Genomic DNA, 57,671 nt, shown 5'->3' on the forward strand with positions numbered 1-57,671 from the left:
TATGGGTGTCATCGTTGGTACTGACATTCCAATGTTCATGGGTGCAATGATTGCAGGTCCTCTGGGCGCTGTTGCTATCAAGAAATTCGACCAAGCTGTTCACGGTAAAGTGAAAAGCGGCTTCGAAATGCTAGTGAACAACTTCTCTGCTGGTATCATCGGTATGATCTGCGCAATCATTGCGTACTTGGTTATCGGTCCTGCAGTGAAAGTACTTTCTACTGGCCTTGCTGCTGGCGTAAACACTCTAGTTGAATCAGGTTTACTACCTCTTACTTCACTTTTTGTTGAGCCTGCTAAAATCCTATTCCTGAACAATGCGATTAACCACGGTATCTTCTCACCACTTGGTATTCAGCAGTCTGAGGAACTAGGTAAGTCAATCTTCTTCTTAATCGAAGCTAACCCAGGCCCAGGTCTTGGTCTACTTATCGCTTACATGGTATTCGGTAAAGGTAGTGCTAAACAATCAGCGGCTGGTGCTTCAATCATCCACTTCCTAGGTGGTATTCACGAGATCTACTTCCCATACGTACTTATGAACCCACGTCTAATCATCGCTGTAATTGCAGGTGGTATGACTGGTGTATTCACTAACGTATTGTTCGATTCTGGTCTTGTATCTCCAGCATCTCCTGGTTCTATCTTCGCAGTTCTACTGATGACACCAAAATCTGCATTCACTGGCGTTATCCTATCAGTAATCTGTTCAGCAGCTGTTTCATTCTTTGTTGCATCACTACTGATGAAAACTCAGAAGCAAACAACTGAAGATGACGATTCTCTAGAGCAAGCAACTAGCCAAATGCAAGGCATGAAAGCGTCTTCTAAAGGTCAAAACCCAGTTGCTGCAAACATCGACATGGGTGCCGTTCGTAAAATCATCGTAGCTTGTGACGCCGGTATGGGTTCAAGTGCGATGGGTGCGAGCTTGCTACGTAAGAAAGTTGATGCTGCAAAACTAGATATCGAAGTAACAAACCTAGCAATTAACAACCTTCCAAACGATGTAGATATCGTTGTCACTCACCGTGATCTTACAGACCGTGCACGTAAACATGCGGCTAATGCTAAGCACATTTCGCTATCAAACTTCCTTGATAACGCTTTGTACGACAACTTAGTGGCAGAACTTACAGCGGCGAAAGAGGGCGCACTAAAAAAGCCTGAAGCACCAGCAAACACTAACTCTAGTGAAGACAAAACACTAAAGCTATCCAATGAAAACATCTTCTTGGGCTTAACTCCGAAGAGCAAAGAAGAAGTGATCAAGTTTGCTGGTGAACAACTTGTAAGACTGGGCAATGTAGCACCTGAGTATGTCGAAGGCATGCTAGCTCGAGAGCAACTGGTGTCTACATATCTGGGTGAGTCCATCGCTGTTCCTCACGGAACTATCGAAGCTAAGCAATACGTTAAGAAAACCGGCATCGTCTTTTGCCAATTCCCTGAAGGTATTCAGTGGGGTGAAGACGAAGATGATGTAGCGAAATTGGTTATCGGTATTGCTGCGCAAGGTGATGAACATATTCAAGTTATCACTGCTATCACCAACTCACTTGATGACGAAGAAGCCATCGAGTGTTTGAAGACCACAACTAACCCTGGTGATGTTCTTCGTATATTAAATGGCTAATTAGCGTTTTGAGCCATGCTCCTACACGATGAACTTAAGGCCGGTCTCCCCCGACTGGCCTTCTTTTAAATTTGAATTTTTGGAAGGTATGTTATGAAAGCGTTGCATTTTGGTGCCGGCAACATTGGCCGCGGTTTTATTGGTAAGTTACTCGCAGACGCAAACATTCACGTTACATTCACAGACGTCAATCAGGTGGTTGTAAATGCACTGATTGAACGAAAGGAATATCCTGTAAAAGTAGTAGGCGCTGATTGCGTTACAGAGATTGTAACCGGTGTCACTGCTATTAATTCTAATGACCCAGCGGTAGTCGACTGTATTGAAGAAGCAGATATTATTACTACTGCGGTTGGACCTACAGTTTTAAGAATCATTGCAAAAACATTAGCTCAGGGGCTTGAAAAAAGAGTCAAGAGCGGTAAGACTTCGCCTCTAAATATTATTGCCTGTGAAAACATGGTACGTGGCACCACTCAGCTAAAAGAAGCCGTATTTGAGCTTCTAGCAGATGATGTGAAGCCACAAGTAGAACAGTTTGTTGGTTTTGTTGACTCAGCTGTAGACCGTATCGTTCCTCCAGCAGAAGACGGAGAAACCGATCCTCTGGCAGTAACGGTAGAAACATTCAGCGAGTGGATTGTCGACGAAACTCAGTTTAAAGGCGACATCCCTAACATTCCTGGTATGGAATGCACAGACAACCTAATGGCATTTGTAGAGCGTAAGCTGTTTACCCTGAATACGGGTCACTGTGTGACGGCTTATTTAGGTAACATTGCCGGCCACAAAACTATCCGTGAAGCCATCGAAGATCCTGCTATTCGTAGCGAAGTGAAACAAGCGATGGAAGAGAGTGGTGAAGTACTGATTAATCGTTACGGGTTTGAAAGAGAAAAACACGCAGCCTATATCGAAAAGATTCTAGGACGTTTTGCGAATCCTTACCTTGTTGACGAAGTGGATCGTGTTGGTCGCCAACCAATCAGAAAATTGGGGCCAAATGATCGACTCATTAAACCTTTGCTCGGTACCATTGAGTACAACGTAGCAAATGGCACTCTACTAAAAGGCGTAGCGGCTGCACTGAAATACACTAATGACAGTGACCCGCAAGCAGTAGAACTGCAAGCATCTCTTCAAGACGTGGGCGTGAAAAAGACTCTAGCGCATTACACGGGTTTGAATGAGAACAGCAAAGAAATACAACAAATTGAAGCTTTATACGCTCAACTTTAAAAGAAAGAGTGAACGTTATATAAAGCGACAACTTTAGAGGGCTGGCGTTCAGCCCTCTAGCCCAAAATTCGATTAGAACATTATATGGTAAACACAATTAACGAAACTGAAATATTAGAACGATTGAATGATGCTCCTTCCGTTCGTGGTTATTTCATTGCTGCCGTAGAGATATTCAGTGATGCCATAAACGATCTGATGGAAAGGATTTTTCGTAAAGATAATTTCGCTGTTCAATCTGTAGTAGGCCCACTACTGCACGATACAGGTCCATTAGGAAATCGTTCTGTCAGACTCAAACTGCTTTATGGTTTGGGCGTTGTTGCGGATGATGTGTACCATGATATTGAGTGCTTTATCAAAATTCGTAACCAACTGAATAAAGACGGTTCAGAGTATACCTTTACCGATCCAAACATCGTTGCTCAAATCAAAGAACTGAACCTCGTGAAAAAGTCGGGCATGGTTCCTTTTGACGCAATGGATCCAGACCTAGACATCGACTTAGACTTTTACCATCTGCAGCTTCAACGCCAGCAACAGATGATTAAATCCGGCTTATCTCTAGCGATCATTGAAATATGCAATGACCTCAACAAAGAGAGCCCTTTTTAAACAACTGTCTACAGTTAATGCCCTCACATTCCCACTTTTAAATCATGACACTACCGTTTTTTCATCAGCATGTTAGCCTTCTGACCATTATTCGTTAAATGAGAACGTGCAATGAAAATCGGTATTATTGGCCTAGGTGATATCGCGCAAAAGGCCTATCTCCCTGTAATCACATCCATTCCTTACATCGAACTCGTATTCTGTACTCGTAACGAACAGGCGCTTAAGACACTCGCAAATCAATACCGCGTTTCTTCATACTGTCGTGATTACAAAGAGCTGCTTGGCTTTAATGTTGATGCCGTAATGATCCATGCAGCAACGGCCATTCATCCTGAAATCGCCAGTTTCTTTCTCAGCCACGGAATCCCGACATTTGTAGATAAACCATTGGCTGACAGCGCTCAAGCATGCGAAACACTTTACCAGTTAGCAGAAAAGCACAATCAACCTCTGTATGTCGGTTTTAACCGCCGCCATATACCGCTGTTCAATCAACATTTGTCAGGCTTGCATCAGGGTACTCTCGACAACTTGCGCGCCCTTCGTTGGGAAAAACATCGCTACAACTTAACGGGCGATATTCGAACCTTTATTTTCGATGACTTTATCCACCCCCTGGACAGCGTAAACCTGTTCGCAAAAGCCGATCTACAAGATGTGTATGTCACGCATCAAATGTCTGGTAATGAACTGGCGCGTATTGATGTGCAATGGCAGCATGGCGAAACACTATTGCATGCATCAATGAATCGTCAATATGGCATCACAGGCGAACGTATACAGGCTCATTTGGTCAACGAAGCGTATGAGTTTGACTCCTTCGTTTCAGGTACTCGCTGGGCGAACAACCAACAAACCTCACTGTCACTCAAAGACTGGACACCCATGTTAGAAAGCAAAGGCTTTGCACACATGATTAAAGACTGGATAAGCGTTGTGGAGAAAGGATCAATTTCAACATCCGTCATCGAGCGTAATCTTGCCAGCCACCAGCTAGCAGAAGCTCTTTATAATAAAATTCACAGTTCGCTCTAAAAAGATCTGTATCGCCTATACTTAACTCGTTGCCACTCTATTCCTAGACTGCACAACGGGAGGGTATATGGAATTAAGAAACAAAGCTGGGCAAGTCACTCAACTGGCTGACAACCTCACTTTAAAAGAAGTTCAGGATATGGGATTCACCATCGACTTATGTGATGAAGCCTACGACCCAAACGAACACTGGCAGGTTCAGCAAGATAAACGCAACCAACGCAGAGATTATCCTGAAGAGTAACGAAAAACCGAGCTGCTAGGCTCGGTTTTCATCTTTATCCCTTAGAATTGAAGCTGCACACGCTAATCAATTTGATTGATAAACCACGGTTTAAACTCATTCAGCACTTCTGAGTATTGAGGCATTTGCAAAGCCAGTGTGGTAATACACGGCTCAATGCTTGCTTTGTTATAACTCAAATTCGCCAGTTTCTGCGCTAATAGCTCCATCGGCAGAGGGTCCAACATATCGCTGAAAATCTTCGCTTCGAGAATAGTGCCCTTCTCTACATCCAGATACACATCTACCCCACCCCATGTAAAACGTTCATCCATACGATGAGTAAACGGTGGCGTTTGTCCGAAGTTCCAATCCCAGCTTTGTTGTACAGCGAACTTATCACTGAATGTTGGTAAATCGTGGAAGTTTTCTGGCGTGATCCATTCAGCAGTAACTGACTCGTCATAATGTTCTAAATACGCTTCAATAATCGCTTCACACACTTGCTCATGATTGATATCTGGCTTAACCGTATTGAGGTTGATTACACGAGATTTTACTGAGGTAATGCCCTTCGCTTGCAGCTTTTTCTCATCAGGATTGAGGTAATCAGCAAGGCGGTTCAAGTCTGCACTGAGCAATAACGTGCCGTGATGAAAACCTCTGTCTAAGGTTTCACGGTACGCCGACCCCGAGAACTTCTTAATTCCAGCTTCATCTTCTATCACCAAATCGTTACGACCATTCGCCACACCGTTAATGCCCAGCTTCGCTAAAGCTGCTAGCACGATGTTGGTTGAGATTTCTTTGTCATACTCAGGCTTTGCGGCCATAAAAGTAAAGTTGGTATTACCTAGGTCATGAAATACCGCACCTCCGCCTGTCTGACGACGAGCGAGCTTTACACCGTCTTGCTCCATTCTGTCTGTCTTACACTCCCTCCACGGGTTTTGTGCGCGGCCAATTACCACAGTATCGGCATTGCGCCAAAGGAACAGCACCCTTTGGTCAGAAGGCATAGATCGAAAAATGGTATCTTCGACGGCTAAATTAAACCAAGGGTTAGTGGAATCTGAGATTAGAATGCGGGTTTTGCTCATCAAGTTCTGTTCCTTCTAGGGGATAAGACTTCGCTATGATACTAACCAGATAGCATAAACACGAACAGAGAATTTCGATAGCTCTGATTAGTAACTCATTACAATCATGAAGATTAAATAACAAAACAGCCTCTAATAGAGGCTGTTAAACATGACAATATTTCTCAGAAAACCAAGTAACTTATTACTCGAAACAGACCTTCGCCCAACGAGCGAGACCAGCCGTTACCGAACCGAAGTAGTTACCGCTGACCACTGGGATATTCGGCAACACTTGTTCTACTGCGCTGCGTAGGATTGGTGAACGAGCTGAACCACCAGTCATAAAGATCACATCCGGCTTAGTCCCGCCAAGTGTTACCGCTTCAGACACCAGTTCCACCATTTTGCTTTTTGGCACTTCAATCGCTTCAATCATTTCTTCTAAGCGAATATCTACATCAATCAGTTCTGACAAGACCTTGAGCTGCGCCGTGAACACCTGTGAATCGGAAAGCGCGATTTTCGCTTCTTCTGCTTTCTTCACTAGGCTGTAGCCCAAAGTATCGTGGTAGACCGACAGTAACCGCGCCAGCTTTTCAGGTTCGGCCGCTTCTTTATGCAGATGTTTGAGATCTTTTAGGTTCTCTTTGGCAAAGAACTTGGCCTGAGCGCTAACATCGTTAATTGCAATCGGATTCCAGAACTGGGTCAGTGGCATTTCAAGCCCTGAAAGCGTTCTGCTGCCAAAACCGAAAGGATGCATCAACTGCTTAAACGTCATATGAATATCAAGATCGTTACCACCGATACGCTGACCAGTATGTGCAATCAGGCTATCAGTACGGTCAGCTTTGCCAGCCCAAGACGGTCCCATTTTAATCAGCGAACAGTCGGTAGTACCACCACCGATATCCACCACTAACACGGTTTTGTCTTCGGTCAACGAAGCTTCATATTCTAAGCCCGCCGCGACAGGCTCAAACTGAAATTCAATATTGCGGAAACCTGCTCGGGTTGCCGCACGGCGCAAAATAGTTTCCGCTTGTAAGTTAGAAGCCTCACCACCTCTACCTTGGAAGTTTACAGGGCGACCAATTACCGCATCGGTAATCACTTGCTTCGCACTCTTTTCTGCTTGTGATTTGATGTTCGCCATCATGGCGCAGACTAAGTCTTCGAAGAAACCCAATTGAGCTTCACGCAGCCCCATCGCGCCAAGGAAAGATTTTGGTGATTTAACATAATAGACTTCGTGTGGATCAGACAGATACAGATCAAGCGCAGCCTGACCAAACATCACATCATCAAACTGAAGATCAATATCTTCTTCGCGGTTTGCCGCAATGGCACGGCGAAGACGTTGCTCCCCTGCTGCATCTAAAGGCGCAAGATCACGATGACGAAACAGATGCTCTGCAACCGAATCACGCGTAGGAGCCGCTAATGTTGAAGGGATGTAGAAACTGTCTTTCTCTAATAGGTGCAACTTCGGGTCGTTGCCATCCATACTTGCCACAGAGCAGTTCGCGGTGCCGTAGTCAAAACCGATATACATCTTAAGCCTCCAACTTGAAAAAGGCCGGAGATGCTACCGCAAACGGCGATGTAAAAACAGCCTCAACGATGAAAAGAGACAAAAAAGGGGACAGATAAACCTCTGTCCCCTTTCGATAATGCTTGTGTCTGTCTAATTCTTAAGGAATTAGCCTGTTAAGCCTTGCTTCGCCAAGTACTCATCGTAAGTGCCGTGGAAGTCATTCACGCCATCTTTCGTAATTTCTATGATACGCGTAGCAATAGACGATACGAATTGACGGTCATGAGAAACGAACAGTAGCGTACCTTTGTAGTTCTCTAACGCTAAGTTCAAAGACTCGATCGATTCCATATCCATGTGGTTGGTCGGTTCGTCCATTAACATGATGTTTGGCTTTTGCATGATCAACTTACCAAACAACATACGACCTTGCTCACCACCGGAAATCACTTTTACCGATTTCTTGATGTCATTTTGAGAGAACAGCATACGACCTAGGATGCCGCGAACAGTTTGCTCGTCGTCACCATCTTTTTTCCATTGACCCATCCAGTCAAGCAGGCTCATATCCTGTTCGAAATCGTGCGCATGATCCTGAGCATAGAAACCGATGTTGTTGTTTTCAGACCACTTAATCACACCATCCATCGGAGCCATAGCGCCCGCTAGCGTGTTAAGCAGTGTCGACTTACCGATACCGTTCTCACCGATGATCGCAATGCGCTCACCGACTTCAACCATCAGGTTAACGCCGTTGAACAGGATGTTTTCGCCATAGCCTTGTTTTAGGTCAGTCACTTCTAACGCGTTACGGAACAGCTCTTTTTCCTGTTCAAAACGGATAAACGGGTTTTGACGGCTTGAAGGCTTCACATCTTCAAGTTGGATCTTGTCTAACTGCTTCTGACGAGAAGTCGCTTGTTTTGCTTTCGATGCGTTTGCAGAGAAGCGGCTTACGAAGGTTTGAAGTTCAGCCATTTGAGCTTTCTTCTTCGCGTTATCTGCATGCAGACGATCACGCGCTTGTTCAGCGGCGATCATGTATTCGTCGTAGTTACCGTGAAATAGACGCAGTTCACCGTAATCTAAGTCCGCCATGTGAGTACACACAGTATTCAGGAAGTGACGGTCGTGCGAAATGATGATCATTGTGCAGTTACGTGATAACAGAACCTGCTCCAACCATGCGATAGTGTGCATGTCCAAGTTGTTGGTTGGTTCGTCTAGTAGCATGATTTCTGGTTCAGCAAATAGAACCTGAGCCAATAACACACGAAGTTTTAAGCCCGGTGCAATCTCACTCATTAAACCGAAATGTTGCTCTTCTGGAATACCCAGACCTAACAGCAACTCACCTGCGCGAGCTTCTGCAGAGTAACCGTCCATCTCAGCAAATTCAGTTTCTAGGTCGCCTACACGCATACCGTCTTCATCAGTCATTTCAGGAAGTGCGTAAATGCGGTCACGCTCTTCTTTCACAGCCCAAAGCTCTTTGTGACCCATGATAACGGTATCAACAACGGTGTATTTTTCGAACGCGAACTGATCCTGACCCAGTTTCGCCATACGCTCGTTAGGATCGACAGAAACGTTGCCTGCAGATGGTTCAAGTTCACCACCTAAGATCTTCATGAATGTAGATTTACCACAACCATTCGCCCCAATAAGGCCGTAACGGTTGCCATTACCGAATTTGATCGAGATATTTTCAAATAATGGCTTATCGCCAAATTGCATGGTGATGTTTGCAGTTGTTAGCACGTAAAATTCCTAAGTAGTAAACAAGAAAAAAGTTGGCAATTAGCCAACTTTTCAAACTGGGGCAATAGTAGCAGCTTTTGTGATAGACATCACCCCCAATAAGGGGCATTTGTTTCTACTGACTCGCTTTATTACTTGGAACAATATTGCTAAGAACCGTATTGCTAAGAACAAAGCAACTACGCAAAGCACCTTTGGATGAACTGAGCTGCGAGTATTGCGCCTTCGGAAGAAATCGTATGCTCGGTCTCTGGCTCATAACTCTCTTCAACATTGAAGTTTGACTGGCTAAGCAGCTTTGCCGCGTTCTGACTTTCAGTCCAAGGAATGACAGGGTCACTCTGACCGTGAATCAATAACACAGGAGTATCCGAATTCTTTGCATAAGGTTGTGGCGAAGAAAGCCGACCTGAAAAAGCCACCACTCCGGCTAGCGGGTATCTCGCACTCACCAACGCATCTAACGACATAATTGAGCCTTGCGAAAAGCCGACAAACACCACTTTGTCTGTGGCGAAATCTACGTTGTTTTCAGCAAGCAGCGCTTTAATCGTCTTATCAAATGCTCTTCTCGCCTCGACAATGCGCTGCGGGCGATTTTCCGCTGTCACGCCAATCAGACTGAACCATTGATAACCCACATTGGCTTGATCAAAAGCGAATGGCGCGTTAGGTGATAAGAACAAAGTATTTGGCAACAATGGATGCCAAAAATCCCCTAATGTACTTAAGTCTTCACCATTACTTCCTACCCCGTGGAGCAGAATTACTACTTGTTTAGACATTTTTAACCCTTAAAGCTGAACTGACTTCTTCATCTTAACTTAGAATATTTTGAAGATTATGTAGCGATTAAATGAATGATTAACAACATACGGAAGATAAAAGTTTGATGCCATTCGTTTTAGCTTATATCAAAGCATGTTCACGCAAACTCTTTTACCATGACTCAACATGCACCTCTCGACTATACCTATGAGCCAGCCAGACATCCTTAAAACCATCGCGAGTTTTACCTCTATCGAGCAGGCTCTCGATCATTTTGAAATCGAGTTTGACAGCCGTTTTATCGATGAATACCGAATGCAGGTAACAAAGATATTTAACGGCTATTTGATCATGCAAAAACCCGAAGACTGGTTTGCGGCAAGACGCGCTTTGAAAAATGCCTACTGTAAAGTACAACGAGGAAGGTTAGATCCCCATACCCGCTCCGCATGCCGAGGATGCACTTCTTGTCAGCGTCGCTAATCCTAGCAGAGCCGTTAGTGCCCTTGCTAACTCGCTCATTTACATTGTAAATCACAGTTTCAACTAAGCAGCCAATAACGGTGTTGAGCATTTGCTTTGAAGCTGATTGAATGGGCATAAATTACTGAAAGGAATTGCTATGTCCGACAAACTCTCCACTTCTGCGTTAGCGAAACTGCGTAATGTCGATGCGAAACAGCTATTTTCTGACCTATCCAAGGCAGGCTATCTCAGTCGCCATGAAGGTCAATGGCTGCTTACCGATCTCGGCGCAAAATTTGGTGGAGAATACGTTGAACATCCAAAATTCGGTAAATTTGTCGTTTGGCCGGAAAACTTACTTATCGACCTAATGGCCACTGGCGGCAACACCTTAACGGCAACCCAAGTGGGTGAGTATTTCAAACTCAATCCTAAGAAGGTCAATCAATTATTCAGCGAACTGGGTTGGATAAAAAAGAAGATGAAGGCTGGATCGCCACCCCATCAGGCATTCGTGTTGGCGCGAAACAGCGTGAAGATAAATCTTATCAGCAAAAATTTGTGGTGTGGCATGACTCTATTCGTCACAACCCTCACCTGCGTCAGTCCGTGGTCGAGTTTCTGGGGCAAGATGCACAAACACATGCAACGGATAAATCCTATTCCAGTTTCCGCCAAAAATTCGAAGCTAAACACCGAACATTAGACGGTCATTACGTACGTTCTACCGGCGAACTGCTTATCGATAACTGGCTTTATCTGGCAGGCGTAATGCACGCATATCAACGTCCTCTGCCTATTGAAGAGCTTGTCATGAGTGACTTTTATCTGCCCTTAGGTAAGGTCTACATACAATACTGGGGAACTGATAGTGGTGAGATTTCTTTACAACAACAGGAAAAAACACGTCAGCTTTACGCTGCTCATGAATTCAATTTAATTGAGATTTCGGCAGATGAAGTCCATCAGTTGGATGATGTGTTGCCTGAGAAATTGCGCCAGTTCGGTATCAAAGCGTATTAACTGGCCGGATACCAAACTGACTATAACAAACTAGAACTGACTAACGACGGCCGCCGTATCTTGCACCGTAAGCCACTTCTTTTGGCACAATCGTTTGGCCAATAGGAGCCAGTGAAATCACCGCCAGTTTCAGATGTTGCAACGCGAACGGAATCCCAATGATGGTGACAAAACACGCCACCGCTGACAGCACGTGACCAATAGCCAGCCAGATACCTGCAAGAAAGAACCAAATAACATTACCTATCTTGCCTAAGATGCCAGTACCAACATCTTCTCGGAACGTCAGTTCGTTGCGATAAACCGCTTCTTTACCAAACGGGAAGAATGAGAAAGTGCCGATAACAAAACACGCGCGTCCCCATGGAATGCCAATCAGGCTGACAAACGCAATCAGGCCAACCAGCCACCAAGCCAGTCCCATCACGACACCGCCACATAAAAACCAAATAATATTGCCGATCGTTCTCATTAAAACCTCTGACTTGAGACGCTATCCGCTAAGCTTCTGTGTCCAATAATGACTAAGGGCGATTTCACCACTCAGCTAGAAGAAGCAACACGTTAATAAGCGCCCCATATAAAAAAAGAAACCTCAGACCTTAAAGGCTGACCGCTAATGCTACTAGAGCCAGCAAGAAAAGACTTGCGGTTGGCGCATGAATCAGCGTTTTCCCATAAGATTTACTGAAAAGAGTATTGTCGAACCTTTCTTAACAGGAGATGAATTCCCCTGAAAGATACAGAACTGCAAAGGCATTTACATGAAGCTGCGCCAAATTGCGGTAGTACCGCTGATCACACAAAGCGCTAATGCACCGATACGAATTTTCTCTTTAGGCAACGCATGGGTTGTCTTACGCGCCAGCGCATAACCTAGCCATGCGGCAGGTAACAAAGGAATGCTTAACATGACATGATGCATGTTGAGGTATCCCGCCGGCACTTGAATAACCAATGAGATGATTGAACTAAACAAAAAGAAAGCCGAAAGATTCCCGCGTAACTGATTCGCTTCTTGGTGTTGTAACAGTAACGCCATTGGTGGACCGCCAATAGAGCTGCTGGTACCAAAGAAGCCAGAGAAGAAACCAGCAACAACCATTCGCCCCGGAGTTGGTTCAATACGGTACGGCAGCAAACTCACTAATACCGCAAACCACACCAATAGACCCAGCCACAAAGCCAGAACATCGCTTGATACCATCACCAGCAAAATACCACCAGCAATAGAACCCGGCACGCGGCCAATCAGCGCCATTTTCAATCCACCAATTGAAATGTCCGAACGTAACTTAATGGCATTCAGCAATGAGATAAACAGCGCACAAATAACGATAGGGGCAGGCACGTAGTCAGGAGAAACCGAAAATAAAAGTGGCGCAGCCACGATGGCTAAACCAAATCCTATTGCCGTTTGAACATACGAACCAACAAATATCAAAAACATAGCAATAAGAGTGGTACTACTTAAATATTCCATCATGCTGCCTTAAAAGACCCTAATTGTGAGACGTTTTGCCAAGATCGGACGATCCTATCGATGGTGCATTCTTACACAATCCACCGAATTTGTAGAGTCACTCTTTGATTTGATTAGTAAACTTTGATTAGTAAACAAAGCCGGCTAGCGAAAGTCAGTCCATTCCTACGCAAAAACCCTGTTTGTGTAAAAACAAAGTCAGACCCCGTCAGAAGGTTGTCAGGATCCCACTGGACTGATCTGTTTCTGTACTTTCATTGGCTTAAATCCAGCCTCCAATTTATCGAGGTATTACACCAATGAAAAAAGCTCCACTGATAACATCGCTATCTGCTCTTGCATCTGCAAGCTTGATCTCCGCTAGCGCTGGCGCAGCTGGATTCCAGATCAATGAACATTCAGCGACAGGTCTTGGTCGTGCTTTTGCTGGTGATGCCGTTATTGGTGATAACGCTTCGGTGCTCAGTCGTAACGCAGCAGCAATGACGCTGTTTAAACGCGACGCTATGTCTATGGGTTTGACCTATGTTCGTCCAGATTCAACCATCAAAGATGCGCAATACCATTCAGCGCAAGTTGGTGGAAATATACATGCCGTTAATAACGGCACTTTCCTCAATCCAAGTCTATCTCTTGAGGTCACACCTTACGCGACCTCAACCGTCACCGATGTCGATGATGTTGAAGGTATCGGTAAGCAAGCTGTGGTACCTAATATTTATTACATTCATCGCCTGAGCGACGACTGGTATCTCGGTCTTTCGGCTTATTCAAACTTCGGTACGGATATCGAATTTGAACCGGATTACGCAGCGGCTGTGTTTGGTGGCACAACTAAGGTCACCAGTATGAATGCGGGTATCAGCTTGGCGTACAAAATGAATGACCACCTGAGTTTTGGTGGTGGTATCGATGTGATTTACGGTATCGGTACACTGTATAGAGACATGGGGTTAGAGTTGTGTTTAAGCGCAACCGTGCCCGGCTCGGGCACCTCAGAACGATGCAGTGGCGTGCAAGGCAACGCGTTAAGTGTTGAAGCGTCAGGTGTGGGCGTGGGTGCGAACATAGGTATGATGTATGAAGTGAATGACAACAACCGTTTTGGTCTGAGCTACAAATACAGCCCTGAAATCCAAGCACAAGGCGACATTCACTACGTCGGCCAAACATTCGATAACCTCTATTTAGCACTGCCTGATATTGCTGAATTTTCTGGCTATCACCGTGTACTACCAGAAGTTGCCCTGCACTACTCGGTACAATGGATCAGCTGGTCTAAATTCGATTCACTCAAAGCTGACGATGTGGCACTGAAAGAGTTCCAATGGCAGGACTCTTATCACTACTCACTCGGTGCAACTTGGTATGCTACCGACAAGTGGGCACTACGCTCCGGATATATGTTCGACAAAACACCAGTCGACCAACTGGCATCGATTTCGATTCCTGATTCAAACCGTCAATGGTTATCAGCTGGTGCGACATATCACTGGTCAGCCAATACCAGCATTGATTTCGGTATGACTTATCTGATTGGTGAAGATGTAGCAATCACTGAATATTTGGAAGAACACGTTGCTGTTCCCCGCATCGAAGCAACCACGCGTTCTGATGCGCTGTTGTTTGCGATGCAATTCAGCCACAGCTTCTAATTTAAATAGTTTCAATAAGCCTATTTTCATCGTGTTGGATGGTGCGATTCAACACGATGAAGCTCTCTATCCTTCTCGTTCTAAAACAGCTTTTCAATTATCAAAATTACTCTACAATAGCGACACTTCCGAGCGCATTCCAAACCTAGGTCTAGTGACCTTAATAAGCAGGCAACTCTTTCATGTCGAATACCATTACGAGATCCATCATATTATTGGTTCTCGCAAACTTGGTGGCATCGTTTTCCGATGTATCACTAAAAATACTTAACGGCGAAGTGCCTACTTTCCAATACGTATTTATTCGCCAGTTCATTGGTACGATTATTCTGTTGCCTTTATGGTGGAAGCTGCCCAAAGAACAACGCCAGCAAGGTCGCTGCAAAGTCGCCTTTACTCGTGCACAGCTCATCCTGCTCGGCAGTGCTTGTGCGATGATCACCATTACCTACATTCCGCTTGCGACTGCCAATGCGATTTTCTATGTCGGCCCAATACTGATGCTGCCGCTGTCTGTGTTCTTATTGGGTGAAAAACCAGCACTAAAGCAGATCGTTGCCACCATAATTGGGTTTATCGGCGTGTTAGTGGTACTGCGTCCTGAACAATTTCACTGGGCAGGTATTGCGGGTTTGGGCTGTGCATTATCGATGGGATTAGGCAACATCCTGATTCGTCGTCTGCCAGCGGATCAACCTTTGGTCAGCACTTTGTTCTGGACAAACGTTATGACGCTGCCACTGGCATTAATACTTGCGATTCCGGGTTGGTCGGCTATTTCTTGGACCCACTTAGGCTGGATAGTGATCATTAACCTATTGGTTCTGGCTTATCATGCCTTAGTCGTGATTGCCTATAAGAAGGTTGAAGCAAACCGTATTGCACTGGCGGAATACTCTGGCTTAGTGTTCGTCACTTGGTTTGGAATGATGTGGTTTGACGAAGTGCCAGACTGGCTGACCGCCGTTGGCATCTTACTGATTGTGGTTCCGATGATGCCAGTGAAGTGGTCAAAATTGTTCAGAGTGAAATCAAAACCGGCGTCTGTCGCGGCAGAAAATAGCTGATTCAAAAACCTTCTATTTTTCACACACCAAATCTTCCTCTGCAGCCAGCCGTAGTCTACCGCTGGCTTTTTTGTTTGGTCTTTTGTCACTGTCATACTGGTGATAGCAATTAAAGCATGTCGCATTCCATCATGCCTTCATCGCAAATCGTCATGACGACAAAAATACCTTCAATTAACCTCTGCAACATAATTTTAAAGACTCCACAACAAACAATCAGCATATAACCGTTATTTAAAGCTGACTCACCCTATCTACTCGGAGTCTGTCACGAGATTAGACGCGGTCTCCTGCAACTCCGAGTAGGGCGGGTATTTAAAGTTAACTCACGAGGAAGAGAAGAACATGAGCCAAATGAAGTCAATCGCTATGCTCAACGGCAAGCTCACTGTAAAAGAGATCGACATGCCTGTTCCTGGTCCTGGACAAGTGCTTGTAAAAAGCTTGGCATGCGGTATCTGTGGTTCAGATTTGCACATTGCACGCCACACTAAAGACGTGATGAATATTTATAAAAAACTGGGAATTCTAGATGAGCAGGCAAGCGATGATTCTGAAGTATTGCTTGGTCACGAGTTCGCAGCTGAAATCGTCGCTTTTGGCTCTGAAACCAATAAGACCCTTGAAGTAGGCACTCGTGTCACCAGTGTTCCTGTTCTATTAAGCCAAGGCGGTGTAGGCGTAGGTGTAACACCGGGTGTTCATGGTGCTTATTCTGAGTACTTCATTGTTGACGAGATGCTTCTGCTACCAATTCCTGAGCAACTACCTTCCGAAGCTGCCGCTATCAGCGAGCCTTTGGCGGTTGGTCTTCATGCGGTAAACCGCGCAGACATCGGTGAAAACGATGTGGCTTTAGTTGCGGGCTGTGGCCCTATCGGTTTAGCCGCGATTGCTGCTTTAAAACTGAAGGGCGTGAAGCACATCGTCGCTTCTGATTTGCAAGAGAGCAAGAAAGAGATCGCACTCAAATTTGGTGCTACCGTTTTTGCAAACCCAGAGAAAGAAGATGAAGTGGCAGTCGCTGCTGAACTGGCGGGTAACAACAAGGTCATCATCATTGAATGTGTTGGCGTGCATAAGCTCATCAACAACTTCATTATGCGTGCTCCTGCAAAAGCACAGCTCATCATCACAGGTATTCACACCACACCGACAGAAGTGAATTTTGCTTACGCTACCGTGAAAGAGATGGACATCAAGTGCTCTTACTACTACTCACCAGAAGAGTTTGCACAGTCTCTGCAAAACATTGTTGATGAGAAAATTGACTGGCGCTTAATGCTAACAGGTAAAGTTGGCTTAGACGGCACACCAGCAGCGTTTGATTCCTTACTACAACCAAACGACCACATCAAAGTTGTTATTGAACCATGGCGCAATGGTGAGCTCGAAGCTTGCTAGTTAGCAAACTTCAGAGTTGATAAACGCAAGTCCAAGAAACACAAAAGCGAGCTAACAAGCTCGCTTTTTCGTTATTCGTTTTTCATTTTTCGTCAACAAGATTACTGGTCTTGGTTCTATTGCTCTTCCTTCTGACGCTTGTGCTTCGGCACATAGTTCAGAATAGAAATAGGCACGGGTTTACGAGGTTGGAAACCTTCCACTTCGCGACGTTCAATCAGATGGCCTAAACGGCTCTCAATCATGCAAAGGTTCTTGAAGTTATCTTTCGATACAAAGGAAATCGCTTCACCACTTGCGTTTGCACGACCAGTACGACCAATGCGGTGCACATACTCATCTGCTGGGAATGGCAAATCATAGTTCACCACGCGAGAAAGCTCTTCAATATCGATACCGCGCGCAGCCACGCCCGTCGCTACGAGGTACTTAATCTTACCGTTTTTGAAATCTTCCAGTAAGCGCGTACGCACTTCCTGACTACGACCACTGTGGAATGCTTCCGCGGCGATTTCACGCTTTTCTAGCTGTGATACCAGCTTAGCCGCGCCGTGTTTTGTCTCGATGAAGATCAAAGCCTGATCCCACTGATTCTCTTTAATCAGATGGCTGAGTAGTGCTGATTTCATGTCTTTATCGACTGTAATCAACCACTGTTCAATGTTGGATTTCGAAGCCTGATTCGCTGCGATTGAAATTTCATACGGATCGTTAACCGCCGTTTTCGCTAAATCACGAACCTTATGAGACAGCGTGGCCGAAAAGAGTAAACTTTGTGCATCTCTTGGCACACGGTCAATGATCTTGTTGATAGACTCGATAAAGCCCATGTCTAGCATGCGGTCAGCTTCATCCAGCACCAACATTTCGATCTCTTCGAAATACACTGCGCGTTGACCATACATATCAAGCAGACGTCCCGGTGTCGCCACCAGTACATCCACACCATCAATCAACGCCTGCTTTTGTGCCTTTTCGTCTACACCGCCGTACATCGCAAGCGAAGTGAGCTCAGTAAATTGACCGTACTCTTTGACTTTTTCGGCTACCTGAATTGCCAACTCGCGAGTTGGAACCAGAATCAGTGCACGAACACGTTTTTTCTTCTGTGTTTTTCCGCGCTGTAATTTTTCCAGAATCGGCAGAACAAAACTGGCGGTTTTACCCGTACCCGTTTGTGCCGCTGCAATTAAATCCTGCCCTTGCAAAATCACTGGGATGGCTTTGGTTTGAATAGATGTAGGTTTCTGATAACCAAGATCCGCCACTGCTTTTGACAGTGCTTCACTCAATCCTAGTTTTGCAAATGACATGAATCGACTCTGAAAAGATTAATTTACGAAAAAGATAGAACAGCTTTTGAACCTCTGCTCTAAGCCACTCTAAATTGAGCCGCGGATTCTAACACGAAGAGACAATAAAAAAACTTAACGGTGGCTGCTTTCTTGTTTAAATGCTCAATCAAAGACTAAGAGCTAAACATCCTGACTGCCTGTAAGTCTGCGTAATGTGGGAACGCACCAGCCACCGTTAAGAAACTGGTATTACTTATTATATTTATCGTTGGATTAGAGATTTGACCGATATTGATAAACAAACCCTATTTGCCATGGATGGCAAATTGGAGCCCCAAGGATGGGTTTATGCGTGTTTGTGTTCAATATCGGTCATTTTCATTGCTACGCAAAAGTATCAGAGGTTCATTTCGGCACTAATTTGCTCTACCCAACCTGCGATGCGTTGCTCGGTCATACTTGCTTGGTTGTCTTTGTCCAGAACTAAACCCACAAAGTCATCACCATCAACGGCATTTGACGCGTTGAACTCGTAACCTTCCGTTGGCCAGAATCCAACCATCTCTGCGCCGCAGTTCGCCACATAATCATAAAGCTCACCAAGAGCATCGACGAACTCATTGCTGTAACTCACTTGATCACCTAAGCCATATAACGCAACTTTCTTGCCTGTCAGATCCATATCAGAAAAGTTAGGAAGAAACTCTTCCCAGCTCTCCTCTTGGCAATCCACTGACAAACCCGGAAGCTGCCCTTGCCCTAATGTCGGCGTACCGAGAATCAAACATTCGTAGCTGGTGAACTCTTCCACTTCAACTCGGTTGATGTTCTTTGGTTTGTCCGCAATTTCATCACCCAGTTGCTTTTGAATCAGCTTCGCCATTTTGCGAGTGCTACCTGTATCGGTACCAAAAAAAATGCCTACTTTAGCCATACATCACTCCTTTGAAAAATATGTCCTGACCATTCCTAAATCGTTTCAGTGACATTGATTGACCTTTATCTGTAGTGCAATCGCCGTTCCTAAGTGGGGTCTATTAAATTCAATAGGTTATAAACATCGTAAAACGTACAAACGACAAATTGTCACAAAGCCGACATCAATCGTCGTCATCATCGTCGTCCTCGGGTTTCCATATCAGAGGTCGATAAATTTCCACTCGGTCACCATTTTTCAACGGTGCATCGAGAGTGGTGATCTTGCCAAATATGCCAACCTTCTGGCTGTCGAGTTCAATGGTCGGATACATTTCTAAGATCTTCGAACCATGAATGGCACTTAAAACGGTCGCCTGTTCATCCACCGTCACGGGAAGCCACACTTGCTCGGTTGGCAAAGCATAGACAACGCTTACTTTCATCCTTGCTCTCCTTGCATATCCAGTTTCTCAAGGCGATTGCTTTCTAAAACCGCAAGCAGTTTCTGCTTCAAAGCCAGAACCAAGCCCAATGCGAGAAAACCGCCGGGCGGCAGGATCACCAGCAACAAACCGTGATAATCAGGAATGACGGTGGTTTCCAAAAACGAAAAACTCTTGCCGAGTAACAAGCTCGCATTACTAAACAAAGTGCCGCTACCAACCACTTCCCGAATACCGCCTAGTACGGTTAGCACCCAAGTAAAACCTAAGCCCATGAACACACCGTCAATAATGGAAGGCACTAAGGGAGAGCGGCTGGCATAGGACTCAACCCGTCCCAAAATTGCGCAGTTGGTTACGATGAGCGGAATAAAAAGCCCCAGCACTTTATGCAGTGGATGCAGATAGGCGTTAAGTAAAGCATCGATAACAGTCACAAGAGTCGCGATGATGATAACGTTCACGGGGATCCGAACCGCTTTGCTTATCACGCCTTTTGCTAGGGAATTGAGAGCATTCGAGAGCACCATCACCACCATCGTCGCAAGCCCCAAACCTAAACCGTTGGTGGCACTGCTGGTAACCGCCAGCAGTGGACATAACGCTAACGACTGACTGAGGATAATGTTGTTACTCCAAAGCCCTTGCTGAATGATATTTCTATATTCATTTTTGGATTTGGTTGCTGTCGAGCAGTTATCTATTGAACAGCTATTGGTTGAATGATCACTCATGGCTAGCCTCCTGCTCTTGTGCTAATGCGAGTAGCGCTTTATGGACACCCTTCACCACACTGCGTGGCGTGATAGTCGCGCCACTGAACTGATCAAAGTCACCGCCATCTTTTTTGACTGCCCAAAGCGGAGTGCTTTCTAATGAACATTTGGCAAAACTCAAAATCCATGAGCTTTTCGCTAATTCGATTTTGTCACCCAGCCCCGGCGTTTCACTGTGGCTGATAATCCGAACTCCAAGAATTTCTCCTTGTGGTGTAGTTCCTACCAAATAACTAATAGGGCCACTGTATCCATCTTGCACGCCACGAATAACCCAACTGATCACTTGGTGTTGGCTGTTCTCAACCGCAAATAAATCAAACTGTGAACCTTGATACTCAATGACTTTTCCGCTGGCAAACACATCGTTGCTGTACTCCTGACCCGCCAATACTTCGCTCAGAAGCGCATTCTGATCTTCTGCGATACGCTGTTCAATCAAAGGCTGGGTAATCCACTGAGTCAGCACCAAAAATATGGCAGCCAGACCGCATGTCACCGCAAGCAAACCTGCTTGGTAGCCAACCTGTTCTTTCCATTTTTCAATCTGCTCCATCATGATGATTTCTCCACCGCAGGACGACGACCAAACACATTCGGACGCATGTAGTAATCAATGAGCGGACTGGCAGCATTCATCATCAATACCGCAAACGCCACACCCTCGGGATAGCTACCAAATGTTCGAATTAACCAGACTAAGAATCCGCAACCCAATCCATACAGCATCTGACCTCGAACACTGGTTGGTGATGTAACGAGATCGGTCGCGATATAGAACGCGCCGAGCATAGCGCCACCACTGGTCCATTGAACCCAAAACGGAAGGTAGTTCTCTGGAGAGATAAAATTCGCCACCAATGCAGGTGCGCCCAGCCCTAACATAAAGCTGGTTGGAATTGCCCAATGAATAATGCGGCGATAGAGCAGATACAAACCGCCAAGCAAGATAAACAGTGCGTTAGTTTCACCAAAACTGCCTGATTGCTTACCCAGTAATAGGTCAATAAATACGATAGGTTCGCTGCGCTCGGTACTCAGAGCGGTTGCGGAGGTAACACCATCAAAATGAAACCAAGCATCGGGTACTGAAACCAAGTTATGGCTTAAATCAATGGGAGTTGGGTCTGCCCAAAGCGTCATTTCCACAGGGAAACAGACCAACAACATCACGCGCGCTAACATCGCAGGATTGAAAAGGTTTTGCCCTAGCCCACCATAGATATGTTTACCCAAAGCGATAGCAAAAACAGCACCAAATACCCCAAGCATGACCGGAAAAGTGGGTGGCAAACTCATCGTCAGTAACATGCCCGTAAGTAACGCAGACCCGTCCATACAAGCAATTGGGTTCTTTTTCATCGCCATCAAACATAGCCACTCAGCAACCACAGCAGCAACACAGGTTGCTAGCATTAGCACCACGCTGTTTAAACCAAACTGAAAGAAGCCAAAAATGCAGGCTGGCAGCAAGGTCAAAATCACGGTGTACATGATGCGAGTGCTGGAGTTCGCATTATGGGCAAATGGCCCTATCGCAGCGTCATACTTAATCATGCTTGCTCCTCCTTCGCTTGTCGTTGAGGTCTAGGTGGTCGTGCTGGGCGAACGGGCTTCTCTGAAGTTGTCTGTTCAGTATCTTTAACCGTGTCAGCCACTTGATTACGAGCCACTCTGGTAGGTCTTGAGGGTTTATCAGCTTTTGCTGTGTTTGAGCTTTCACAAGATGCAACCTTGCGAGATGGCCGTGACGGACGTGGCGTCGATTTCGCAGCAGCAACAGCTAGCGCTTCTTGTTCTAAGCGTTGCTTGCGAGCTTCATTGAGCGCTTTCACTTGCGCTGATTTTCTCTCTTGCTGAGCGTTAGAATTAATCACTCCTTTGGCGTGCATGAAGTACTGCACTAAAGGAATGGAAGATGGGCAAACATAGCTGCACGCACCACAAGACAAACAGTTTTGCACACCAAGTTCTTGAGTGCGTTTGAAATCAGAAACTCGTGTGTACGCGGCCATCTGAAACGGCATTAGATTCATCGGACATGCACGCACACATTGACCACAACGAATACACTCCTGATGCTTGTATTCATCGATCACTTCATCTTCTGTTAGAGCTAGAATGCCGCCGACCGTTTTATCTATCGCGGCCTGAAGTGACGGGATCACTTGTCCCATCATCGGTCCACCAAAAATCAAACGTTCTGTACTGTCACTTAACCCGCCACAATAATTGATCACATCATTGACGGGTGTACCGATAGGTATATCTATGTTGCATGGCTGATCAATTCCTTTTCCCGAAACCGTCACGATGCGCGAAACCAAAGGTCGTTCAAAACGCACCGCATGATATACAGCGCGAGCGGTCGCAATGTTGTTAACCAGAATGCCGATTTGAGTCGATAATCCACCCGCTGGCACTTCATGACCAGTAAGGGTTTTGATCATATGCTTTTCTGAACCCATCGGGTAAACACTTGGCACCAGACGGATCTCGACATCCGGTTCGGCATTGGCCGCATGGAACATCTCATCAAAAGCATCGCGCTTGTTGTCTTCAATACCGACGATGGCTTTTTTCGCACCGCTTGCGGTCATCATTAGCTTTATGCCGGCAATGATTTCAGCCGGATACGACTGCATAGTGAGATCATCACAGGTGAGATAAGGCTCGCACTCGCCACCGTTAATGATGAGCGTCTCCACATTCGCTTTGCGTGCAAACATCAATTTGGCGGCAGTTGGGAAACCTGCACCACCCAAACCAACAATCCCCGCTTCTTTTACTCGCTCGATAATTGTTTCAGGGTCGAGGTTAGTGATACTGCCACTGGAAGCGGGTTTTCCCCATTGGCGATCTTCATTTGCACGAATGATGATGGTATCGCACTTCACTTTGGCAGGATGGGTAGTCAAATGCTCAGTAATCGCTGTCACAATACCATTCACCGGCGAATGAACCGGAGCTACCATATCGGTATGCCCTACTGCAATTTTCTGACCGCGATAGACGTGTTCACCCATAGCCACCAGCGCTTTTAAACGTGCGCCATTGCGTAATTGCAAAGGCAAGAAAACATTACGAGGCCAGAAGCCAGTATCAATTTTCTTATCACTGGTTAACTCTTTATAAGCTTTTGGATGGATCCCACCACGAAACGGATGGCCGCTTAAACTCAACATAATCTACTCCTACACCGCGACCGGTAATGTTGGTTTTGGCCAGTACCAACTCGCTGCATCTGGCTGAACTTCAACCATAGATAAACAGCCTTGAGAACAGGCTTTCTGACATAACTGACATCCGGTACACACATCCTTGATAACCGTATGCAGTTGCTTTGGAGCACCGACAATGGCATCAAATGGGCACGCTTTATAGCAGCGGTTACACCCAGTGCACTGGGTTTCTGCAATGTACGCTACTAAAGGCTTATCTTGGTCAGCAACATCAATAGATACACCTAGCATCTCAGCAACTGACACTGCCAAATTCGCCCCGCCCGGAGGACAAGCATTCGGATTGAGTTCACCTGCCACCATTTTTTCAGCCGCTTGTCGGCAACCCGCTTCACCACATTGCCCACATTGACCTCCGGGCAAAATAGCTTCAATTTGGTCAACCAGTGGATTGCTCTCTACGCGAAACAAAATTGCTGCATAACCGAGTGCAATACCCAGTAAAGCCCCCAGACAGACAAAAAACACTAAAGCTATGACTAACATCGACAGTCCTCCTTGACCGCTACCTTCTTTGAGCTTTACCTCGCTCAACAACTACTTAAGCTTGGGTCAAACCTAAGCCATTCCTGAAAAGCCCATAAAAGCCATCGATAGAAACCCTGCAGTAATAAATGCGATGGGTGTACCTTTGAATGCAGAAGGAACACGGCTGAGTGCCAGTTGGCTACGTAATCCTGCGAACAAAGTAATCACAATTAAGAAACCCGCTGCCGAACCGACACTGAACATCAAGGTATCGATAAAAGAGAGATCATCCTGAACAGCGAGCAGCGCAACACCGAATACAGCGCAGTTAGTGGTGATCAGCGGAAGATAGACACCCAAAGCCTGATACAGAGCGGGAAAGCTTTTCTTTACGTACAACTCGGTAAACTGAACCACCGCAGCGATGACAAGAATGAACGCGATAATACGCATGAATTCGAGCCCCAGAGGTCGCAAAATATAGAACTCCAGCAGCCAAGTTGAGACCGTCGCGATGGTGAGTACGAATGTGGTCGCCACCCCCATTCCCACAGCGCTACTGATCTTGCTCGATACCCCCATGAACGGACACAGACCGAGAAACTTAGCCAATACCACGTTGTTCACGAAAGCGGCACTGAGCAAAATAATCAATCCTTCAGACATAACTTGATTCCTTTTCTACTAGGGTTAATTGCGAACAGGGTCAATTGACCTTTCCCTAGCTTGGTGCATACGTTATGCCAGCCGCCTTTTTTGCACTAAATTGATTCGCACACCCCCGAAAACACAGATGTTAACGCGCGATTAAGCGCTCTTTTTAAGCCTATTTTTGCTTTGTCAGGAAGGTGACAAAGTTCAAAATTTCTCTTTCGTTTGTCTTAAATCAAACAAGGTGGTGTTAGCTGAACCCAACTATTCCCATGCTTTTTATATGGAATAAGAAATGCATTGTTGCCTGTGACGAAGGACCAAACAGAGCAAAGGATGGCACTTATGGGACAAGTAGACACACTCTTAGAAGGCGCAACTCCGCCTATTTTCGATTATCAAGCATTTGAACAAATCGTCTCGCATGCGCCAGTCGCGATTAGCATCACCGACCACAAAGGCACTATTCTGTTTGTGAACCAAACATTCTCGGACATCACGGGCTACAGTTTTAGTGAGCTCATCGGCAGAAACTCTTCTCTTCTTTCTTACAAAGCCACACCAAGAAGCGTGTACGAAAACTTATGGAAAACCATATCGGAAGGGAATCACTGGCAAGGACAGTTAGTTAACCGTAAGAAAAGCGGTGAAGCGTATATTGCAGAAATCTCTATATCGCGTCTGTCGCATCCCCAAGGTGAAATCTGTTACTACGCGATTCATAAAGACATTACCGAGCCTCACCAACTCATAACCGAGCAAAAAAACCAGTTTGCGATGTTTCAGGCAGTGCTTAACGCTGCACCTATCGCCATCGCACTTGTTGATAGCTCACACCGTGTTCTGTTTAGTAATCAGAAGTTCAGTAATATTGAAAAGAGCATTGGACAGTCTCCGATTGATGCACTGCTCAACAGTTTGCTCAACGATTACGGGCATGACTCAGTCGCAGATTTCCTTGGTAAAAAGGACAACCGCTATAAAGGGGTTTATATCGAATCCAATGAACCCGTTCGTGAACGTTGGTTTGAGTACGCTTTGGTGAAAACACCAGTAGCAGCCAGCAGTGTGGATTCCTACTTCCTACCTGAAGATGACGACTATACCGTTATCGCAATTTCAGAAAGAACCCGTGAAAAACAACTGGTGGAAGAGCGCCGCATTAACGCCATGAAACTGATGGCGCGCGATAACAAATACGTGCATGCCATGCAGGAAGCTCTGATGGGTACGCTGCATCAATTGCAAGGTCCATTCAACATGATTGAATCTGCGGTACGTATTCTTAAACGCACCAACCCCGCCTGCCCAGGCTTAGTGGCAATGGATGAGGCGATGGATACTGCATTAGATGCAATGCAAGACATCAAACTAGCGATTCCTGAACGCACCAGCGAAGCGTTTCAGCCGGTTAATCTCAATCAGGTCATTCGTGATGTCAGTGACATCAGCACCGATGAACTGCTCAAGTCATCGTCTAACTTGGAACTGATACTGGCTCCCCGTCTTTCAACCATTAACGGCATGTCACACCGACTGATTCTGGCACTGAAACAGTTGATTGATAATGCAATTGATGCGATTCAGGCGGCGAAAACCAGCGACCGAACCATCATCATCTGCACGTACGAAAGTGACGGTGAAATTAAGGTGATTGTCGAAGACAGCGGTATTGGTATTGAAGAGTCGCAACGACTCAAAATTTTCCAACCATTTTTCAGCACCAAACCAAAACACCAAACTGGTTGCCGAGGTATCGGGCTTTCCATTGTGCAGCAGGTTCTCAACGAACACTCAGCCACCATTAATGTCAGCAATAGTGAGCGCTTACGTGGCGCACACATCTGTCTTACTTTTCCCATCAGCCAATGGTGATCGACTATGACAGACGAAATGACTTTATTGAACTTGGAGCGTCAGTTACTGGCGGCCATGTACAAGATATCCAGTGTGCTGAATACCAGCCTCAACTATGTGGAATCGTCCGATAAAATCCTGCAAGTGCTACACGATGAATGCGCTTTGCAGTGCGGTATGCTGACGATACTCGACAGTACACGAGACATACTGCTGATCAAATCGGTTCACTCTCCGCAACCGAATTCGGCAGCGCAGCACAAACAGGTGTCTTATAAAATCGGCGAAGGATTGGTGGGTGAAGTTCTGCGCCAAGGTAGCTCTATCGTGCTGCATAATCTTGGTAGCGACCAACGCTTTGCGGACAAGCTGGCACTGTATGACTACGAAAAACCGTTTATCTGCGTCCCTTTGAAAGACGCCAATGGCAAAGTAATCGGTGCATTGTCAGCCCAACCGTTAAAGTTTATTGAAGGCGTGATTACCTTACAAACCAACTTCCTAAACATGATTGCCAACTTGATCGCCAAGAACGTTCAACTGGCATACAAGGTAGAAACTCACCAACAACAATTGGTGGATGAGCGCGACAACTTACGACGCAAGGTTCGCAACAACTACAGCTTCCGCAATCTGGTTGGGCACACCAAATCCATGCGTCAGATCTTTGAGCAGATCAGGCTGGTCTCGCGCTGGGATTCTACCGTACTTATTCGTGGTGAATCCGGCACAGGTAAAGAGCTAGTTGCCAATGCCATTCACTACAACTCGCCAAGAGCCAACTTACCGTTTGTGAAACTGAACTGTGCAGCTTTGCCAGATAACTTGCTTGAATCTGAGCTGTTTGGGCACGAAAAAGGCGCATTTACCGGCGCGGTGAAACAGCGCAAAGGACGCTTTGAAATGGCGGACAGCGGTACCATTTTTCTTGATGAAATTGGCGAAACCAGTCCGGCTTTTCAGGCGAAATTGTTACGAGTGTTGCAGGAGAAAGAGTTTGAACGCGTAGGTGGAACCTCGACCATTTCGGTTAACGTGCGCATCATAGCGGCAACCAACCGCTACCTTGAACAGGAGGTGGCGCAAGGCAATTTCCGTGAGGATCTTTACTATCGCCTTAACGTTATGCCTATGTATTTGCCACCACTACGTGAGCGTCTGCAAGACATCCCTGAACTCGCCGAGCACATGATGCAAAACCTAAGTAAAGCTCAGCAACGTAAGCTGACACTGAGCGATGAAGCGATTCGTCTGATGATGTCTCATCATTGGCCGGGTAACGTGCGTGAGCTGGAAAATACATTAGAGCGAGCGTCGGTGCTGTGTGAATCAGGGGTTATTGGCCCAGAATTGATTTCTCTCAACAAATCTCAGCCAGTATTCCAAGCGCCAGCTCAGCCTGCGCTTCACCATCCCGTTCATAACCATAGTCCATCCGCTCATCATACGGCTGCACATGCCTCGCCGATGAACAGAGCATCAATGCCGGACTATCCTCATTCATCCCAAGAGATGGCAACGGGAGATGAGAGAGACATGGTGATTGATGCACTTGAGCGCTCAGGTTGGGTGAAAGCGAAAGCGGCACGATTGCTCAATATGACACCTCGTCAAATTGCTTATCGCATTCAGATTATGAACATCGAAATGAAGCAAATTTAGCGAGCAGAGCAAACAACCGCTGGGAAGGTTTGTCTGCTTTCAGACATTGTGGCAGACAAACCGCCCCAACCACTCTCCTAACCCTTTGAATATAAGTATTTTTACAGCGGAACGAAGCTTGCAGAACAACCGTATCGTTTGATTTCAGCAGTAAACAAGAGGTAGACATGGAAAGTCATTCTCGCGCTGTCGGGCCGCAACATTCAACCCAAGATAAGGTGCACCATTTCTTCACCAAACAGGTACAGGAAAAAATTCAGCAGCACCCTTGTTACTCCAAAGAAGCGCACCAGTATGCTCGGATGCATCTGCCTGTCGCGCCTGCCTGCAATATTCAATGTAACTACTGCAACCGCAAATACGACTGTAGCAACGAGTCCCGTCCCGGAGTCGTTTCAAGAGTGATGGACAGCAGTGGTGCGCTACGACAATTCAACGCAATTAAAAAGCGTGCGCCAAATTTAACCGTGGCGGGAATTGCGGGGCCGGGTGATGCATTAGCCAACCCCAAAGCGACCTTCGCAACCCTTCGTTTATTAAAACAAGCTCAGCCTGATGTTCAGTTGTGTATTTCAACCAATGGTTTGGCATTGGCCGATCATGTGGAGCAACTGGCAGAAGTGGGCGTTCACCATCTCACTATCACCATAAACACCGTCGACCCTGAAGTGGGTGAGAAAATCTACCCTTGGATCTATTTCAATCATCAACGCTTACGCGGCAGAGAAGCAGCGCAAACCTTAATCGAAAGGCAGTTGCTTGGTCTAGAAATGGCTGCTTTAGCGGGCATGTTAGTGAAAGTGAATACGGTACTGATTCCGGGTATCAATGACCTTCACGTGGCGGCGGTCTCTGAAGAAGTCAAAAAACGTGGCGCGCTGCTGCACAACATCATGCCTTTGATTTCAGACCCAAGTCACGGCACCTATTTTGGTCTGAGTGGTCTACGGGGACCAACCGAAGAAGAAGTCGCACTTGCCCGAGAGCAATGCGGCGGGCACATGCCACAAATGACTCACTGCCAACAGTGTCGAGCAGATGCCGTCGGAATGTTAGGCAACGGTGAATCACCATGCTCTAGCGCTTCCCAATCGAATGAAAGCAAACCGTCACGTGTAAACAAAAACATCCGTGTCGCAATTGCCAGTGATGGTAGCGAAAGTGAGCATATTCAACTTCATTTTGGTCATGCGACACGCTTTGAAATTTACCTGTTCAGTGAGCAATCACAGCAGTTTCTCTATCAGGAAACGCGTCATGTTGAGTTGTACTGTAATGGCAAAGATGACTGTGATGATGGTGGTGATGTCGATAAGCAAGCTCTGATTCAGTCCATCGCCGACTGCCAAATGGTATTGAGTGCCAGAATGGGCATCACACCATGGCGAGAGTTAGAAAAACTCGGCGTTCAACCCAATGTCGATTTTGCTTTTCAGCCTGTCGCAGCAAGCCTAGACAGTATTGCGAAAGATATTGTCGCGAACCAAAGTGAGGAGGTGGACTATGAGCTTTGTCATCAGCAATAAATGTGTTGGTTGCCACGCTTGTATGGTGGTGTGCCCAAATCAAGCCGTCTACCCAGATGCGGAGCTCGCCAATCAGTTCCATATTCATCCTAAACGGTGTGATGAATGCTCTGCGCATTACGACAATCCTCAATGCGCTAGCATCTGCCCTGTTGAAGAAGCGATTCTTGATAGCACGAGAAATCCGCTGAATCCGATAGGCAGCTTGATGCCCGCTATCATTGCAAGCCAACTGTCACAGCAGCAAAGTATCACTGATAGCTAACGTAGTCAGTCTATCTCAGAGACTAGAGAGGCAACGCATGATAGATAACGTCATTCAAGAGTATTGGCAACCAATAATAGAGAGCTATCGACGGGGTGAAACCGCCCTACCTCTCTACATGGGTTTAAACCAGAACGGTTACGACGCTCTAATGTTAGCTATGGGCATAGAGTTAGCCATGGGTTTAGAATCCGTTCCTTTTTCACAAGAAGTGGAAGAGAAACTCCGGCTACGATTGGAGCTGATGAATATGCGGATCGGTGAGTTGGAAGAACTAGAAAAGCTGTTGGTTGCGTCGCTCGAACCATCAATTGCGTTTGGCAGCGAAATGGTCACCGTCTTAGCCAGTGCTTGTTTGGGCAGCCAACATTTATGGCGAGATTTAGGCATGCCGGAACGCCCTCGCCTAACGGCTCTGTTTCGAGACTACTTTCCGTTACTTCATGCCAAAAACGTCAACAACATGCGTTGGAAACGCTTCTTGTATCGCCAATTGTGTGAAAACGGAGGTGACTATGTGTGCCGCTCACCAAGTTGCGAAGAGTGCGCGAGCTATTCCGAGTGTTTTGATATTGCGGCAAAGTAAGATGCTGACAGTATCAGTGAAATTTGGGATGTCTGTAGGCTGAAGAACACTCTTCAACCCAAAGACAAAAACATAAACGATCCCAGTCTAATTTTGCCTACGAGAAGGCTCTGCCTGATGTAAATAACGAGTGAAGGTATCTTTCGGACGCTCAAGACCGTTCGCTGCCAATGTTCTGGAAGCCATACCTCTGTGATTACTGCCGTGTGTTAGCAAGTGCAAAAGGATTTCTTCCACCGTCAGTGTCCCTAAGTCACCATCGACAAATTTAAATACGATGCTTCTCTCAAGCTCTTCAGGCGTCAGCGACTGAGCATAGTTCACCAGCCATGAATCATTCTGCTCCATTGTCTGACGAAGTTCTGCGATCGTAGGTGTTTCAACGGTATTATCAGCACTGTATTTCTCTGGCTCCCCCAGAATCCGACTGATAAAAAGGCTATCGACCACAGTGGTATGGTTGAGAATACGGACAAAGAAAATCGCGTCATCTTGCGGAAGTCGATCAAATTGCTGCTCACCTAACGCAAGTAACTCAGCGTTTGCCCATTGTTTATATTGAAATGCTTTTGCTAGCTGCATTTTTGCTCCCGTAATAGTCCATTAAAAACGCGATTAAATTAGCTTCTTTCCACTCGCACGATATTCAAATTCTCATCGCTGGTTGGGGGTTCGAAATACTGAGTCACATGATGAAATACCGCCTCTGTATCGAACTGTGCTCTCTCAGGTTGCTCTTTTCGTCGCTTTGCTATTTGGGACAAACACTGACTGTCAGAGAGATCCAAGTAAACCAGCTCATGCTCACATCCCAATTCTGAGCACATAGAACTAAACCATTGTCGCTGTCGGGCTGTGTTGGCTGGAAAATCCATTACCACGTTCGTCCCTACTTTCAAAATGCTTTGAATATGGCTCTTAATGAAGGGTTTAATTGCCGTGGAAAACTGAATGTAGTCATCAAAGGTTTGAATTTGATTGGGATAATGAGCAGATAACCATTCGTCCTCGGAGACAAGTACCGCACTGTTTTCAGCAGCGACAACTTTGGAATAGGTTGATTTACCTGCCCCCATTTTTCCGCAGAAAAAGAATAGTTTTCCTAATGACTTCATATTGTCTCCATGTCGTTCTGTTGATGACTAACTAAACTATTTCGCCTGATGTTTTTCAATGAAAGGCGTCAGCTTTTCCAGCAATAAGTGCTGTTTATTTTGCGCTTCGTTCATACCCAACTGAGCGCCTTTCTGCGTCAACGATGGTGATTTCTCCACCAGTTTTTTCCCTGTTGGACTTTCAAAGAAACGAATAACATCTTCCATTTCATCGACAGTAAACGTTTGTGCATATACAACGGCAATCTGTCTTTTGAGACCTTCTCTGTCTAAATCATTGTTAAACCAATCGCGATAAATGTTCTTCAATTCAACCGTTTCTTCGTCATTGAGTCTTAGATTGTCAGCCAGTTGATTGACGATAGGAAGCATGCTCTCAAAACCACCCAACATTTGTTCATCTACTTTCATCGTGACTAACAATTTTTCTGCTGTTTCTATTTGTGAATCAGTATACGCATGCGCAAAACCTACAAACATAAAAGACAACACCAGTGCGATTACTTTGTTCATTTCTCATTTTCCCTTTTAATAGTAAAAATTTAATATGCAACTCATTCCTAATCAATGAAACCGACCATCGCACTTTCTCAGAAAGCAATCAATTTTATTTATAAGAAAACCATCAACCAGCAATAGTACTTCTCACCATTTAAAGCCATAATTCGACCAACTCGTGAGTTTTAAACTCTCACCTTAAGAAATCAGAAGTAGAAAGACAGTAATGACAACAGAGTCGACAGCCATTATTGGACTGCATAATCCTAAGAACCCAACCAATGTAGGCGCGGTATTGCGCGCAGCAGGTTGCTACAACGCAACGCAGGTTCGTTACAACGGAACACGCTATAACCGAGCTGCAAAGTTCCAAACTGATACCAAACATGCCCATGAGCGAATTGGATTGGTGGAAATGGAAGATCTCACTTCAGCGCTTGCTGATGATATTGAGATCGTATGTGTTGAGCTGGCGCTTGGCGCCGTCCCGCTCCCTCACTTCACTCACCCAGATAAAGCGATATACGTGTTCGGTCCAGAAGACGGTTCCCTACCGCAAGAGGTCGTCGATAAAGCCCATCATGTGGTCTATGTTCCAACCACGGGCTGCATGAACCTTGCTGCGACAGTCAATGTTGTGCTCTATGACCGTATGGCGAAAACCATGGGTAACATCGATCACCACCAGCAAGTGTTGGCAAACAGAGACAATAAGAACAGATTGATAGTGAAAGAAGGTGGTTAGCTTCATCTTCTGAGTTATACATCTTATAAGCGATTGATCTTGTGAACAAAAGAAGGGCTGCATCATGCAGCCCTATGTTTTTTAATACGTTTATATAAGTTGCTTGTTCAGCCGATTACCCACTGATAAACATGATATCCAGACGTTCAATTAGCCAAAATGTTGCTAGTGTTCCGATGCAATAAGCGGTAAACACAGGCGCTCTTTGTGGCAAGTCTCGGAATCGTCTATAAATCGCAATCAAAGACAACAACGCCCCAATAAACATCAACTGTCCCATCTCAACGCCAACATTGAAAAACAGTAATGCTAATGGAATATCGCTCTGTGGCAGGCCGATCTCTTTCAGCGCACCAGCAAAACCAAAGCCATGCAACAAGCCAAAAGTAAAAGCCAGAATCCACGGCCAACGACTCGCCAGTGTCTGTTTCCCCTTACGGAGATGAATAGCTTCAGCAGCAATTAAAACAATACTCAACGCGATCAAAGCTTCAACAGGTGGCGGCGGGAGAGATACATAGTTTAATGTGGCAAGTCCCAGAGTAATCGAATGTGCAACAGTAAAAGCCGTAATGGTTTTAAACAACATCAGCCAACCGCTGACAATCAACATTAATGCCGCAACAAATGCTAAATGATCCCAGCCTGCAAGTATGTGCTCCACACCTAAACGAGTGTAAGAGAAAACCAACTGCCAACCTGTCTCTGCTTTTGGTATTTCTGCTGAGTTCTCGCGAGGCTTTAACAACAAACTGTAGTGCGAACCGTCAAGTAATGAGATGTTAACCAGCGCGTCCATCGCAGTGCGGTTAAGGTTTTCGATGCTAATCGTAGAACCAGCAAGGCTTGTCTCCCCTGTTAAACGATAGCGAAACAGAACAAAACCATTAATGACGTTTTCGCCGGGCATCGGTGTCAACGTAAATCCCGCATCAAAAACCGGACGTATGTTCTGTACCATACCGTTGTTGGTTGGAACCTTCCAAAGTAGCTCATATTGGTTTGCGCTCTGTTCATCAATTTGCAAATAAGCAGGGCGAATCTCATGCGCGTGTGCAAATGGAATATACAAGGCAAAGCAAACCAAAAATTTAAGCATCATGCGTAAAATCATGGCTGGCCATACTCTTGCATTACTTGCTCAGGAACATTGTTAGCGCTGATTTGAACCTGATACTTATTCAACAACTCCTGAAACATATTTTTTTGAGCATCAATTACGGCGTAGTATTGATATTGCTGCGCTACATATTCTTTTATCTCCTCATAGGGCGCGACATGTGAAGGCTCATTCTCAGTCACTTTCACTAAATGAAATCCTAGCCCAGAATGGATAGGCCCCACCCATTCACCAACAGGCTGCTCCATTAGAGATGCAGAGAATTCACCACCAAATGCGTTATCTAACGCCCGCACAGAAGTAAGCTGCCATTCAGCGGGAACACCCAGTTTTCTCAACCTATCTTGTGGTATTTCACCACCAGCATTCAGTTTGACCAACGTACTGTCCATCTGCTGTTTATTCGCTTCAGAAGGTAGATACAGCACTTGTTCAAACGCTAACGCTGAAGGCAAAGTAAAAAGATCTGAACGTTGCTTATAAAACGCTTTGAGATCATCCTCAGTCGGCGGCTTCATCAAAGTGCTTAAATCACTCGCAACGGCCTCCATTTTCTGAGCTAAACGAGTGCGAATAATGTCATCGTCTTGATCTAGCCCCATACGTAATGCTTCACGATAAAAGACTTCTTGGCGCAAATGGCGATCAATAATCGCCGCCACATCTTCTGGCGCGGGATCTCGCTTCCACTGTGCCTTCCAAAGTGTCTCTAAGTGGTCGAGACGGCTTTGATCAATAACAATGGTGTTCTGATCGTTCTCTGCTGAATCCGAAGGATTAACCCAAGACCAAGCTGAGAACAGTAATCCACCCAATACAACAAAGTGAACCAGCGGCTCTCTAATCATTTTTTTAATCATACTGCTGTTACTTTGCCTCATACCAAATTGGTGAAGCCCACGCGCGTTCAACAATCTCTCGTTTAACATCGTCAGGATATTTCACACCTGAACGTAGCTCATCATATAAAGTCCAGCGTGCAGTTGGCAGTTGCAACACCCGTACGTAGTAAAATGCTTCCTGTTTAGGATCCCAGTTCGGGTCAGTCCATACAGTCATCAGCTCCGGATCACCTTTTTTGGCGTTGAATTCACCAGTTTTGAGGTTAATTGGAGCGTCAATTGGCGTTACCGAACCATCTTTTTTCAGACGTTTGCCAGAAGCAGCCACGTTATAAATGGTGTCTTTCATTTCACCATTTTCATACCAACCCTTGATAATCTGAATGCGATCTAGGTTAGGCCCAATTGGGTCTTTCATCGCCCAAACAAGAAACTGCGGTGCTTTTTTGCCTTTGTAATCACCACCCATAGGCACACCTTTTTTGTAGCCATCAGCAACCATCGTCTCATAGCTGTCATATTTGCTGGCAAAACCTTGACCGGCAAAGAAACGCACCTTCATTCTTGGGCCACTTGTGGCGTAGGTTTCTTTGGCTAACATTGAATCCCAGATAGCGCTTCGGGTATTCGATTCCGCCCAAACGGCGGTTAACGAACCCGGATTAGAGTCCGCAATCAACATCTCCCCTTCGAGCATCGATTTCGAACGAACTTCAGCGTTTCGATCTGCATAACCATGGCTGCCCACGGTGTAGTTGTCTTCCTCAACATTACTTGGTGTACCGTTATGGCTGTCTGTACCACCAACAAAGCCGTATTTGAATGGGTTGATTCCCAGCTCAGAATTGTACTTAATGCCTCGCCCTAACCCATAACGAACAAAGTTTTCTTTCACATAGCCACGGCCATTGAATTTTTGGATTGAAGTCGCATTTTCAAAGTCCGCAAACTCATCGTTCGGCCAGAAATTCGGCACCACTTCGGAGTTGCCTTTCACCTGCATCATTTCGATTAGAGGTTCCATGCTGGCGCGCGTTTTCGCATATTCTTTGTTAATCGGTACGCCAGTTAGACTTGCTTCTGCGAACAATAACCCTTTTGATTCATTGGAGTTATGAGGAATAGCAAATACTTTTTTACCTTCATCTCGCTGGGTTTGCATCCACGCCCAAAGCATTTCCGGATCGGCACCATCGTTTGAGGAGAAGGGCATGTCCGGTACATTGGTATCACGGAAAAACACATTTCGGTGCTGGTTTGAACCTCCGGGAGCAGAAGTCCACTCATAAGCATGAATAGTGGTAAATTTGCCCGGCTTATAATTCTTCTCTGTCGCTTCGAAGTTTTTCTTCCATGTGGATTTGATCGCTTCAATACCTTGGAAGAACTCAGGGTGAGGGTCTCCACCGCCAGCTAAAGGAGCGAGAACATATTTGCCGTAAAGTTGTAATGCGGTTTCAAGATCAGGCGCTTCACGAAAAGCGACAGCGACCTTGTTGTCATAACCCGGAGCACCTTTGTTCATGAGGCTGAAAGCTTCACCCATAAATTCGGAGTGGTCAGTCACCGCAACAAAGTCCAACGGGCGCTTAATTTTATGCATGCTACCGTTAACCATGATCTCTTCGCCTTGAGCAAAGCGATACGCGTCATCAGGTGTGAGTCTGTTTCCCGCAATAAAAGCATCCATAGAAACACCAGTGTGGACATGTTGTTCACCAAAATAAGCTTCTTTTAATGGATTCTTAGGAACGTCTTTTTCAGATATTTGAGCTGCAGCGGTTGAAACGAGAAATAAAGGAGTAATGCAGCCAGCCGCCATGGCAACTGCAATTTGGGATAACTTCCGGGTGTTCATTCAATAATCCCCCGATTATTTGTTAATCAATGAAAACACACACAATGAATGCAAAAAAATGCATATCTAAAAATGGCACTTACTGGCATGTAAGGCAAGTTTGTAAAGTGGAATCTCAACGTTTTTATAAAAAAAATGCCAACGGTTAAGGTTGGCATTTTGGTTTCGGTATTTATTGGATTATTGGCTGCGTAGGAGCAATTTCCATATCCACTTTCTTGATAGTACCGCTAAACTTGAACGGTGCTTTTTCAGTGTAAACAGGCATAACAGGAGCACCTAAATCAACACCGATATCCAGTGTTTCAGTAGCAGAAAAACGAGCTGGAACCACTTTTTCTACTTTGCCTTCACCCACTTTCTTATCATTGATGTACAGTTCGACTGTGCCGCCATTGAAGTCTTTCAGGAAGCGGAACGGCTCTTGTTTGTAAACTGCAGAAAGTTTTACATCGCCAGTAGGAATCGAAGAGCTAGACTCGATGGTGTAGTAACCTTTACCAAAGAAGTTATAGCCGTACACTAGCTTGCCATTGTCAGTATAGAATGACAGACCCGCAGAGCTTCCGCCCATAGCCAGTAATACACCATCCGCTTTCTGACCTTTTGCTACATTTACGTAAGCATCGATACGGTGATCGCGTTGGTATATATCCGGAGCAGAACCTTCAGGAATACGATTTGCACTCGCTGTATAGCTGAACTTCGTTTTACCCTTAGTCAAAGAAGGGCGTTCAGGGTTAGACACACGTTCTGCAAATCGGTCATCCAAAGGATACACTTCATTGATCTCAGCTTGATGGTCGAACTCTTTGATCATCTGTTTCAACTTGTTAGGCATCTGTTTCGCTAGGTCATTCGCCTCAGAGAAGTCTTCCGCGACATTGTAAAGCTCCCAGGTCGAGTTTTTAAATCCGACCGAACCACTTAGCTGCCAAGGCACACCATGGAATGATGCAGCAATCCAACCATCTTTATAGATAGCGCGGTGGCCACCAGTTTCAAAATACTGAACAGTACGATGTGACTTCTCTTGTGGATTGTTGAACGAATAAACCATGCTGGTACCAGCCATTGGCTTTTGCTCTACACCATTTACTGATTTCGGCGCTGGGATTTTTGCAGCTTCAAGAATTGTTGGCGTGATGTCCACCACATGGTGGAACTGACTTTGAATCGCGCCAGTGTTCTTGATTTTCGCAGGCCAAGAAACGATTAAACCGTTACGTGTACCACCGAAATGAGAAGGTACGCGTTTCATCCATTGGAAAGGTGTTGAACCAGCCCATGCCCAACCTACAGGGTAGTGGTTTTCATGCTTCTCGTTACCTAACTCGTCAATATATTTAAGCTGAGATTCAACAGTATCTGGCACACCATTTTGTGTCATTACGTTGTTAGTTGTACCCGTTGGCGTACCTTCAGCACTCGCACCGTTGTCGCCCACAATGTACATAATCATGGTGTTATCAGCATCTGGCATACTTTCGATTTTGTCGATCAAGCGACCAACTTCATAATCAGTGTATGCAAGGAAACCTGCGAACACTTCCATATGGCGAGCATAAAGTCGTTTCTGATCTGCACTCAAGCTATCCCATGACTCGATCTCTTTTGGTCGTGGTGTCAGCTTAGTGTCTTTAGGGATGATTCCCATTTTTTTCTGACGAGCAAATACCTCTTCACGGTATTTATCCCAGCCCATATCAAACTTGCCTTTGAACTTCGCTATCCACTCTTTAGGCGCGTGTAACGGAGCATGAACTGCACCCGGAGCGAAATAGGTGAAATAAGGTTTGTCTGGGTTGATCGATTTCTGTTGGTCAATCCAGTGAATAGCGTTATCGACTAAATCTTCATTCAACTGATAGCCATCAGACGGTTTCTTTGTTAGTTCAACTGGCGTTGTATCGTTAAATAGTTGCGGCTCCCACTGACTGGTCTCACCACCATGGAAACCATAGAAGTGCTGGAATCCCAAACCCGTTGGCCACTGCTCAAATGGACCTGCGGGTGAAGTTTCCCAGTCAGGCGTGTTGTGCCACTTACCGTATGCACTGGTGCTATAGCCATTGTCTTTTAAAACTTCTGCAATGCTGGCTACTGACTTAGGCCAAATTGTGCTGTATGCAGGGAAACCTGTTGAAAGCTCAGTGATGGTTCCGAAACCGACTTGGTGATGGTTACGTCCCGTCAGCAACGCGGCACGAGTTGGAGAGCTGATCCCTGTAGTGTGGAAGTTGTTATAGGTCACACCGCGTGCAGCTAATTTGTCGATGTTAGGTGTTGGAATTAAGCCACCAAAGCGTCCGGCTTGTCCAAAACCTAAATCATCCAACATGATGACCACTACGTTCGGCGCACCTTCCGGAGCTTTGATCGGTTGAGGATAATCAGACTTAGATTGATCGTACGTTTTGCCTATCTTGCCGTTAAACTCCGCGGTTTGCTGAATAGGTAAGACGGTTCTATCGATAGTATGTGCAGGCGCAGCGTAGCTTGCTGATGAAATCAACAAACTCGTTATCGCCACTATCGGCTTTATTTTTGTTTTCATTAAGTTTCCTTAGGCACTTAGACGTTGTTGGAGAGAAATCTGGCTATTCACTACTTTGGCGTAGAATTTTTTTAGACCAGGGCATAAATAATTGAGTCCAGATTCTCCTTGCGCTGTCTTGGTAAAACGGTTTTTGGGGCATTCACCAAAACACAAAGAGAGGAAAAAACACTGACGACAATCCGAAGGCAAATCCGATGTTTTCGATTTACCAAAAGCTTGCTGTTTGTTTGAAAACACAAGATCGCCCATATGAGTCTCAGCGATGTTGCCGAGCTTATATTCGGGATAGACAAAATGGTCACAGGAGTAGACGTCACCATTGTGTTCAATGGCTACCGCCTTTCCGCAGAACTCAGCTGACACACATTTCTGTGCACCAAAGCCGAACATTTGTGAGATAACATTTTCAAATTGGTCAACGAACACTCGTCCGAAATCTTGCTTGAACCATTCGTCCCAAATCGTGGTCAAGAATACGCCCCATTGACTCGCACCGACTGACCATGCCGTGAGGTAGCTAGTTTCATCCTGTGGTGCAAGGCTCTTATTACCAATTTGGATGAGATCTTTTGACTGCCATTTATTGGGAGCAGTAACGGTGAAATCTTTGGGTTCAACACAGGGAATAAACTGAATAACTTGCGGCTGCACTTCATCACGCAGAAAACGATAAACTTCCAGAGGAAAAGCTCCGTTATCTTGGTTAACAACACACAGAGCATTGAAAGGAATTTGGTATTTTTTAAGTAGTTCGATCGCCGCCATAACCTTATCAAACGACGATTTTCCAGCTCTATTGACTCGGTGGATATCGTGCAGATGTTTTGGACCATCAATAGAGATACCCACTAAAAATTGATGCTGTTTGAGAAATTGACACCAAGTGTCATTGAGCAAAATGCCATTGGTTTGCAGATCATTGAGTATGTTTTGATCAGGCTTTTTAAACTGATTTTGAAGCGCAATCACTTTTTCAAAAAATGGCAACCCCATTAGAGTGGGTTCACCACCTTGCCAAGTAAACACAACCTCATCACCAGTTTGCGCTTCAATATACTGCTTAATGTATAACGCCAAAGCCTCATCACTCATACCAGCATGTGACGGTTGCTCTAAAAGCGATTCTTTATGTAAGTAAAAGCAATAGCTGCAGTCTAAGTTGCAGCGAGACGCCGAAGGTTTAGAAACCGCATGAAAGCGGTAGACATCATTATCTAACTTTGGGAGTTGTAACTTTGGAGATTCTATATAACTAAAATTAGCCGATTCCGTTGCCATAGCCGTACTCATCTACATAAAAATTATGAAATTAGTGTAGACTGTGAAAATTAATCATGCATGGAATACTTGGTGTGACAAAATGGAAAACAAGGTAAACCTCAACCTAATTAATACGCTGATATTATTAAAAAAACATCGAAGTATGCGGACAGTCGCAAAAGTTTTGGGTAAGTCTGAAAGCGCAGTGAGCAAAGATCTGTCCAAACTGCGAAACGAATTTTCAGATAGTCTATTTATTAAGACGCAAAATGGCTTTGAAGCGACTCATTATTTAGATGAAATCTACGACGATTTGGAATCAGCGTATTTTCAGCTAGTGAACGTGGTCAATAAACCGATTGAGTTTCAGCCACATCTTTATCAGGACTTAATTACTATCGCGATTGCCGATGCGGAATATGACCATATTGTTTCTCACCTCTACCCCAAATTAATGAAGTATTTCCCCAAAGCAAAATTCAACTTTGTTACTTGGAAACAGGAAAGCCTAGAGAATTTGCTTCAAGGAAATATTGATTGTGGTGTGCACTTACAAAACGACAGCTATTCCAAAGACTTCTATCAGAAGACGTTAAAAGTGGACCAAATTGTTACCGCCGTTCACAAACACTTTGGCATAACGCAATGGCAAGAAACCAAACAGCTTCCTTTTGTGTTTATTGATGTTCCGGGCTGGAATGAATTCAGCTATCGATTTGAAGACATACTGCCGAAAGAGCACAAACAGGACATCACTTATTGCGTGCGGGTAGACAAACTGGCTTCAGCGCTGAGTATCGCTGCAAATTCGCGTACTGCAATACAGTGCCCCACTCGCTATCTGGATGATAACTTCTCTGTTATCCCTTATCCCAAAGGTGTGAGTTTTGATGTAGCTTACTCGTTCTACTGCTTGCAGACTAAACGGCATAGCCCGTTGATTCAGTTGTTACATCAACTGATTAATGAATGCTATTAAATTGGGTGGAACAACAGGTAAGCCCTTGTACCTATAAGATGAGCAAGCTTGGAACTGTGCATAGAATACAAACGCCAAGCTCTTAAACTGTCAGGAATAATTCTATAACTAATGCTCCAGTCGCTAACGAACGGTTTGTTGAATCTTTTCTGCTTGTGCTTCGAAGATCAGTTTGACGCTTTGTTTGTTGGTTTTGGCAATCGAAATCCACTGCAAACCTGTTTCATCAGAATGCTCAAACTCCACTTGCAATTCGTATTTCCTCACCGATAACAGAGCCAAAACCATTCCCGCAAAAATCGAAAACGGCCCTGCGTAAATACCGAAGTAATTGGGAGTGACAATCCAAACCACACTGGAAGCAATCAAGCCAAATATAATCAGCCTGACAGCATGATCTTTTAGCGTATTCGTTTTCACTCTGGAACGTTTTATTTGTGCCAGCGGATACTCGTCGTTATTAAATTTAAGCGTGGTGTTATTAATGTTGAAACTACGCGCAGTAATCATCTTGCTCTCCAACTCTTGCAACGTCAGCATCATCTACCGCTCATAGCAAAGTTTGAACTTAAATAAATACTGATTTCCAACAATGAGAAATGGTCAGAAATTCAATGACTTTTTACTGACAATTTAATTACTCAGGAAAATAAAATCAGAAAATTGCTTATTTAATAACAGTTGGATAACCGTTAGACTCTTTAGAACTAGATGCTCTTTTTCCTCCATAAATTCTAATAATCGACTCAACTTAACGCAGGTAGGCACCTTAGGGATTTTTAATGACAAACCCGCTACGTACTTTCACAGCACTATATGGCACAACACTTCTCACCGTTTTGGCGAGTGGCTTACTCACAACCTATTTAGGTCTCAGACTTTCAGCAATGCAGGTCCCTGAATTATGGATTGGGGCCATGATGTCTGCGTATTACGCAGGGCTAGTTGCAGGTTCTAAAATCGGGCACAGATTGGTTGCTCAGGTCGGCCACATTCGTGCCTTTGTCGCCAGTGCAGGCATAGTCACAGCATCCGCACTTGGACACGCATTGGTGGACGACTTATCAATCTGGATTATCCTCAGACTGATCGTTGGTGTCGGGATGATGTGTCAGTACATGGTGTTGGAAAGCTGGCTCAATGAACAGGCAGATAATAATCAACGTGGCGCAGTATTTGCGAGCTATATGATTGTTTCTTATTTGGGGTTGATTCTCGGCCAAGGCGCGATCAGCTTCTACCCAGATCTAGGTTTAGAGCCTTTGCTGCTTATCGCTATCTGTTTTGCTTTGTGTATTGTACCAATTGCGCTGACCAAACGAATTCACCCAGATCCATTGGTTCCTGCGCCGTTGCAAATTACTTACTACTGGAAAAAAGCGCCTCAGGCACTAACCACAGTAGCGATTGGCGGCATGATTGTCGGTTCTTTCTATGGTCTTGCTCCTGCTTACGCAAGTAACCTTGGTATGCATCCAGACCAAGTCGCCACTTATATGACCACCACCATCATGGCGGGTTTGTTGGCTCAATGGCCTATGGGTAAACTCTCAGACATGATTTCCCGTAGCAGCCTAATCAGAATTAACTGTGTATTGCTCGGCGGCTTAACCGCGGCTATCGCGGTTCTGCCACATCAGGATCATTTATCTCTGGTGATGACTTTCCTGTTCGGTATTTTGGGGTTCACCTTATATCCTTTGGCAACAGCTCTAGCAAACTCTCGTGTTGAACAAGGTGAGCGTGTGGGATTATCTGCCACTATCTTGCTGACATTCGGTCTTGGTGCTTCTATCGGGCCACTGATTGCTTCTACCATCATGCAATGGTTTGGCAATCAGATGCTTTACGGCTTTATGGCTGCGTGTACCTTGGTAATGTTTTTCCGTTTGCAATACATCAACTCTCGCCAGAAGAAGGCCGAAGTTTCGGTATCGGAAGACTACATTATGGCAACGGGTGACTTAGTGTCCTCCCCTCTTGCTGTAGCACTTGACCCTCGTGTCGATGTGGAAAGCGTTCAGGAAGAAATGACACCTTCGTTTGAAGCAGAAGAAGAGAGCGAAGAGGACGACGAGGATTACCAAGATGATGAAATTGACGGCGACCACGATGACATTGTGATTGTAAACGCCGATATTGAAGATGAACGTAAGTAATCACTTCTCCCCTGCATACCGATAGTTAATGTCCCCCAAGCTTTGCGGCTTGGGGGATTTTCATATTAGGCTACGCCACCAGAACCAAACGCTTCTGCATATATTTGCGTCTCCGATACACCAAGTTGACGAAGCTGTGTCATGTAATGAGACATGAACGCCATTGGTCCACACAGGTAGTAATCCGCTTGGTTAAAGTCTTGTGGCAAAACATGAGTTAGATCGAACGGAGCTTGTTGTGCGCCGTTGTCCTGATTGGCTCCGTGATCATAGAAATAGTTCACCTTCATCCCTTTTTCGGCAAACTCATCGGTGACCAACTTAAATGCATGAACTTGAGGGTTGCGAGCACTGTGAATGAAATGCACTGAACCTAAAGCATCTTTCTTATTCAGATAGCTGCTCATTGCCATCATAGGCGTAATACCCACACCGCCACTTAGCAGCACGATTGGACGCTCGCTCTGTTCATTCAGTACAAATTCGCCATACGGCGCAGAGACTTCAATCACATCACCCTGTTGGATTTCACCGTGCATATGGTTAGACACAAGCCCAGCAGGTTTGTGGTCTGCCGCAGACTCTTTTTTGATTGAGATTCGCAATGTCTCCTCATTGGGAGCTTGAGACAAACTGTACTGACGAGGCTGATACAGCCCCGTTTCTTTGACGAACACGCGAACGCTGATGTACTGCCCCGGTTTGAATACCGGTAGTGTTCCGCCATCTGTCGGCTCAAGATAGAAAGAGGTGATTTCTTCACTTTCTGCTACTTTGCTGCGAACACGGAACGGACGCCAACCTGTCCAGCCTTGCGCCTTTTCTACAGACGCCTGATAGAGCTTAGATTCCACATCAATAAACAGATCGGCCAACTGTTGATAAGCCGCAGCCCAAGCATCGATCAATTCATCGCTTGCAGCATCACCCAGCACTTCTTTGATTGAAGCTAAAAGGTGTTTACCGACAATGCCATACTGCTCAGCTCGAATGCCTAAACTGGTGTGTTTGTGCGCGATACGCTCAACAACCGACAATAATACGGAAGGATCATTAATGTTTTCAGCATACGCAAGTACAGCCATAGCTAACGCTTGAGGCTGATTGCCAGTTTTTTGATGCGATTGATTGAAGACGTTTTTCAGCTCAGGATTATGTTTGAGCATCCGTTGATAAAAATAGGTAGTCAGTGCGACACCACTCTCTCGTAAAACAGGAACGGTGGCTAACACTAATGACTTTTGACTTTCTTTCATTTGAAATTTCCTATGCAATTTCTTTTTAATTATCTATTTATTAATAATAAGCAAGTTATAGAACTTGAGGGCTCAACGTTGAATAACAAACGCATCAAGCCATTAGTCGTATTGAAATAAGAATAGTTGAGCAAGACTAATGGCTATGAACGTTTGTCTGTTGATGGGGTTATCCTGGGTGGCCGTCAGCTCGTGGGCGTAACAGCATGGTGCCAAATTTCAGGATGAATAAAGTGAATGCGATGATCCAAAGCGCTGCCGCGATATCCACCATCAGCAACATGTACTGCGGCCAGAAAGCGACACCAAAACCTCGCACAAAAGCAGCAAGCACGATGGCTGCAAACGCCAGCCACATATTTGGTCCTTGATAAATCATTCGCCCTGTATGTCCCATAGTCACACGCGAGATCATCGATAAGATAAGCCCGCCAATCGCTCCGATAGCGATCACGTGTAACATGTTGTGGGATACAAACAGGCCGTTAGGAATCCAATTTAATTCCGCTAACGCTTTGATAAGCAGCCCTGAAGGGATGCAGGCATAAGTCAGATGCAACGACCACACTAACGGCTCTTTTAGCGTTGTCCATGGCTTCCAACGTAGCCAACGAGCCAACTGCATCACCGCTGCGAATAGCATGATAGCTGGGCTAACTTGTTCACTGGTTAACGGGAAAAAGCTTAAAGCAAACAGCATAACCAACGGCGTATTGGCCGCAGCATCCAACCAAAGCAGAGTGTTCGCTTTCTCGAAGTTAAATCGACGTGCGGTGAAAAACGGAATCACTCGCCCGCCCATAATTGAAATAAGCAGTACAAACCACCACAGCATCGCCTGCCAGACCGCAATTGAAGGGAAAGGAGGCATACCCTTGATGGTTGCGTAACTGGCGTAGTTCGCCACAATGGCCAAGACAAAAAATGGCAAGAAGATCAGATTACGATAGCCTTTGGCTTTCACCACTCGAAACGAAATCTCATACGCAACTAAAGCGAGAAACAGCGCTTCAATAGAAGAGGTTAGCCAAAGCGGAACGTCTGTCCAAAGCAGCACTCTCGGCAGTATCCATAGTGTAACAAGCACGCCTAACCATTTGTCTTTGGTGCCATTCACACCTGTCCAGTTCTGAACGGCGGTTAGTAAGAAACCAGCCACAATCGCCATGGCAAAGCCAAAAAACATTTCATGAACGTGCCACCACAAAGCGGGAACTCTTAACTGAGCGGGCTGACCGTGTTGAAAGGCATATACCCAAATGCCAATCGCGATAACTGAATATACACTGCCAAATAAAAAGAAAGGTCTGAAGCCTAAGCGCAGAACGGGGATGATTTTATCTTCTGCACTCTTATCGGTGATGTTGAGCATAAACGCGCGATTCCTAACAATACATCTAAATAACGAAGTAATAGTTATTGCACGAATCAAGCCAACTTTAACTTATTGATTTTTAATAACTTACATTTTAAGCCCTTGACAACTGCGTTGTAATAAACACATCATCAGTTCGTTTTTGTCTTAACGTAGAAGCCCAAATGGACACACATGTCATCAAACCATCCATAGAACAAGTACTGTTGAACATTGCGGTAGAGCTGAATATGGGAGAGCCTTCCACTCAGCACTACCAAAAATTGATTGATGCCCTGCAACAACTACTTCCCTGTGATGCCAGCGCTCTATTTACACTCGACAACGAAAAGCACTTAGTACCGATTGCCATCAGCGGTTTGTCATCTGAGGTATTCGGACGCCGCTTTCTGCCTGATGTCCATCCGCGTTTGGCAATGATCTTAGCCAACCGTAAACCGGTGCGTTTCCCGGAGAATTCAAGCCTACCAGACCCTTTTGACGGCTTACTGAGTGAAGATATCCACCACAGTATTGATGTTCACTCTTGCATGGGGTGCAGCTTATACGTGGGCGATACTTTGGTTGGTGCGCTAACGCTGGATGCGGCAAAACCCGGTGCTTTCAACAGTATTCCAGACAAAACCATTGAGACTTTTGCAGCGCTTGCTGCGGGGATCATTCGCAATATCAGTCTGTTTGAAGCATTGAATAAAGCCAATCGTCAGCAACATTCCGTAAATCAATTGCTGATTGACGAAGCGAGAAGCAAAGGCGGAAAACTGGTTGGCGTTAGCCCCCAGATTAAGCGACTCAGAGCCAACATAGAGATGGTCGCGCACTCGAATTACGCGGTTTTGATTAGCGGCGAAACGGGTACGGGCAAGGAAGTGGTTGCTCACCAAGTTCACGCGCAGAGCCTACGCAGTGACAAGCCTATGGTTTATGTAAACTGCGCGGCGTTACCCGAATCCATTGCTGAAAGTGAACTATTCGGACATGTAAAAGGCGCGTTTACCGGTGCCAACAGTTCACGTGCGGGTAAATTTGAACTGGCCGATGGTGGCACCATTTTCCTTGATGAAATCGGTGAACTGCCTTTGCTACTGCAAGCTAAGCTGCTGCGAGTGATTCAGCAAGGTGAAGTACAACGAGTGGGCGCAGATAAAAACCACATCGTAGATGTTCGTGTCATCGCGGCAACCAATCGAGACCTCGCTCAAGAAGTAGCTGAAGGACGTTTCCGCTCCGACCTTTTCCACCGTTTGAATGTTTTTCCAATTAATGTCCCTCCACTTCGAACTCGCGAAGGTGATATACCTGTTTTGGTCGGATACATACTGGATAACATTCGCCGCCAGTTCCACCTGAAAACACTGCACATTCATCCTAAAGCACTGCAATTATTAGAAAAACAGTCTTGGTTAGGTAACGTCAGGGAGCTGGAACATACCTTAATGCGTGCGGGCTTACATGCTATGAGAACGCAATCAGAGCTGATTGAACCTCTCCATTTTATGAACGATTTTGACTTGTCTGAACAAACAGCAAATGGAAAGACGAAGAGCAATACTTCGCCTCAACTTCCCAACTCTTCAATACCCATGCGTGAAGCGGTAGAAGCGTTTCAAAAGCAGCTTATTGAACATGCACTACAACTGAACAACGGTGTTTGGTCTCAGGCGGCTGCATTTTTACAGATGGACAGAGGTAACTTGTTCAAAATGGGTAAAAAACTGGGCGTACAAGCCTGTGAATCTTCCAAATAAATGTTATTCGTTGTATTAAAAACAACGTGCGATGTATTTATAACAACAACAATTTTGTTCACAAAATAAAAATTCTTATAAAATCAATAAGATAAAAACTGGCATACTCTCTGCAATACCAGCGATGAAATTTAAAGGCCGCTTAACGCCCCCTTCGCGTTAAGCGGCCAATTTTAATACTTATCACTGGAGCCCCAACTATGTTCTGTATTCAATGTGAACAAACCATTCAAACCCCTATCGCAAAAGGTTGCGCGTATTCGCAAGGTATGTGTGGAAAAACAAGTGATGTTTCTGATCTACAAGATATTTTAGTTTATACGCTACAAGGCGTTTCATTCTGGGCTCAACTTGGCCGTGAATATCAAATTATCGACACTGAAATCGACGAATGGGCGCCGAAAGCCTTCTTTGCAACACTGACTAACGTAAACTTTGATGAAAAGCGCATCGTCGAGTTCGCAAACCAAGCTTATCAATACAAACAAAGTTTAGAACAGCGAGTCAGAGCCGCAGCAACGTTAGCTGACAAATCAATTCCTGAGCTTTCCCCAGCGGCTCAGTTTGAACTTCCAACGGATCGTGAAGCACTGTTAAAGTTTGCACCTTTAGCCGCAGTAAACCGTGGTCATGAAACCGTCGATCCTGATGTGATGGGTTTACGTTTACTCTGCTTGTACGGCTTAAAAGGCGCAGCTGCCTACTTAGAACACGCCCGTGTTTTAGGACAAAGTGATGTAGAGATCCACACTGAATATCATCAAATCATGTCTTGGTTAGGTACAGAACCACAAGATCTCAATGCACTGCTTAACTGCTCAATGCAAATTGGCCTAATGAACTACAAGATCATGGCCCTATTAGATAAAGGCGAAACGGAAACTTTCGGTCACCCTGCACCAACGCAAGTCAACGTAAAAACAAAGAAAGGCAAGTGCATTCTTGTGTCTGGACATGATCTGCATGACTTAGAAAAAATCCTGCAACAAACCGAAGGCAAAGGCATTAACGTCTACACCAATGGTGAAATGTTACCTGCTCATGGTTACCCAGAACTGAACAAGTATCCTCATTTAGCGGGTAACTACGGTAGCGCTTGGCAGAACCAGCAAAAAGAGTTTGCTAACTTCCCGGGTGCAATTGTGATGACATCAAACTGCTTACTGAATCCAGAAGTAGGTCAATACGCCGATCGCCTATTCACTCGCAGCATTGTCGGCTGGCCGGGCGTATCTCATTTAGAAGGTGATGATTTCTCAACAGTGATCGAATGTGCATTAGCTCAGGAGGGATTCCAGCATGATGAAATTGAACAGATGATCACTGTCGGCTTCGGTCGTAATGCCTTAATGGAAGCGGCACCGGCTGTGATTGATCAAGTTAAACAGGGCAATATCAGCCACTTTTTCTTGGTAGGCGGTTGTGATGGCGACAAAGCAGAGCGCAACTACTACAACGAATTTACCAAACAAACGCCAGAAGACAGCCTGATCCTGACTCTCGCTTGCGGTAAGTTCCGCTTTAACAAAGAGCAACACGGTGAAATTAACGGTATTCCTCGCCTTCTCGATGTCGGTCAATGTAACGACTCCTACTCAGCGATTCAGTTAGCATTAGCGTTGGCAGAAGAATTTGACTGTGGTGTCAATGACCTACCACTGACACTGGTATTATCTTGGTTCGAACAAAAGGCGATTGTGGTTTTACTTACCCTACTCGCTTTGGGTGTGAAAGGTATTTACACCGGCCCAACTCAACCCGCATTTCTTACTGACAACTTAATGGCCATTATTCAGGACAAATTCGACCTAAGAGCCATCTCGACTGTTGAACAAGATCTTGCGCAAATCCTTGGCGAAAAAGCCGCTGCGTAAATGTGTTTAATGACAGGTGGGTATCGCCCACCTGTGCTTATTGAAGAGACGACTATGGAACAATTTCAATGGCCGAGCCAAGGCGCTGCACGCTTAATCTGTAAAAGCAGATGGCAGGAAACGCCGGATTGCATCAGTTTTACCTTAACCAGCGAAGAGCAAGACAAAACCTTTAGTTTTATTGCAGGGCAATTTGTGACTTTAGGGGTAAAGATTGATGGTAACACTGAGTACCGCGCATATTCTCTCAGCTCACTGTCAAACAAGACCGAAATGCAATTTACCGTGAAAAGGGTTGCTGGCGGTAAAGTATCGAATTATCTCAATGACCATTTACAAGTGGGTCAATCATTGCAGGTACTTCCGCCCGCTGGACAATTTCACATTGAGCAGCCCCATACCGATAAGATCTTGTTGCTCAGTGCGGGTTGCGGCATAACTCCGGTTATGTCGATGGCGAAAACACTGTTAGCAGACAGCCAAGACTGCACAGAGATACATTTCATTCATGCAGCAACCTGTGCAGAGCAGTTAATTTATCACGCTGAACTACAACAAATGGAGCAGCAGTATCCTCGTTTCAAACTCGACATTATGCTGGAGGATGCAACCAACACCGATTACCTAGAAGGACGTCTAACCCAAGCGGCGCTTGCCAATTACTGTCCGGATATCGCTTCTCGCACGGCATTTTTGTGTGGCCCTGTGGGCTTTATGCAAGCGATGAAAGAGAACTTAGCGTCGTTGGGCATGGATATGACGTTGTTCTATCAAGAAAGCTTTACGCCTGCTGAATCAACGCAACCAGAGGTTGAAGACACCAAGAGTAAAGCTGCGGCATTGGCGCATGCCACTGTATTTGTGCCGTCGTTTGGTACCGAGACTAAAATCGTTACAGGAAGCCTGCTTATTGATGCGTTAGAAAGTGCAAAAGTGCCTGTCATTGCGGCTTGTCGCAGCGGTATTTGTGGCTCTTGCAAATGCAAAGTCACCAATGGTGATTTCACTCGCACCAGTAGCGAAACCTTAACGGAACAAGAAATAGCCGAAGGATTCGTACTCGCCTGCTCCTGCCAGATTCATTCCGATGTTGAAGTGTCTCTGAACTAGTTATCACTCAGAGCCCTAACTCCTCTCCACATGACTTTTCTCCTTGATCAGCAGGGAGAAAAGTCATTCTTCATTTAAGACAAAAAAACTGCCTCGTGAGGGGATAGATCTTTATGACAAAATTGTCATATTCCTGAAAGGGGATAGTCAGAGGCGATATAGAATAATGCAGTCATTGAAAACAAATCGTAAAGGTAAACAACATGAAAGCAATTAAAACCGCCCTTTTTGTTACAGCATTAACAATGACTAGCGCTTCAGCATTCGCCCAACCACTTTTCCTCGGAGGGAACTATATCTCTCGTGAAGAGGTAAGAACGGTGTCTGTCGCACCAGCAACCTCTACTGAGCAGGCTTATCAGGAGGCTCTGTCAGAACTCAACGCTCTTAAACAAATGCCAGCAAATAAACTGAATAAAACGCTGAATCTCTCCCGTTTTGATACTAGTTCGAATAACACTCATCTAAAAGAAGGTGGATACATCACAGTGCAAGAACGAATGAACGAAACTGGTCAGCTCGAATACGTAGGCAGAGTGAACATAAAAGTGCATTACGCAGAGCGTGATAGCAATAACTAAACAACGTCGCGCAATAGAAAAGAGTATGACGCTATTTGCTCATGCTCTTTTTTCGATCTTGTACCACCCAACAAAATAGGTGATTACGCTTGAAATTATTAATAGTTGAAGATGAACGCAAAGCTGGAGAGTACCTGCAAAAAGGGTTAATTGAATCGGGATACATTGTGGATTTAGTGCACAACGGTGTTGACGGACTTTACCAAGCAACAAGTGAAGAGTACGACCTAATTCTACTCGATATCATGCTACCTAAACTGGACGGTTGGCAGGTTCTTAATACTCTACGTAACAGTGAAATTTATACACCCGTTATCATGCTCACAGCCAAAGAGCAGGTTGAAGACCGTGTACGTGGTTTTGAATTGGGCGCGAATGATTACGTAGTAAAGCCTTATGCATTTGCTGAACTACTGGCGAGAATCCAAAATGTATTCCGCCATCATGTAAGCTCTCCCTCGACCAACACCTCCCAAACGCTCCGTGTGGCAGATCTAGAACTCGATATGGTGAAGAGAGTCGCCACGCGCTCAGGGCATTCAATGTCATTAACGGCGAAAGAGTTTACGCTGCTCGAACTGTTGATGCGTAAACAAGGTCAGGTACTGTCACGCACAACCATTGCCTCTCTTGTCTGGGACATGAATTTCGACAGTGACACTAATGTTATTGATGTAGCTATCAAACGTCTGCGGAATAAAGTAGACAAGCCATTTGACAGACCACTTATTCACACCGTCCGAGGCATGGGCTACAAACTGGAAGATGCTGAGAATGCTTAAACTGTCACAACCTTTTTCGATGAGAAATAAGCTTGTATTGATGTTTATCGGCACAACTTTAGTGACTTATTTTTCATTCGCATTGGTACTGCAATACGCTATAGAGCGCCATTTCTATAATCAAGATTTCAGCTATGTCTCCAGTAAATTCAATGCTATCGACAGAGAAATTAATCAGTCACCACAAGCCCTATTCGAACAATCGAATAACAGCCCTCTTCTGATGTGGGTGTTTGAAAATGAAAATATCATTTATCAAAATTCTAATTTAACCCTCCCGAAAACACAGCCCCTCATCCCAAATTCACCACAAGCCTATAACCCAAGCAATGCCATCGAATGGGATGAAGACTCCCTCGCGCTTCGTGCATTTGCGTTCAATACGGGCAATTATTTAGTCGTGCTTGGATTGAGCATTAATCATCATCTTGTGTTTTTAGACAAACTGAACTGGATTCTTTTTTGGTCACTTGGTTTTACTTTTCTCATTTCATCCGCATTTAGCAGCTTGATTGTACATCGAGGCCTCAAACCCATCGCGGTGCTCAATGAACATATTCAACAAGTCTCTCCAGAACAGTTGGATATTCGTATTAAGCTAGAATCACTGCCGAGTGAACTGCGAGGTCTGGCAAACACACATAATGCGATGTTAGACAGGCTACAAATGGGGTTCAGACGATTAAGTGATCTCTCTTCAGATATTGCTCATGAATTGAAAACGCCACTAACGAATATTACGACGCAAAACCAAGTCATTCTTGGTGCATGTCGCACGCCAAAAGAATATCAAGAGGCCATTGCTTCCACTCTGGAAGAGCTAAATCGAATCACAAAAACCATCAACGACCTGCTTTACATCGCCAAGGCCGAGAACAAATTGATTCATCGTAATGATGAAGTGCTTGATGCGGTAAAAGAGCTCTCCCATCTGATTGACTACTATGAAATATTGGCTGACGACGCCTCGGTTAAGCTAGTGAACTCGGGAGAAGGGCGACTCTACATGGATAAAAACATGTTTGAGCGAGCAATGGGCAACTTACTTTCTAATGCGATTAGACACGCCTATGTTGGATCGACCATACAAGTTCAAGTGCAAGAACTCGACGAGCAGATAACGATCTCTGTAGTTAACCAAGGCGACACTATCCCTGAGGAAAACATCGCGTATCTTTTTGACCGTTTTTACAGAATAGATAAATCTCGCCAGCATGTCGGGAGTGTCGGTGCGGGGTTAGGACTATCAATCACTCAATCGATCGTCCAAGCCTATAATGGTGCCATCAGTGTGACATCGAAAGACCAGCATACTGAGTTCAAAATAACCTTGCCTTGCGCAAGATCTTTGGACCAATAGGCTCTACTCAAGAAAACCTTAAGGCATGAATGGTAACGCCATTCATGCCCTTTTGCCTGATATCAGAGTATCTGTGCTTCTGTTACAAATCAGGCATTAAACGACCTGCTACTGTCAGTTTTTAGCTCTGATTTCTCTCGTTGAATAGTATTTTGCTCACTGTTGTTAAGCCCACTCTCACTATCGGAGCCTTTATCTTTTGAACAATCTGACATCATGAACTTCATCATCAGTCCATGCACAAGCAAACACAAAATCAGAGGAATTAATGCTGAACCCATCAAGGCAAAACTAAATACATCCGTCGAATCGGAATAACTCAAGAAAACGACACCCAGCATCACTAATACGCATACCAGCATCATCCAACCATGCCCTTTATGCCCTCCATGATTAGAATGGCGAGGGTTGCTTTTGTTTTTAACCGTCATAACTTTTTCCTGCCCATAGTCTTTTTAACTGACACTCATCTTATACTTCTGTTTCTGTCAGTAACTGGGCAGTGATGATGACAATTTTGTCATGTTCATCTGTAGAGGCTCAAAAACCTAGTTCTAGAACACCAAAGGAATTCAGAACTTGATGATTGGTTAAGCTGGATACAAATCACAGCTGTGATAAACGAGGTTAATTCTCTCGATGAACCCAAACAACATCTTCATCCGGTGTCGGAATTTCAAACCAAGACCAGAACAAATCCAACATCTCCGGCGTCATTTCGTAAGACTTACCTTGCAACTCCGAGTTACGGGCGGTCGCTCTTTGTTTACATACCTCAAAAGGAACATCCAAATAGTGCATTTCGCTCTCAACCCCTAGGCTCGATGCCCACTCGATAAAGCTACTGCGATCAGTTTTACGCCAAAAACCGAAATCGAAAATCACGGGTACACCAAGCGAAAATAGCTGCATCGCGGAACTCTTAAATAATTCTTTCAGTGTTGCTAAACGACGATCAAAGACTTCCCTCTCCATATGTTCGCCGTAAAGAGGAATCATCCATTCATCAATTGAAAAGCGAAAGGCGCCATGAGCTTCAGCAAGCTGTTTGGAATAAGTGGTCTTGCCTGCCCCAATGAAGCCGCATACAAAATAGATTTTGCTCATAATTTCTCTTTAGTTCAGTACGGCAAGTTATGCTAAATCTCGCCATATCCAGTTCGAATGAATAGCACTTCCGGGCCCATAGCGGCGTTGTTTCATCTCCAAAACAGCCCAACACTCTTTTATTTCCAGCTCGATATCGTAGGTAATTTTATAGAATTTATAAACAAAATCAGGATCTTGATATTCAGAACTAAAAGGACAACGTGATCTTTTTATCAAATCAATACTAACGATACTTCCGCCAATCGAACGAATTTTGTTATTGATGGCAGCCATTCTTTCGCGTTCAGACTCTTTGGAAACTCTCATCAAGAGCCAGACGGATACCCCGCCAGCGATGAAGGTAAGCAAGAAAGCGAGTTGTAAGCTCATACTAGAACCCCAGATTATGTGCACCCGAATGTAAGTATAGGCGGGGTTCTAGAGCAAAAAGTCCACTTACGTAACACAATAAATGGATTTACAGCATTTATCGCTTTAAATCTCTACGATGTCGTACTGCATTTCGATCAGTTGATGCTCGCCGACAACTTCCACCTCTTGGATAAACTTAAAGCCAAATTTTTCGTAGTAACTTCTCAGGTAGCTGTGAGCATGAATCTCGATTGAGCGTACTCCAATTTTTTTGGCATGCTCAATTAAAGCTGAGACCAGTTTAGAGGCAATCCCTAAACCTCGACTCTCTTCGCTAACCGCGACTCTCGCCATTACTGATGAGCCATCTTGATTCAGTTTTAAACGCGCAGTAGCAATTGGTTTTCCCTGTTCACTCACAAGCGCATGCAGTGAATCTTCATCTAAACCATCCAGATCTAATACCAATCTGGAAAATTAACTGGTCAGGTCTATCCATCTTCTTGAGCACATTTTGGTGACTCTTTTAGGGCTATCCAAAAAACGATTCCATGCATCGCAGATTTTGGCGATGATATCGTCGTAATCAGTAAAAGATTGGTTGGCTAAATAGCGTTGCCTCAACCAACTCCATACTTGTTCGATAGGGTTTAGCTCTGGAGAATAGGGGGAAGTTTGATGACACTGACATTCTTAAAGTCATTGGTAATGTCTTCTGTATGCCATCCTGCCCCATCCATAACAACGACGGCGTGACGTCCCTTCTCCGTGACTGCCGATATTTGTTTTAAGTGCTCTATCATGATGTCTTTACTAACCCAAGGGACAACGATAGCCTCACCAATTCCTTTGCTGGGACAGACTGAACCGAACAGATAGGCATACTCAAATTGTTGTTGCTTCACGGCTCTTGGGCGAGTTCCTTTTTCAGCCCATAAACGTGTGGTCGTGTTTTGTTGCCCAAATCTGGCTTCGTCCTGAAACCAGACATCGACACACTCTAAAGCTATATGTCCCGGGATCTTAAGGATCGTTTCGATTTTGAATTTTTTTAAAATCGTCTTGTGTTTGTTGAGATTGTTTGGGGTGTTTTGAGCGGGAAGTTATCCATGAAAAGCCCATGTGGTCGAGCAGGTAATAGATAGAATCAGGGTGGTAGTGCTGGCCGAATTCTTTCACAATATAAGCGTGGATGTCGGCACCAGTCAGTCGTCCGCCTTGTGTATCATTGGCTTTATCTTTTATGTATTGGCTCAATTGCTCTTTTTGCTCGGAAGTTAAGAATGGCGGTCTTCCAGTTCTTGGCTTTTCTTGTAGCCCTTCCAGCCCTTCTTCAAGAAAAGCTTGAACCCACTTATTGACACTGGTTCGACTTACCTTGAGAAACTTGGCGATTTGTGTGCGTGATTGCCCATCTTTGAAATGAGCGAGGGCCAGCAGTCTCATTTTCATCTGGATGGATTTCTGCTGGCTTGCGAGCTTTTTAAAGTCGATATTATTGAGGCTATCCATAGAGAATCAGTTTTATTGTTGGATGGCCTCAATTAGATCACATTTTTACTTAGATTGGTATAACTCTCGCGGAATATGTTGTTCTAGAGTGAAGACCTGATAACGAATAGCCTGAGCTTGTTGTATCAACTCTTTGCCATTACCAATGGTCACTTCCATATTCAATTTCCTTAAACACGTAACACTAATCCTGCCGGCAGCCATTGCTATACAGACATTACAGTAGCAGTGGCAACCAAATCAAACGTCCAGTTGGAGATGTATTTTTACTGATCATCGCTACTTAAAATTGGGCGGAAAAAACTGCGCTCATAACTTAATACGCAATCCGTTTGATCGGCGTATTTAAACGCAGCCTGACAGGCTTCATCATTGACTGATTCAAGACGATATTTCTCATAGTCCGCCAGCGACGGAAATGAAAACAGTGCCAATGCGATATTATTAGCGCCTTCAGACGGTAAAAAATACCCGTGGTGCTGGCCGCCGAACTGCTCAACTAATGGTATCCACATTCGAGCATAGCGTTCAAATTCAACGATTTTTTTCGGGTCTATAACATATCGAACATGACAGGTGATCATCGGAACTTCCTTATTCTTATACTGATTTTCTACATCCTGAGTATTTATTTAGTTTGGTCGAAAGATCGAAAATTCAAGGTAAATTAAGTTTTTAGTCGTTTCAAACACCGAACATCAATAACTTCAGGCATTCCACTCCTCCACTATACTGCGCTGAGAGCTAACTCTGCCCCTCTGTTCAAACGCATCATTATCAATACCGCTAAG

At 45.1% G+C, this 57,671-nt stretch carries 55 protein-coding genes and 2 pseudogenes (2 of these 57 only partly in view); 24 read left to right on the plus strand and 33 right to left on the minus strand.

The window, feature by feature from the left end; genetic code table 11:
• The 5 genes from P4S58_RS20235 to P4S58_RS20255 form a co-directional block, all read left to right on the plus strand.
• Positions 1–1,636, plus strand: the 3' portion of a protein-coding gene (locus P4S58_RS20235) for a PTS mannitol transporter subunit IICBA (RefSeq protein WP_337165849.1). 257 nt of this gene lie to the left of the window's left edge; the window shows 1,636 of its 1,893 coding nt (coding positions 258–1,893); the start codon falls outside the window, past its left edge; the stop codon is at positions 1,634–1,636.
• A gap of 93 nt (positions 1,637–1,729) precedes the next feature.
• Positions 1,730–2,875: a mannitol-1-phosphate 5-dehydrogenase gene (locus P4S58_RS20240; RefSeq protein WP_042479285.1), complete on the plus strand. Its 1,146-nt coding sequence runs from the start codon at positions 1,730–1,732 to the stop codon at positions 2,873–2,875.
• Positions 2,876–2,959: 84 nt separating this feature from the next.
• Entirely contained in the window at positions 2,960–3,490 is a 531-nt protein-coding gene (locus P4S58_RS20245; protein ID WP_042479288.1) for an MltR family transcriptional regulator, read from the plus strand.
• Between the two features lie 111 nt (positions 3,491–3,601).
• Complete coding sequence (locus P4S58_RS20250; protein ID WP_337165415.1) at positions 3,602–4,528, plus strand: Gfo/Idh/MocA family protein; 927 nt, start codon at positions 3,602–3,604, stop codon at positions 4,526–4,528.
• Between the two features lie 67 nt (positions 4,529–4,595).
• Positions 4,596–4,772, plus strand: coding sequence for a hypothetical protein (locus P4S58_RS20255; RefSeq protein WP_167828584.1), 177 nt, complete (start codon positions 4,596–4,598; stop codon positions 4,770–4,772).
• A gap of 62 nt (positions 4,773–4,834) precedes the next feature.
• Here the strand turns inward: P4S58_RS20255 and P4S58_RS20260 are convergent, their stop codons facing one another.
• From P4S58_RS20260 to P4S58_RS20275, 4 genes are all read right to left on the minus strand, one after another.
• Positions 4,835–5,851 carry a lipoate--protein ligase gene (locus tag P4S58_RS20260; RefSeq protein WP_102965158.1) on the minus strand — a complete coding sequence of 339 codons (1,017 nt, stop codon included), beginning with the start codon at positions 5,849–5,851 and terminating at the stop codon, positions 4,835–4,837.
• A 184-nt stretch (positions 5,852–6,035) separates the two neighbouring features.
• Complete coding sequence (gene yegD, locus P4S58_RS20265; RefSeq protein ID WP_337165417.1) at positions 6,036–7,388, minus strand: molecular chaperone; 1,353 nt, start codon at positions 7,386–7,388, stop codon at positions 6,036–6,038.
• 147 nt (positions 7,389–7,535) lie between these two features.
• Positions 7,536–9,131 carry an ABC-F family ATPase gene (locus P4S58_RS20270; RefSeq protein WP_102962382.1) on the minus strand — a complete coding sequence of 532 codons (1,596 nt, stop codon included), beginning with the start codon at positions 9,129–9,131 and terminating at the stop codon, positions 7,536–7,538.
• A gap of 179 nt (positions 9,132–9,310) precedes the next feature.
• Positions 9,311–9,916: an alpha/beta hydrolase gene (locus P4S58_RS20275; RefSeq protein WP_042479301.1), complete on the minus strand. Its 606-nt coding sequence runs from the start codon at positions 9,914–9,916 to the stop codon at positions 9,311–9,313.
• A 190-nt stretch (positions 9,917–10,106) separates the two neighbouring features.
• On the opposite strand from P4S58_RS20275, the gene P4S58_RS20280 reads away from it, so the two are divergent.
• Positions 10,107–10,382: a nitrogenase-stabilizing/protective protein NifW gene (locus P4S58_RS20280; RefSeq protein WP_102965155.1), complete on the plus strand. Its 276-nt coding sequence runs from the start codon at positions 10,107–10,109 to the stop codon at positions 10,380–10,382.
• Between the two features lie 139 nt (positions 10,383–10,521).
• Positions 10,522–11,387, plus strand: a pseudogene (locus P4S58_RS20285) (glycerol kinase).
• Positions 11,388–11,427: 40 nt separating this feature from the next.
• On the opposite strand, the gene P4S58_RS20290 reads toward P4S58_RS20285, so the two are convergent.
• Positions 11,428–11,859 carry a YccF domain-containing protein gene (locus P4S58_RS20290; RefSeq protein WP_042479311.1) on the minus strand — a complete coding sequence of 144 codons (432 nt, stop codon included), beginning with the start codon at positions 11,857–11,859 and terminating at the stop codon, positions 11,428–11,430.
• A 288-nt stretch (positions 11,860–12,147) separates the two neighbouring features.
• Positions 12,148–12,870, minus strand: coding sequence for a sulfite exporter TauE/SafE family protein (locus tag P4S58_RS20295; RefSeq protein WP_042479315.1), 723 nt, complete (start codon positions 12,868–12,870; stop codon positions 12,148–12,150).
• A gap of 299 nt (positions 12,871–13,169) precedes the next feature.
• On the opposite strand from P4S58_RS20295, the gene P4S58_RS20300 reads away from it, so the two are divergent.
• The 3 genes from P4S58_RS20300 (at position 13,170) to P4S58_RS20310 (ending at position 16,996) form a co-directional block, all read left to right on the plus strand.
• Positions 13,170–14,525 carry an outer membrane protein transport protein gene (locus tag P4S58_RS20300; protein WP_337165421.1) on the plus strand — a complete coding sequence of 452 codons (1,356 nt, stop codon included), beginning with the start codon at positions 13,170–13,172 and terminating at the stop codon, positions 14,523–14,525.
• Positions 14,526–14,707: 182 nt separating this feature from the next.
• Complete coding sequence (locus P4S58_RS20305) at positions 14,708–15,592, plus strand: DMT family transporter (RefSeq protein ID WP_337165423.1); 885 nt, start codon at positions 14,708–14,710, stop codon at positions 15,590–15,592.
• 345 nt (positions 15,593–15,937) lie between these two features.
• Complete coding sequence (locus P4S58_RS20310) at positions 15,938–16,996, plus strand: zinc-binding dehydrogenase (protein ID WP_337165424.1); 1,059 nt, start codon at positions 15,938–15,940, stop codon at positions 16,994–16,996.
• Between the two features lie 116 nt (positions 16,997–17,112).
• Here P4S58_RS20310 and P4S58_RS20315 read toward each other — a convergent pair whose 3' ends face one another.
• From P4S58_RS20315 to rsxA, 9 genes are all read right to left on the minus strand, one after another.
• Complete coding sequence (locus P4S58_RS20315; RefSeq protein WP_337165426.1) at positions 17,113–18,309, minus strand: DEAD/DEAH box helicase; 1,197 nt, start codon at positions 18,307–18,309, stop codon at positions 17,113–17,115.
• A gap of 379 nt (positions 18,310–18,688) precedes the next feature.
• Complete coding sequence (locus P4S58_RS20320) at positions 18,689–19,225, minus strand: flavodoxin (protein WP_337165428.1); 537 nt, start codon at positions 19,223–19,225, stop codon at positions 18,689–18,691.
• A gap of 166 nt (positions 19,226–19,391) precedes the next feature.
• A complete protein-coding gene (locus P4S58_RS20325; protein WP_102939980.1) occupies positions 19,392–19,652 on the minus strand; it encodes an RnfH family protein in 261 nt (86 codons plus the stop codon).
• On the minus strand, positions 19,649–20,386 hold the full coding sequence (locus P4S58_RS20330) for an electron transport complex subunit E (RefSeq protein ID WP_337165430.1): 738 nt from the start codon (positions 20,384–20,386) through the stop codon (positions 19,649–19,651). Before P4S58_RS20330 ends, P4S58_RS20325 begins: the two co-directional genes overlap by 4 nt.
• Positions 20,379–20,987, minus strand: a complete 609-nt coding sequence (locus P4S58_RS20335) for an RnfABCDGE type electron transport complex subunit G (RefSeq protein WP_337165431.1) — start codon at positions 20,985–20,987, stop codon at positions 20,379–20,381. The genes P4S58_RS20330 and P4S58_RS20335 overlap by 8 nt, the downstream gene beginning before the upstream one ends.
• Positions 20,984–21,985 (minus strand): RnfABCDGE type electron transport complex subunit D, encoded by a 1,002-nt coding sequence (locus P4S58_RS20340; protein WP_337165432.1) that lies wholly within the window; start codon positions 21,983–21,985, stop codon positions 20,984–20,986. The genes P4S58_RS20335 and P4S58_RS20340 overlap by 4 nt, the downstream gene beginning before the upstream one ends.
• The gene (gene rsxC, locus P4S58_RS20345; protein WP_337165433.1) at positions 21,982–23,613 is read right to left on the minus strand and encodes an electron transport complex subunit RsxC; all 1,632 of its coding nucleotides are present in this window, start codon (positions 23,611–23,613) and stop codon (positions 21,982–21,984) included. Before rsxC ends, P4S58_RS20340 begins: the two co-directional genes overlap by 4 nt.
• A gap of 9 nt (positions 23,614–23,622) precedes the next feature.
• Entirely contained in the window at positions 23,623–24,156 is a 534-nt protein-coding gene (locus tag P4S58_RS20350) for an RnfABCDGE type electron transport complex subunit B (RefSeq protein WP_337165434.1), read from the minus strand.
• Positions 24,157–24,228: 72 nt separating this feature from the next.
• The gene (rsxA, locus tag P4S58_RS20355; RefSeq protein ID WP_337165435.1) at positions 24,229–24,804 is read right to left on the minus strand and encodes an electron transport complex subunit RsxA; all 576 of its coding nucleotides are present in this window, start codon (positions 24,802–24,804) and stop codon (positions 24,229–24,231) included.
• Positions 24,805–25,134: 330 nt separating this feature from the next.
• Between rsxA and nifL the strand changes: the two genes are divergently transcribed.
• The 5 genes from nifL (at position 25,135) to P4S58_RS20380 (ending at position 30,685) form a co-directional block, all read left to right on the plus strand.
• On the plus strand, positions 25,135–26,664 hold the full coding sequence (gene nifL, locus P4S58_RS20360) for a nitrogen fixation negative regulator NifL (protein ID WP_337165437.1): 1,530 nt from the start codon (positions 25,135–25,137) through the stop codon (positions 26,662–26,664).
• A 6-nt stretch (positions 26,665–26,670) separates the two neighbouring features.
• Positions 26,671–28,308, plus strand: a complete 1,638-nt coding sequence (gene nifA, locus P4S58_RS20365) for a nif-specific transcriptional activator NifA (protein WP_337165439.1) — start codon at positions 26,671–26,673, stop codon at positions 28,306–28,308.
• Positions 28,309–28,475: 167 nt separating this feature from the next.
• Positions 28,476–29,834, plus strand: a complete 1,359-nt coding sequence (nifB, locus tag P4S58_RS20370) for a nitrogenase cofactor biosynthesis protein NifB (RefSeq protein WP_337165441.1) — start codon at positions 28,476–28,478, stop codon at positions 29,832–29,834.
• Complete coding sequence (locus tag P4S58_RS20375; RefSeq protein WP_337165443.1) at positions 29,812–30,099, plus strand: 4Fe-4S dicluster domain-containing protein; 288 nt, start codon at positions 29,812–29,814, stop codon at positions 30,097–30,099. Before nifB ends, P4S58_RS20375 begins: the two co-directional genes overlap by 23 nt.
• A gap of 37 nt (positions 30,100–30,136) precedes the next feature.
• Positions 30,137–30,685, plus strand: a complete 549-nt coding sequence (locus P4S58_RS20380) for a nitrogen fixation protein NifQ (RefSeq protein WP_337165444.1) — start codon at positions 30,137–30,139, stop codon at positions 30,683–30,685.
• An 87-nt stretch (positions 30,686–30,772) separates the two neighbouring features.
• Here the strand turns inward: P4S58_RS20380 and P4S58_RS20385 are convergent, their stop codons facing one another.
• Genes P4S58_RS20385 through P4S58_RS20395 form a run of 3 tightly spaced genes read right to left on the minus strand, consistent with a single transcriptional unit; the run spans position 30,773 to position 32,313 of the window.
• The gene (locus tag P4S58_RS20385) at positions 30,773–31,267 is read right to left on the minus strand and encodes a DinB family protein (RefSeq protein ID WP_337165445.1); all 495 of its coding nucleotides are present in this window, start codon (positions 31,265–31,267) and stop codon (positions 30,773–30,775) included.
• Between the two features lie 38 nt (positions 31,268–31,305).
• Positions 31,306–31,800 carry an AAA family ATPase gene (locus tag P4S58_RS20390; RefSeq protein ID WP_337165446.1) on the minus strand — a complete coding sequence of 165 codons (495 nt, stop codon included), beginning with the start codon at positions 31,798–31,800 and terminating at the stop codon, positions 31,306–31,308.
• A 36-nt stretch (positions 31,801–31,836) separates the two neighbouring features.
• Positions 31,837–32,313 carry a DUF2059 domain-containing protein gene (locus P4S58_RS20395; protein ID WP_171136957.1) on the minus strand — a complete coding sequence of 159 codons (477 nt, stop codon included), beginning with the start codon at positions 32,311–32,313 and terminating at the stop codon, positions 31,837–31,839.
• 211 nt (positions 32,314–32,524) lie between these two features.
• Here P4S58_RS20395 and P4S58_RS20400 point away from each other — a divergent pair, with 211 nt between their 5' ends.
• Positions 32,525–33,043 carry an RNA methyltransferase gene (locus tag P4S58_RS20400; protein ID WP_337165450.1) on the plus strand — a complete coding sequence of 173 codons (519 nt, stop codon included), beginning with the start codon at positions 32,525–32,527 and terminating at the stop codon, positions 33,041–33,043.
• A 115-nt stretch (positions 33,044–33,158) separates the two neighbouring features.
• Here P4S58_RS20400 and P4S58_RS20405 read toward each other — a convergent pair whose 3' ends face one another.
• The 5 genes from P4S58_RS20405 to P4S58_RS20425 form a co-directional block, all read right to left on the minus strand.
• Positions 33,159–34,145, minus strand: a complete 987-nt coding sequence (locus P4S58_RS20405) for a HupE/UreJ family protein (protein ID WP_337165451.1) — start codon at positions 34,143–34,145, stop codon at positions 33,159–33,161.
• Positions 34,146–34,153: 8 nt separating this feature from the next.
• Complete coding sequence (locus tag P4S58_RS20410) at positions 34,154–35,023, minus strand: peptidyl-prolyl cis-trans isomerase (protein WP_180980523.1); 870 nt, start codon at positions 35,021–35,023, stop codon at positions 34,154–34,156.
• Positions 35,024–35,030: 7 nt separating this feature from the next.
• Entirely contained in the window at positions 35,031–36,863 is a 1,833-nt protein-coding gene (locus P4S58_RS20415; RefSeq protein ID WP_102953204.1) for a DUF3604 domain-containing protein, read from the minus strand.
• Between the two features lie 172 nt (positions 36,864–37,035).
• Positions 37,036–39,420: an arylsulfatase gene (locus P4S58_RS20420; RefSeq protein WP_337165459.1), complete on the minus strand. Its 2,385-nt coding sequence runs from the start codon at positions 39,418–39,420 to the stop codon at positions 37,036–37,038.
• A gap of 9 nt (positions 39,421–39,429) precedes the next feature.
• Entirely contained in the window at positions 39,430–40,701 is a 1,272-nt protein-coding gene (locus tag P4S58_RS20425) for an anaerobic sulfatase maturase (protein ID WP_337165461.1), read from the minus strand.
• Between the two features lie 82 nt (positions 40,702–40,783).
• On the opposite strand from P4S58_RS20425, the gene P4S58_RS20430 reads away from it, so the two are divergent.
• Complete coding sequence (locus tag P4S58_RS20430) at positions 40,784–41,662, plus strand: LysR family transcriptional regulator (RefSeq protein WP_337165850.1); 879 nt, start codon at positions 40,784–40,786, stop codon at positions 41,660–41,662.
• 123 nt (positions 41,663–41,785) lie between these two features.
• Here P4S58_RS20430 and P4S58_RS20435 read toward each other — a convergent pair whose 3' ends face one another.
• Positions 41,786–42,205, minus strand: coding sequence for a hypothetical protein (locus tag P4S58_RS20435; protein WP_337165463.1), 420 nt, complete (start codon positions 42,203–42,205; stop codon positions 41,786–41,788).
• A 239-nt stretch (positions 42,206–42,444) separates the two neighbouring features.
• Between P4S58_RS20435 and P4S58_RS20440 the strand changes: the two genes are divergently transcribed.
• A complete protein-coding gene (locus P4S58_RS20440; RefSeq protein ID WP_337165465.1) occupies positions 42,445–43,821 on the plus strand; it encodes an MFS transporter in 1,377 nt (458 codons plus the stop codon).
• Between the two features lie 65 nt (positions 43,822–43,886).
• Here the strand turns inward: P4S58_RS20440 and hmpA are convergent, their stop codons facing one another.
• Positions 43,887–45,077, minus strand: coding sequence for an NO-inducible flavohemoprotein (gene hmpA, locus P4S58_RS20445; RefSeq protein WP_337165467.1), 1,191 nt, complete (start codon positions 45,075–45,077; stop codon positions 43,887–43,889).
• 169 nt (positions 45,078–45,246) lie between these two features.
• Complete coding sequence (locus P4S58_RS20450; protein ID WP_337165469.1) at positions 45,247–46,449, minus strand: NnrS family protein; 1,203 nt, start codon at positions 46,447–46,449, stop codon at positions 45,247–45,249.
• 182 nt (positions 46,450–46,631) lie between these two features.
• Here P4S58_RS20450 and norR point away from each other — a divergent pair, with 182 nt between their 5' ends.
• The 6 genes from norR to P4S58_RS20480 all read left to right on the plus strand — a co-directional run bounded on the left by norR (position 46,632) and on the right by P4S58_RS20480 (position 53,907).
• A complete protein-coding gene (gene norR / locus P4S58_RS20455) occupies positions 46,632–48,200 on the plus strand; it encodes a nitric oxide reductase transcriptional regulator NorR (RefSeq protein WP_337165851.1) in 1,569 nt (522 codons plus the stop codon).
• Between the two features lie 200 nt (positions 48,201–48,400).
• A complete protein-coding gene (gene hcp / locus P4S58_RS20460; protein WP_102939962.1) occupies positions 48,401–50,074 on the plus strand; it encodes a hydroxylamine reductase in 1,674 nt (557 codons plus the stop codon).
• A 54-nt stretch (positions 50,075–50,128) separates the two neighbouring features.
• The gene (locus P4S58_RS20465) at positions 50,129–51,184 is read left to right on the plus strand and encodes a hybrid-cluster NAD(P)-dependent oxidoreductase (protein ID WP_337165470.1); all 1,056 of its coding nucleotides are present in this window, start codon (positions 50,129–50,131) and stop codon (positions 51,182–51,184) included.
• Between the two features lie 203 nt (positions 51,185–51,387).
• Positions 51,388–51,765 carry a DUF3316 domain-containing protein gene (locus tag P4S58_RS20470; RefSeq protein WP_337165471.1) on the plus strand — a complete coding sequence of 126 codons (378 nt, stop codon included), beginning with the start codon at positions 51,388–51,390 and terminating at the stop codon, positions 51,763–51,765.
• 89 nt (positions 51,766–51,854) lie between these two features.
• Positions 51,855–52,547, plus strand: coding sequence for a heavy metal response regulator transcription factor (locus P4S58_RS20475; protein ID WP_102965130.1), 693 nt, complete (start codon positions 51,855–51,857; stop codon positions 52,545–52,547).
• A complete protein-coding gene (locus tag P4S58_RS20480) occupies positions 52,540–53,907 on the plus strand; it encodes a heavy metal sensor histidine kinase (protein WP_337165472.1) in 1,368 nt (455 codons plus the stop codon). Before P4S58_RS20475 ends, P4S58_RS20480 begins: the two co-directional genes overlap by 8 nt.
• Before the next feature lie 89 nt (positions 53,908–53,996).
• Here P4S58_RS20480 and P4S58_RS20485 read toward each other — a convergent pair whose 3' ends face one another.
• From P4S58_RS20485 to P4S58_RS20515, 7 genes and pseudogenes are all read right to left on the minus strand, one after another.
• Positions 53,997–54,338 (minus strand): hypothetical protein, encoded by a 342-nt coding sequence (locus P4S58_RS20485; RefSeq protein WP_337165474.1) that lies wholly within the window; start codon positions 54,336–54,338, stop codon positions 53,997–53,999.
• A gap of 196 nt (positions 54,339–54,534) precedes the next feature.
• The gene (locus P4S58_RS20490; protein WP_102939957.1) at positions 54,535–55,014 is read right to left on the minus strand and encodes an AAA family ATPase; all 480 of its coding nucleotides are present in this window, start codon (positions 55,012–55,014) and stop codon (positions 54,535–54,537) included.
• Between the two features lie 27 nt (positions 55,015–55,041).
• Positions 55,042–55,386, minus strand: a complete 345-nt coding sequence (locus P4S58_RS20495; RefSeq protein ID WP_102965127.1) for a hypothetical protein — start codon at positions 55,384–55,386, stop codon at positions 55,042–55,044.
• A 105-nt stretch (positions 55,387–55,491) separates the two neighbouring features.
• Complete coding sequence (locus P4S58_RS20500; RefSeq protein WP_337165475.1) at positions 55,492–55,836, minus strand: GNAT family N-acetyltransferase; 345 nt, start codon at positions 55,834–55,836, stop codon at positions 55,492–55,494.
• A 9-nt stretch (positions 55,837–55,845) separates the two neighbouring features.
• Positions 55,846–56,880, minus strand: a pseudogene (locus P4S58_RS20505) (IS630 family transposase).
• Positions 56,881–57,146: 266 nt separating this feature from the next.
• Positions 57,147–57,464, minus strand: coding sequence for an NIPSNAP family protein (locus P4S58_RS20510; RefSeq protein WP_337165477.1), 318 nt, complete (start codon positions 57,462–57,464; stop codon positions 57,147–57,149).
• 143 nt (positions 57,465–57,607) lie between these two features.
• Positions 57,608–57,671 carry the end of an MFS transporter gene (locus P4S58_RS20515; RefSeq protein ID WP_337165478.1) on the minus strand. It continues 1,139 nt past the right edge of the window, so only the last 64 of its 1,203 coding nucleotides appear in the window; the start codon falls outside the window, past its right edge; its stop codon occupies positions 57,608–57,610.

Origin of the sequence: Vibrio sp. Hal054, assembly GCF_037162405.1 — a bacterium.
Classification (GTDB): domain Bacteria; phylum Pseudomonadota; class Gammaproteobacteria; order Enterobacterales; family Vibrionaceae; genus Vibrio; species Vibrio diazotrophicus.

Excerpts from the sequence above, each read along its gene's own strand:
- P4S58_RS20240 (WP_042479285.1), top strand. The coding sequence starts at position 1,730 with ATGAAAGCGTTGCATTTTGGTGCCGGCAACATTGGCCGCGGTTTTATT.
- P4S58_RS20245 (WP_042479288.1), top strand. The coding sequence starts at position 2,960 with ATGGTAAACACAATTAACGAAACTGAAATATTAGAACGATTGAATGAT.
- P4S58_RS20250 (WP_337165415.1), top strand. The coding sequence starts at position 3,602 with ATGAAAATCGGTATTATTGGCCTAGGTGATATCGCGCAAAAGGCCTAT.
- P4S58_RS20255 (WP_167828584.1), top strand. The coding sequence starts at position 4,596 with ATGGAATTAAGAAACAAAGCTGGGCAAGTCACTCAACTGGCTGACAAC.
- P4S58_RS20260 (WP_102965158.1), bottom strand. The coding sequence starts at position 5,851 with ATGAGCAAAACCCGCATTCTAATCTCAGATTCCACTAACCCTTGGTTT.
- yegD (WP_337165417.1), bottom strand. The coding sequence starts at position 7,388 with ATGTATATCGGTTTTGACTACGGCACCGCGAACTGCTCTGTGGCAAGT.
- P4S58_RS20275 (WP_042479301.1), bottom strand. The coding sequence starts at position 9,916 with ATGTCTAAACAAGTAGTAATTCTGCTCCACGGGGTAGGAAGTAATGGT.
- P4S58_RS20280 (WP_102965155.1), top strand. The coding sequence starts at position 10,107 with ATGAGCCAGCCAGACATCCTTAAAACCATCGCGAGTTTTACCTCTATC.
- P4S58_RS20290 (WP_042479311.1), bottom strand. The coding sequence starts at position 11,859 with ATGAGAACGATCGGCAATATTATTTGGTTTTTATGTGGCGGTGTCGTG.
- P4S58_RS20295 (WP_042479315.1), bottom strand. The coding sequence starts at position 12,870 with ATGGAATATTTAAGTAGTACCACTCTTATTGCTATGTTTTTGATATTT.
- P4S58_RS20300 (WP_337165421.1), top strand. The coding sequence starts at position 13,170 with ATGAAAAAAGCTCCACTGATAACATCGCTATCTGCTCTTGCATCTGCA.
- P4S58_RS20305 (WP_337165423.1), top strand. The coding sequence starts at position 14,708 with ATGTCGAATACCATTACGAGATCCATCATATTATTGGTTCTCGCAAAC.
- P4S58_RS20310 (WP_337165424.1), top strand. The coding sequence starts at position 15,938 with ATGAGCCAAATGAAGTCAATCGCTATGCTCAACGGCAAGCTCACTGTA.
- P4S58_RS20315 (WP_337165426.1), bottom strand. The coding sequence starts at position 18,309 with ATGTCATTTGCAAAACTAGGATTGAGTGAAGCACTGTCAAAAGCAGTG.
- P4S58_RS20320 (WP_337165428.1), bottom strand. The coding sequence starts at position 19,225 with ATGGCTAAAGTAGGCATTTTTTTTGGTACCGATACAGGTAGCACTCGC.
- P4S58_RS20325 (WP_102939980.1), bottom strand. The coding sequence starts at position 19,652 with ATGAAAGTAAGCGTTGTCTATGCTTTGCCAACCGAGCAAGTGTGGCTT.
- P4S58_RS20330 (WP_337165430.1), bottom strand. The coding sequence starts at position 20,386 with ATGAGTGATCATTCAACCAATAGCTGTTCAATAGATAACTGCTCGACA.
- P4S58_RS20335 (WP_337165431.1), bottom strand. The coding sequence starts at position 20,987 with ATGATGGAGCAGATTGAAAAATGGAAAGAACAGGTTGGCTACCAAGCA.
- P4S58_RS20340 (WP_337165432.1), bottom strand. The coding sequence starts at position 21,985 with ATGATTAAGTATGACGCTGCGATAGGGCCATTTGCCCATAATGCGAAC.
- rsxC (WP_337165433.1), bottom strand. The coding sequence starts at position 23,613 with ATGTTGAGTTTAAGCGGCCATCCGTTTCGTGGTGGGATCCATCCAAAA.
- P4S58_RS20350 (WP_337165434.1), bottom strand. The coding sequence starts at position 24,156 with ATGTTAGTCATAGCTTTAGTGTTTTTTGTCTGTCTGGGGGCTTTACTG.
- rsxA (WP_337165435.1), bottom strand. The coding sequence starts at position 24,804 with ATGTCTGAAGGATTGATTATTTTGCTCAGTGCCGCTTTCGTGAACAAC.
- nifL (WP_337165437.1), top strand. The coding sequence starts at position 25,135 with ATGGGACAAGTAGACACACTCTTAGAAGGCGCAACTCCGCCTATTTTC.
- nifA (WP_337165439.1), top strand. The coding sequence starts at position 26,671 with ATGACAGACGAAATGACTTTATTGAACTTGGAGCGTCAGTTACTGGCG.
- nifB (WP_337165441.1), top strand. The coding sequence starts at position 28,476 with ATGGAAAGTCATTCTCGCGCTGTCGGGCCGCAACATTCAACCCAAGAT.
- P4S58_RS20375 (WP_337165443.1), top strand. The coding sequence starts at position 29,812 with ATGAGCTTTGTCATCAGCAATAAATGTGTTGGTTGCCACGCTTGTATG.
- P4S58_RS20380 (WP_337165444.1), top strand. The coding sequence starts at position 30,137 with ATGATAGATAACGTCATTCAAGAGTATTGGCAACCAATAATAGAGAGC.
- P4S58_RS20385 (WP_337165445.1), bottom strand. The coding sequence starts at position 31,267 with ATGCAGCTAGCAAAAGCATTTCAATATAAACAATGGGCAAACGCTGAG.
- P4S58_RS20390 (WP_337165446.1), bottom strand. The coding sequence starts at position 31,800 with ATGAAGTCATTAGGAAAACTATTCTTTTTCTGCGGAAAAATGGGGGCA.
- P4S58_RS20395 (WP_171136957.1), bottom strand. The coding sequence starts at position 32,313 with ATGAACAAAGTAATCGCACTGGTGTTGTCTTTTATGTTTGTAGGTTTT.
- P4S58_RS20400 (WP_337165450.1), top strand. The coding sequence starts at position 32,525 with ATGACAACAGAGTCGACAGCCATTATTGGACTGCATAATCCTAAGAAC.
- P4S58_RS20405 (WP_337165451.1), bottom strand. The coding sequence starts at position 34,145 with ATGATGCTTAAATTTTTGGTTTGCTTTGCCTTGTATATTCCATTTGCA.
- P4S58_RS20410 (WP_180980523.1), bottom strand. The coding sequence starts at position 35,023 with ATGATTAAAAAAATGATTAGAGAGCCGCTGGTTCACTTTGTTGTATTG.
- P4S58_RS20415 (WP_102953204.1), bottom strand. The coding sequence starts at position 36,863 with ATGAACACCCGGAAGTTATCCCAAATTGCAGTTGCCATGGCGGCTGGC.
- P4S58_RS20420 (WP_337165459.1), bottom strand. The coding sequence starts at position 39,420 with ATGAAAACAAAAATAAAGCCGATAGTGGCGATAACGAGTTTGTTGATT.
- P4S58_RS20425 (WP_337165461.1), bottom strand. The coding sequence starts at position 40,701 with ATGGCAACGGAATCGGCTAATTTTAGTTATATAGAATCTCCAAAGTTA.
- P4S58_RS20430 (WP_337165850.1), top strand. The coding sequence starts at position 40,784 with ATGGAAAACAAGGTAAACCTCAACCTAATTAATACGCTGATATTATTA.
- P4S58_RS20435 (WP_337165463.1), bottom strand. The coding sequence starts at position 42,205 with ATGATGCTGACGTTGCAAGAGTTGGAGAGCAAGATGATTACTGCGCGT.
- P4S58_RS20440 (WP_337165465.1), top strand. The coding sequence starts at position 42,445 with ATGACAAACCCGCTACGTACTTTCACAGCACTATATGGCACAACACTT.
- hmpA (WP_337165467.1), bottom strand. The coding sequence starts at position 45,077 with ATGAAAGAAAGTCAAAAGTCATTAGTGTTAGCCACCGTTCCTGTTTTA.
- P4S58_RS20450 (WP_337165469.1), bottom strand. The coding sequence starts at position 46,449 with ATGCTCAACATCACCGATAAGAGTGCAGAAGATAAAATCATCCCCGTT.
- hcp (WP_102939962.1), top strand. The coding sequence starts at position 48,401 with ATGTTCTGTATTCAATGTGAACAAACCATTCAAACCCCTATCGCAAAA.
- P4S58_RS20465 (WP_337165470.1), top strand. The coding sequence starts at position 50,129 with ATGGAACAATTTCAATGGCCGAGCCAAGGCGCTGCACGCTTAATCTGT.
- P4S58_RS20470 (WP_337165471.1), top strand. The coding sequence starts at position 51,388 with ATGAAAGCAATTAAAACCGCCCTTTTTGTTACAGCATTAACAATGACT.
- P4S58_RS20480 (WP_337165472.1), top strand. The coding sequence starts at position 52,540 with ATGCTTAAACTGTCACAACCTTTTTCGATGAGAAATAAGCTTGTATTG.
- P4S58_RS20485 (WP_337165474.1), bottom strand. The coding sequence starts at position 54,338 with ATGACGGTTAAAAACAAAAGCAACCCTCGCCATTCTAATCATGGAGGG.
- P4S58_RS20490 (WP_102939957.1), bottom strand. The coding sequence starts at position 55,014 with ATGAGCAAAATCTATTTTGTATGCGGCTTCATTGGGGCAGGCAAGACC.
- P4S58_RS20495 (WP_102965127.1), bottom strand. The coding sequence starts at position 55,386 with ATGAGCTTACAACTCGCTTTCTTGCTTACCTTCATCGCTGGCGGGGTA.
- P4S58_RS20510 (WP_337165477.1), bottom strand. The coding sequence starts at position 57,464 with ATGATCACCTGTCATGTTCGATATGTTATAGACCCGAAAAAAATCGTT.